This is a genomic window from Staphylococcus sp. HMSC036D05 (assembly GCF_001836225.1).
GTDB classification, from domain to species: Bacteria; Bacillota; Bacilli; order Staphylococcales; family Staphylococcaceae; genus Staphylococcus; species Staphylococcus caprae.
Genome location: NZ_KV827775.1, coordinates 57,672 through 115,342 on the forward strand (window position 1 = coordinate 57,672; position 57,671 = coordinate 115,342).

Annotated in this window: 53 protein-coding genes (1 of these 53 only partly in view); 25 read left to right on the forward strand and 28 right to left on the reverse strand. The window is 33.3% G+C overall.

Annotation, left to right across the window (positions count from 1 at the left end):
- Both HMPREF2580_RS03700 and HMPREF2580_RS03705 read left to right on the forward strand, forming a co-directional pair.
- Window positions 1–799 carry the 3' portion of a manganese-dependent inorganic pyrophosphatase gene (locus HMPREF2580_RS03700; RefSeq protein ID WP_070830474.1) on the forward strand. 128 nt of this gene lie to the left of the window's left edge, so the window shows 799 of its 927 coding nt (coding positions 129–927); its start codon lies off the left edge, out of view; the stop codon is at window positions 797–799.
- Window positions 800–1,071: 272 nt separating this feature from the next.
- Window positions 1,072–2,451, forward strand: a complete 1,380-nt coding sequence (locus tag HMPREF2580_RS03705) for an aldehyde dehydrogenase (protein WP_070830476.1) — start codon at window positions 1,072–1,074, stop codon at window positions 2,449–2,451.
- A 60-nt stretch (window positions 2,452–2,511) separates the two neighbouring features.
- On the opposite strand, the gene HMPREF2580_RS03710 is transcribed toward HMPREF2580_RS03705, so the two are convergent.
- Window positions 2,512–3,540, reverse strand: a complete 1,029-nt coding sequence (locus tag HMPREF2580_RS03710; RefSeq protein ID WP_070830478.1) for a 6-phosphogluconolactonase — start codon at window positions 3,538–3,540, stop codon at window positions 2,512–2,514.
- 180 nt (window positions 3,541–3,720) lie between these two features.
- Between HMPREF2580_RS03710 and arsB the strand changes: the two genes are divergently transcribed.
- Entirely contained in the window at window positions 3,721–5,010 is a 1,290-nt protein-coding gene (gene arsB / locus HMPREF2580_RS03715; RefSeq protein ID WP_070830480.1) for an arsenite efflux transporter membrane subunit ArsB, read from the forward strand.
- A gap of 115 nt (window positions 5,011–5,125) precedes the next feature.
- Entirely contained in the window at window positions 5,126–5,524 is a 399-nt protein-coding gene (locus HMPREF2580_RS03720; protein WP_070830481.1) for a YolD-like family protein, read from the forward strand.
- Between the two features lie 75 nt (window positions 5,525–5,599).
- Here HMPREF2580_RS03720 and HMPREF2580_RS12170 read toward each other — a convergent pair whose 3' ends face one another.
- Window positions 5,600–5,770, reverse strand: coding sequence for a hypothetical protein (locus tag HMPREF2580_RS12170; protein ID WP_002435939.1), 171 nt, complete (start codon window positions 5,768–5,770; stop codon window positions 5,600–5,602).
- A 400-nt stretch (window positions 5,771–6,170) separates the two neighbouring features.
- On the opposite strand from HMPREF2580_RS12170, the gene HMPREF2580_RS03725 reads away from it, so the two are divergent.
- A complete protein-coding gene (locus HMPREF2580_RS03725) occupies window positions 6,171–7,211 on the forward strand; it encodes a C45 family autoproteolytic acyltransferase/hydrolase (RefSeq protein ID WP_070830483.1) in 1,041 nt (346 codons plus the stop codon).
- A 118-nt stretch (window positions 7,212–7,329) separates the two neighbouring features.
- Here HMPREF2580_RS03725 and HMPREF2580_RS03730 read toward each other — a convergent pair whose 3' ends face one another.
- The 3 genes from HMPREF2580_RS03730 to HMPREF2580_RS03740 all read right to left on the reverse strand — a co-directional run bounded on the left by HMPREF2580_RS03730 (window position 7,330) and on the right by HMPREF2580_RS03740 (window position 9,270).
- Complete coding sequence (locus HMPREF2580_RS03730) at window positions 7,330–8,166, reverse strand: DUF4097 family beta strand repeat-containing protein (protein ID WP_070830487.1); 837 nt, start codon at window positions 8,164–8,166, stop codon at window positions 7,330–7,332.
- A complete protein-coding gene (locus HMPREF2580_RS03735) occupies window positions 8,163–8,720 on the reverse strand; it encodes an HAAS signaling domain-containing protein (protein WP_044466844.1) in 558 nt (185 codons plus the stop codon). The genes HMPREF2580_RS03730 and HMPREF2580_RS03735 overlap by 4 nt, the downstream gene beginning before the upstream one ends.
- Before the next feature lie 64 nt (window positions 8,721–8,784).
- Window positions 8,785–9,270, reverse strand: coding sequence for a hypothetical protein (locus HMPREF2580_RS03740; protein WP_037541850.1), 486 nt, complete (start codon window positions 9,268–9,270; stop codon window positions 8,785–8,787).
- A gap of 166 nt (window positions 9,271–9,436) precedes the next feature.
- Here HMPREF2580_RS03740 and HMPREF2580_RS03745 point away from each other — a divergent pair, with 166 nt between their 5' ends.
- A complete protein-coding gene (locus HMPREF2580_RS03745; protein ID WP_002445400.1) occupies window positions 9,437–10,000 on the forward strand; it encodes a thioredoxin family protein in 564 nt (187 codons plus the stop codon).
- Between the two features lie 33 nt (window positions 10,001–10,033).
- Here the strand turns inward: HMPREF2580_RS03745 and pmtD are convergent, their stop codons facing one another.
- The 7 genes from pmtD to HMPREF2580_RS12425 form a co-directional block, all read right to left on the reverse strand.
- On the reverse strand, window positions 10,034–10,765 hold the full coding sequence (pmtD, locus tag HMPREF2580_RS03750) for a phenol-soluble modulin export ABC transporter permease subunit PmtD (protein ID WP_070830489.1): 732 nt from the start codon (window positions 10,763–10,765) through the stop codon (window positions 10,034–10,036).
- Window positions 10,765–11,637, reverse strand: a complete 873-nt coding sequence (gene pmtC, locus HMPREF2580_RS03755) for a phenol-soluble modulin export ABC transporter ATP-binding protein PmtC (protein WP_002445398.1) — start codon at window positions 11,635–11,637, stop codon at window positions 10,765–10,767. Before pmtC ends, pmtD begins: the two co-directional genes overlap by 1 nt.
- 20 nt (window positions 11,638–11,657) lie before the next feature.
- The gene (locus HMPREF2580_RS03760) at window positions 11,658–12,317 is read right to left on the reverse strand and encodes a phenol-soluble modulin export ABC transporter permease subunit PmtB (protein WP_070830491.1); all 660 of its coding nucleotides are present in this window, start codon (window positions 12,315–12,317) and stop codon (window positions 11,658–11,660) included.
- On the reverse strand, window positions 12,314–13,213 hold the full coding sequence (locus HMPREF2580_RS03765; RefSeq protein ID WP_070830494.1) for a phenol-soluble modulin export ABC transporter ATP-binding protein PmtA: 900 nt from the start codon (window positions 13,211–13,213) through the stop codon (window positions 12,314–12,316). Before HMPREF2580_RS03765 ends, HMPREF2580_RS03760 begins: the two co-directional genes overlap by 4 nt.
- The gene (locus HMPREF2580_RS03770; RefSeq protein ID WP_002445393.1) at window positions 13,213–13,590 is read right to left on the reverse strand and encodes a PSM export ABC transporter transcriptional regulator PmtR; all 378 of its coding nucleotides are present in this window, start codon (window positions 13,588–13,590) and stop codon (window positions 13,213–13,215) included. Before HMPREF2580_RS03770 ends, HMPREF2580_RS03765 begins: the two co-directional genes overlap by 1 nt.
- 368 nt (window positions 13,591–13,958) lie before the next feature.
- On the reverse strand, window positions 13,959–14,129 hold the full coding sequence (locus HMPREF2580_RS12175; RefSeq protein WP_002445392.1) for an SE1626 family protein: 171 nt from the start codon (window positions 14,127–14,129) through the stop codon (window positions 13,959–13,961).
- A gap of 250 nt (window positions 14,130–14,379) precedes the next feature.
- Window positions 14,380–14,478: a Trp-rich small protein gene (locus HMPREF2580_RS12425; protein WP_002445390.1), complete on the reverse strand. Its 99-nt coding sequence runs from the start codon at window positions 14,476–14,478 to the stop codon at window positions 14,380–14,382.
- Window positions 14,479–14,669: 191 nt separating this feature from the next.
- On the opposite strand from HMPREF2580_RS12425, the gene HMPREF2580_RS03775 reads away from it, so the two are divergent.
- On the forward strand, window positions 14,670–15,959 hold the full coding sequence (locus HMPREF2580_RS03775; protein ID WP_070830496.1) for an aminotransferase class I/II-fold pyridoxal phosphate-dependent enzyme: 1,290 nt from the start codon (window positions 14,670–14,672) through the stop codon (window positions 15,957–15,959).
- A gap of 53 nt (window positions 15,960–16,012) precedes the next feature.
- On the opposite strand, the gene HMPREF2580_RS03780 is transcribed toward HMPREF2580_RS03775, so the two are convergent.
- The 4 genes from HMPREF2580_RS03780 to groES all read right to left on the reverse strand — a co-directional run bounded on the left by HMPREF2580_RS03780 (window position 16,013) and on the right by groES (window position 25,648).
- On the reverse strand, window positions 16,013–21,988 hold the full coding sequence (locus tag HMPREF2580_RS03780) for a SasC/FmtB family protein (protein WP_070830498.1): 5,976 nt from the start codon (window positions 21,986–21,988) through the stop codon (window positions 16,013–16,015).
- 218 nt (window positions 21,989–22,206) lie between these two features.
- Window positions 22,207–23,430: an LPXTG cell wall anchor domain-containing protein gene (locus tag HMPREF2580_RS03785; protein WP_070830500.1), complete on the reverse strand. Its 1,224-nt coding sequence runs from the start codon at window positions 23,428–23,430 to the stop codon at window positions 22,207–22,209.
- 244 nt (window positions 23,431–23,674) lie between these two features.
- Complete coding sequence (groL, locus tag HMPREF2580_RS03790) at window positions 23,675–25,294, reverse strand: chaperonin GroEL (RefSeq protein ID WP_002445341.1); 1,620 nt, start codon at window positions 25,292–25,294, stop codon at window positions 23,675–23,677.
- 69 nt (window positions 25,295–25,363) lie between these two features.
- Window positions 25,364–25,648, reverse strand: a complete 285-nt coding sequence (groES, locus tag HMPREF2580_RS03795; protein ID WP_002445339.1) for a co-chaperone GroES — start codon at window positions 25,646–25,648, stop codon at window positions 25,364–25,366.
- Between the two features lie 178 nt (window positions 25,649–25,826).
- Between groES and mroQ the strand changes: the two genes are divergently transcribed.
- On the forward strand, window positions 25,827–26,570 hold the full coding sequence (mroQ, locus tag HMPREF2580_RS03800; protein ID WP_070830502.1) for an intramembrane glutamic endopeptidase MroQ: 744 nt from the start codon (window positions 25,827–25,829) through the stop codon (window positions 26,568–26,570).
- Window positions 26,571–26,626: 56 nt separating this feature from the next.
- Here the strand turns inward: mroQ and HMPREF2580_RS03805 are convergent, their stop codons facing one another.
- Window positions 26,627–28,282, reverse strand: coding sequence for an SdrH family protein (locus HMPREF2580_RS03805; RefSeq protein ID WP_070830504.1), 1,656 nt, complete (start codon window positions 28,280–28,282; stop codon window positions 26,627–26,629).
- 189 nt (window positions 28,283–28,471) lie between these two features.
- Here HMPREF2580_RS03805 and HMPREF2580_RS03810 point away from each other — a divergent pair, with 189 nt between their 5' ends.
- Both HMPREF2580_RS03810 and HMPREF2580_RS03815 read left to right on the forward strand, forming a co-directional pair.
- Window positions 28,472–29,098 (forward strand): nitroreductase family protein, encoded by a 627-nt coding sequence (locus HMPREF2580_RS03810; RefSeq protein WP_070830507.1) that lies wholly within the window; start codon window positions 28,472–28,474, stop codon window positions 29,096–29,098.
- 101 nt (window positions 29,099–29,199) lie between these two features.
- The gene (locus HMPREF2580_RS03815; protein ID WP_070830508.1) at window positions 29,200–29,985 is read left to right on the forward strand and encodes a carbon-nitrogen family hydrolase; all 786 of its coding nucleotides are present in this window, start codon (window positions 29,200–29,202) and stop codon (window positions 29,983–29,985) included.
- A 370-nt stretch (window positions 29,986–30,355) separates the two neighbouring features.
- Here the strand turns inward: HMPREF2580_RS03815 and HMPREF2580_RS11960 are convergent, their stop codons facing one another.
- The gene (locus HMPREF2580_RS11960; protein WP_080981464.1) at window positions 30,356–30,433 is read right to left on the reverse strand and encodes a delta-lysin family phenol-soluble modulin; all 78 of its coding nucleotides are present in this window, start codon (window positions 30,431–30,433) and stop codon (window positions 30,356–30,358) included.
- A 317-nt stretch (window positions 30,434–30,750) separates the two neighbouring features.
- Between HMPREF2580_RS11960 and HMPREF2580_RS03820 the strand changes: the two genes are divergently transcribed.
- Genes HMPREF2580_RS03820 through agrA form a run of 4 tightly spaced genes read left to right on the forward strand, consistent with a single transcriptional unit; the run spans window position 30,751 to window position 33,537 of the window.
- Window positions 30,751–31,326, forward strand: coding sequence for an accessory gene regulator AgrB (locus tag HMPREF2580_RS03820; RefSeq protein ID WP_070830510.1), 576 nt, complete (start codon window positions 30,751–30,753; stop codon window positions 31,324–31,326).
- A complete protein-coding gene (gene agrD, locus HMPREF2580_RS03825; RefSeq protein WP_002445331.1) occupies window positions 31,323–31,466 on the forward strand; it encodes a cyclic lactone autoinducer peptide AgrD in 144 nt (47 codons plus the stop codon). The genes HMPREF2580_RS03820 and agrD overlap by 4 nt, the downstream gene beginning before the upstream one ends.
- Before the next feature lie 44 nt (window positions 31,467–31,510).
- Window positions 31,511–32,806 carry a quorum-sensing sensor histidine kinase AgrC gene (gene agrC, locus HMPREF2580_RS03830; RefSeq protein ID WP_070830513.1) on the forward strand — a complete coding sequence of 432 codons (1,296 nt, stop codon included), beginning with the start codon at window positions 31,511–31,513 and terminating at the stop codon, window positions 32,804–32,806.
- 14 nt (window positions 32,807–32,820) lie between these two features.
- Window positions 32,821–33,537, forward strand: a complete 717-nt coding sequence (gene agrA, locus HMPREF2580_RS03835) for a quorum-sensing response regulator AgrA (RefSeq protein ID WP_070830515.1) — start codon at window positions 32,821–32,823, stop codon at window positions 33,535–33,537.
- Window positions 33,538–33,609: 72 nt separating this feature from the next.
- Here the strand turns inward: agrA and HMPREF2580_RS03840 are convergent, their stop codons facing one another.
- The 6 genes from HMPREF2580_RS03840 to HMPREF2580_RS03865 form a co-directional block, all read right to left on the reverse strand.
- Window positions 33,610–35,085, reverse strand: a complete 1,476-nt coding sequence (locus tag HMPREF2580_RS03840) for a sucrose-6-phosphate hydrolase (RefSeq protein ID WP_070830517.1) — start codon at window positions 35,083–35,085, stop codon at window positions 33,610–33,612.
- A 324-nt stretch (window positions 35,086–35,409) separates the two neighbouring features.
- Window positions 35,410–36,660, reverse strand: coding sequence for an ammonium transporter (locus HMPREF2580_RS03845; protein WP_070830519.1), 1,251 nt, complete (start codon window positions 36,658–36,660; stop codon window positions 35,410–35,412).
- A gap of 178 nt (window positions 36,661–36,838) precedes the next feature.
- Window positions 36,839–37,063 (reverse strand): sulfurtransferase TusA family protein, encoded by a 225-nt coding sequence (locus HMPREF2580_RS03850; protein WP_002445323.1) that lies wholly within the window; start codon window positions 37,061–37,063, stop codon window positions 36,839–36,841.
- A 21-nt stretch (window positions 37,064–37,084) separates the two neighbouring features.
- The gene (locus HMPREF2580_RS03855; RefSeq protein ID WP_070830521.1) at window positions 37,085–38,170 is read right to left on the reverse strand and encodes a YeeE/YedE family protein; all 1,086 of its coding nucleotides are present in this window, start codon (window positions 38,168–38,170) and stop codon (window positions 37,085–37,087) included.
- A 273-nt stretch (window positions 38,171–38,443) separates the two neighbouring features.
- The gene (locus HMPREF2580_RS03860) at window positions 38,444–38,731 is read right to left on the reverse strand and encodes a hypothetical protein (RefSeq protein ID WP_044466876.1); all 288 of its coding nucleotides are present in this window, start codon (window positions 38,729–38,731) and stop codon (window positions 38,444–38,446) included.
- A gap of 89 nt (window positions 38,732–38,820) precedes the next feature.
- Entirely contained in the window at window positions 38,821–39,462 is a 642-nt protein-coding gene (locus HMPREF2580_RS03865) for a redox-sensing transcriptional repressor Rex (RefSeq protein ID WP_044466877.1), read from the reverse strand.
- Window positions 39,463–39,820: 358 nt separating this feature from the next.
- On the opposite strand from HMPREF2580_RS03865, the gene HMPREF2580_RS03870 reads away from it, so the two are divergent.
- Together HMPREF2580_RS03870 and HMPREF2580_RS03875 are read left to right on the forward strand one after the other, a co-directional pair.
- Window positions 39,821–41,752: an ABC-F family ATP-binding cassette domain-containing protein gene (locus HMPREF2580_RS03870; protein ID WP_070830523.1), complete on the forward strand. Its 1,932-nt coding sequence runs from the start codon at window positions 39,821–39,823 to the stop codon at window positions 41,750–41,752.
- A gap of 341 nt (window positions 41,753–42,093) precedes the next feature.
- The gene (locus HMPREF2580_RS03875) at window positions 42,094–43,710 is read left to right on the forward strand and encodes a MutS-related protein (RefSeq protein ID WP_070830524.1); all 1,617 of its coding nucleotides are present in this window, start codon (window positions 42,094–42,096) and stop codon (window positions 43,708–43,710) included.
- Window positions 43,711–43,808: 98 nt separating this feature from the next.
- Here HMPREF2580_RS03875 and tsaD read toward each other — a convergent pair whose 3' ends face one another.
- The 4 genes from tsaD to tsaE are packed head-to-tail and all read right to left on the reverse strand — an operon-like array spanning window position 43,809 to window position 46,369.
- The gene (tsaD, locus tag HMPREF2580_RS03880; protein ID WP_070830525.1) at window positions 43,809–44,834 is read right to left on the reverse strand and encodes a tRNA (adenosine(37)-N6)-threonylcarbamoyltransferase complex transferase subunit TsaD; all 1,026 of its coding nucleotides are present in this window, start codon (window positions 44,832–44,834) and stop codon (window positions 43,809–43,811) included.
- Complete coding sequence (gene rimI, locus HMPREF2580_RS03885) at window positions 44,831–45,292, reverse strand: ribosomal protein S18-alanine N-acetyltransferase (protein WP_070830526.1); 462 nt, start codon at window positions 45,290–45,292, stop codon at window positions 44,831–44,833. Before rimI ends, tsaD begins: the two co-directional genes overlap by 4 nt.
- Window positions 45,265–45,927 carry a tRNA (adenosine(37)-N6)-threonylcarbamoyltransferase complex dimerization subunit type 1 TsaB gene (gene tsaB / locus HMPREF2580_RS03890; RefSeq protein WP_070830527.1) on the reverse strand — a complete coding sequence of 221 codons (663 nt, stop codon included), beginning with the start codon at window positions 45,925–45,927 and terminating at the stop codon, window positions 45,265–45,267. Before tsaB ends, rimI begins: the two co-directional genes overlap by 28 nt.
- A complete protein-coding gene (gene tsaE / locus HMPREF2580_RS03895) occupies window positions 45,908–46,369 on the reverse strand; it encodes a tRNA (adenosine(37)-N6)-threonylcarbamoyltransferase complex ATPase subunit type 1 TsaE (protein ID WP_176747464.1) in 462 nt (153 codons plus the stop codon). The genes tsaB and tsaE overlap by 20 nt, the downstream gene beginning before the upstream one ends.
- Before the next feature lie 482 nt (window positions 46,370–46,851).
- On the opposite strand from tsaE, the gene ilvD reads away from it, so the two are divergent.
- The 9 genes from ilvD to ilvA all read left to right on the forward strand — a co-directional run bounded on the left by ilvD (window position 46,852) and on the right by ilvA (window position 57,553).
- Window positions 46,852–48,540 carry a dihydroxy-acid dehydratase gene (gene ilvD / locus HMPREF2580_RS03900; protein ID WP_070830529.1) on the forward strand — a complete coding sequence of 563 codons (1,689 nt, stop codon included), beginning with the start codon at window positions 46,852–46,854 and terminating at the stop codon, window positions 48,538–48,540.
- 16 nt (window positions 48,541–48,556) lie between these two features.
- Window positions 48,557–50,344, forward strand: coding sequence for a biosynthetic-type acetolactate synthase large subunit (gene ilvB, locus HMPREF2580_RS03905; RefSeq protein ID WP_070830531.1), 1,788 nt, complete (start codon window positions 48,557–48,559; stop codon window positions 50,342–50,344).
- A complete protein-coding gene (locus HMPREF2580_RS03910) occupies window positions 50,344–50,577 on the forward strand; it encodes an ACT domain-containing protein (protein ID WP_070830533.1) in 234 nt (77 codons plus the stop codon). Before ilvB ends, HMPREF2580_RS03910 begins: the two co-directional genes overlap by 1 nt.
- A 127-nt stretch (window positions 50,578–50,704) precedes the next feature.
- Window positions 50,705–51,709, forward strand: a complete 1,005-nt coding sequence (gene ilvC / locus HMPREF2580_RS03915) for a ketol-acid reductoisomerase (protein WP_002445299.1) — start codon at window positions 50,705–50,707, stop codon at window positions 51,707–51,709.
- A 26-nt stretch (window positions 51,710–51,735) separates the two neighbouring features.
- Entirely contained in the window at window positions 51,736–53,268 is a 1,533-nt protein-coding gene (locus HMPREF2580_RS03920; protein WP_070830535.1) for a 2-isopropylmalate synthase, read from the forward strand.
- On the forward strand, window positions 53,268–54,311 hold the full coding sequence (gene leuB / locus HMPREF2580_RS03925) for a 3-isopropylmalate dehydrogenase (protein ID WP_070830537.1): 1,044 nt from the start codon (window positions 53,268–53,270) through the stop codon (window positions 54,309–54,311). The genes HMPREF2580_RS03920 and leuB overlap by 1 nt, the downstream gene beginning before the upstream one ends.
- Window positions 54,312–54,328: 17 nt before the next feature.
- Window positions 54,329–55,699, forward strand: coding sequence for a 3-isopropylmalate dehydratase large subunit (leuC, locus tag HMPREF2580_RS03930; protein ID WP_070830539.1), 1,371 nt, complete (start codon window positions 54,329–54,331; stop codon window positions 55,697–55,699).
- The gene (leuD, locus tag HMPREF2580_RS03935; protein ID WP_070830541.1) at window positions 55,700–56,269 is read left to right on the forward strand and encodes a 3-isopropylmalate dehydratase small subunit; all 570 of its coding nucleotides are present in this window, start codon (window positions 55,700–55,702) and stop codon (window positions 56,267–56,269) included.
- Between the two features lie 15 nt (window positions 56,270–56,284).
- Window positions 56,285–57,553, forward strand: a complete 1,269-nt coding sequence (ilvA, locus tag HMPREF2580_RS03940; protein WP_070830543.1) for a threonine ammonia-lyase IlvA — start codon at window positions 56,285–56,287, stop codon at window positions 57,551–57,553.
- The last annotated feature ends 118 nt before the right edge of the window (window positions 57,554–57,671 follow it).

Sequence of the window (57,671 nt, forward strand, 5' to 3'; positions counted from 1 at the left end):
AAGTGCTGAAACACAATATGCATTAGATTACTTCAAAGTGGATGCGCCAGAATTATTATCTGAAGACTTAAATAATGAAGAAGTTATTTTAGTAGACCATAACGAATTCCAACAAAGTGCAGATTCAATCAACGATGCTACAGTAAAACACGTGATTGATCATCACCGAATTGCTAACTTCGAAACAGCAAGTCCTCTTTATTACAGAGCAGAACCTGTTGGTTGTACTGCAACAATTTTATATAAAATGTACAAAGAACGTGGCTTTGAAATTAAACCTCACATTGCCGGCTTAATGATTTCAGCAATCATTTCAGATAGTTTATTATTCAAATCACCTACATGTACTCAAGAAGATGTAAATGCTGCTCAAGCATTAAAAGATATTGCAAATGTCGATTTAGATAGCTACGGTCTTGATATGTTAAAAGCAGGTGCTTCTACTACTGATAAATCTGCTGAAACTTTATTAGACATGGACGCTAAATCATTTACTATGGGTGACTATGTGACTCGTATTGCACAAGTAAATACTGTAGATATCGATGAAGTATTAAACCGCAAAGATGAGTTAGAAAAAGTAATGTTAGAAGTGAGTGCAAATGAAAAATATGATTTATTTGTACTTGTAGTTACTGATATTATTAATAGCGATTCTAAAATTTTAGTTGTGGGTGCTGAGAAAGATAAAGTCGGTCAAGCATTTAATGTACAATTAGATGATGGTATGGCATTCTTATCAGGTGTAGTATCTCGTAAGAAACAAGTCGTACCTCAAATTACTGAAGTATTATCTTAATTCCATCTAAATCTTTAATATAGTGGCTAGGACTTTCCTAGTATGTATGCTCCTAAATGAATTTTAAGTAAATTTATTTAGGGGCACATTTTATATTCATACATAGTTCATCTATTAAAAATTAACTTTTTCTTACTCTTTTTTAACTAAAGAATTGCATTTAAAAATTAATATTTGGGGTATAAATTTATTAAGTGAATTAATGTTTTTAAGCGATAGATTTCTGTGTTGTATCCCCCTCTTGCATATAAATAAAAAAGGAGGTCATTTTGATGAATAATATTGAACAAAAATTTTACCAAAGTAAACAATTCTTCAAAACCAATAAAACCAAGGAACTTAAATTTCGTAAACATCAATTGAAAATTTTACGCAAAAGTATTAAAAACCATGAAAATGAATTACTTGAAGCACTCGAAAAGGATTTAGGTAAAAATAATGTAGAGGCATATGCTACAGAAATTGGCGTGCTTTTAAAAAGCATTAAAATTGCTCGTAAAGAGTTAAAAAATTGGACTAAAACAAAGCAAGTGGACACACCACTATATTTATTCCCGACTAAAAGTTATATCAAAAATGAACCTTATGGCACAGTCTTAATCATAGGACCTTTCAATTATCCTGTTCAATTAGTTTTTGAACCTTTGATTGGCGCTATAGCTGCAGGAAATACTGCAATTGTAAAACCATCAGAACATACACCTAACGTAGCAACAGTTATCAGAACTGTAATTGAAGATTCTTTTGACTCTAATTATATCTCTGTTGTCGAGGGCGGGATTAATGAAACTCAGACTTTAATCCATCTACCTTTTGATTATATGTTCTTTACGGGCAGTGAAAAAGTTGGCAAAGTTGTTTATGAAGCTGCAGCTAAAAATTTAGTACCTGTAACTTTAGAATTAGGTGGCAAATCACCAGTAATTGTTGATGACACTGCTAATATCAAAGTAGCTAGTGAGCGAATAAGTTTCGGTAAGTTTACAAATGCAGGTCAAACTTGTGTTGCTCCAGATTATATACTGGTTGATCGCGAAGTTAAAAATGACCTCATTAATGCATTAAAACAAACTATCACTGAATTTTATGGAAAAAATATTAAAGAAAGTCCTGACTTTGGAAGAATTGTTAATGAAAAACATTTTAATCGTCTAAATGAGTTACTAGAAATTCATAAAAACAACATAGTATTTGGAGGAAAAAGTTCAAAAGAAGATTTATACATTGAACCTACAATACTTGAAAATACCAATGTTCAAGATAAAGTGATGCAAGAAGAAATTTTTGGCCCTATACTTCCTATTCTTACTTATGACAGCTTTGATGAAGCAATTGAAATTATTCAAAGCAAGCCTAAACCTTTAAGTTTATATTTATTTAGCGAAGATGAAAATGCGTCTCATCGTGTATTAGATGAACTATCATTTGGTGGTGGTGCAATTAATGATACGCTCATGCATGTCGCTAACCCTAATTTACCATTTGGTGGTGTTGGTGCCTCAGGTATAGGACAATATCACGGTAAATATTCATTTGACACATTTAGTCATATGAAATCATATACTTTTAAGTCAACTCGATTAGAATCAAGCGTCTACTTCCCTCCTTATAAAGGTAAATTTAAATATATCAAAGCCTTCTTTAAAAATTAAAAATCATTTGAATTAAGCTCCACATGTACATGGTCGATTCATTACATGTGGAGCATTTTATTAGAAGAGCACACATACTCCCTCAGGCGCACTTTCGTGATCATCTATGAAAGTGAGTTTTCCTGTAACATCATCTCGTTCAAATACTGTGACTTTGGAATCCCCTTCTTGATGTGCACAAACGATATATTTATCATCTGGAGTAATATTAAAATCCCTTGGGAACACATCTCTAGTTGTTTGTATATCAACGATTTTCAATGATTTACCATTATCTACAAGTTCATAAATAGCTATACTATCATGACCACGATTACTTACATATAGATGCTTTTGATCGTGAGACAATCTAACAGCAGCTAATTTTGTTTCCTCTTTAAAATCTTGCGGAATTGTTAGATGGCGTTCTATTTCTTTAAATTCACCATCATGATATTCTGTTACACTAACATAATTCGATAATTCATGAACCACGTAAGCATATTTACCATTATCATTGAAAGTAATGTGTCGTGTACCATCCGCTTCTTGAAATTGTGAAACTGCATATTCTTTAAAGCCATTTTCTCCATATGTATAAGTGACAATTCTATCTGTACCTAAATCCGCCGCCACAACATATTTATTATCTGGTGTTTCACTTAAAAAATGGACATGTGAATCGTCTTGTCGCTCATGTGGTCCTGTAGGATAATCATGTTCTAATTCTTCAATCAGTGTTTCGATTTCTCCAGTATTTTTATTTAATTTATATAATCGAGCGATGCCAGCACCATATACTGCTTCAAATAAATAATTACCATCTTTAGAAACCTGAATATAGCAACCTGTTCCATTCTTAGATGCTAAGCATTTATTAATTAATTCTAATTCACCGTTATTTTTAATTTTGAAACTTGCAATACCACAATCTTCTTCCTCTTTTGTTATTGCATATAAGAAATTTTCATTTCTAGTAAGATAGGTTGAAGCTTCAATTTCATATCCTGTTTCAACGTTTTTAATAGTCCCCTCTAATTCATTTAATTCAAAACGGTAAATACCTTTACCATTTTTCTTTGTATAAGAACCGATGTATCCAATAGTCATATTAACCCCTCCATTAGATTGATGTTGTTTTAATTTTAACTTTAACTATGATTAATTTACAATTAAAACTTGTTCACTGGTAATAACTCTAGATAAAAAATTCAAGTATTGATATTCTTGATTATGTTATTTAAAACAAATCATTTATTTACTCTTATAAAGAAAGTTGAGTGAACCTTTATGGTTTTTCTAGCAATAGCTATTTTTGTTATAACTTTGCTCTTTGTTATTTGGCAGCCGAAAGGTTTAGATATAGGCATTACTGCTGTTATCGGTGCCATTATAGCTATAGTAACTGGTGTTGTATCATTTTCCGATGTTATTAAGGTTACCGACATAGTTTGGAATGCTACATTAACATTTGTAGCGATTATATTGATATCTTTAATTCTAGATCGAATTGGATTCTTTGAATGGGCTGCTTTACATATGATTACCGCTTCTAAAGGTCACGGTTTTAGAATGTTTATATTGATCATGACTTTAGGCGCTATAGTTGCAGCTTTATTTGCAAATGATGGTGCTGCACTTATACTCACACCCATTGTATTAGCCATGGTGAGAAGTCTAGGATTTGATAAAAAAACTATATTCCCATTTATCATAGCTAGTGGTTTTATCGCAGATACTACTTCTCTCCCACTTATTGTGAGCAATTTAGTGAATATTGTTTCTGCTGATTATTTTAATATCACATTTATTCAATACGCTTTAAAGATGATGATTCCTAACATTTTTTCATTTTTTGCTAGCGTTCTTGTACTTTGGCTTTATTTTAGACGTTCACTTCCAAGATCTGTAGATATTAATCATTTAAAAACACCTCAATCAGTCATCAAAGATAAAAAACTTTTTAACATCTCATGGATTGTGCTCATTGTTTTATTATTTGGTTATTTAGTGAGTGAGTTTATTAAAGTACCTGTAGCGTTTATTGCATTAGCTGTTGCCTTTATTTTCTTACTTCTAGCAAGTCGTTCAGAAGCCGTTCGTACTAAAGAAGTTTTAAAAGGCGCACCTTGGAATATTGTGGTATTTTCAATAGGAATGTATCTCGTAGTTTATGGATTGAAAAATGTAGGTATCACTTTAGTATTAGGAAATATTTTACATTCCTTTTCAGTTCATGGACTATTGAGTAGCATTATGAGTATGGGATTTATAGCAGCGTTTCTTTCATCGATTATGAATAATTTGCCAACTGTTTTAATTGATGCAATCGCTATTTCACAATCAAATTCTACCGGTTTAATTAAAGAAGGTATGATTTATGCAAATGTTATTGGCTCTGATTTAGGTCCTAAGATTACACCTATTGGATCTTTAGCGACACTATTATGGCTCCATGTGTTAACTCAAAAAGGCATAAAAATTTCTTGGGGAACCTATTTTAAAACAGGAATTATTGTTACCCTCCCTGTACTATTTATAACGTTGCTAGGACTATATTTTACTCTAATTATTTTTTAAAATTTAACATTCACCTCTTGCTGACTATAAAACTCAAAAATATAGTCAGCAATTTTGTATTGCAAAACAGAACAAATGTTCGTATAATGATTTATATCGGATGAGGTGATTGAAAATGACGTATATAAATAAAGAAACAGATTATCGAAACATTCCACGTGAAATGTTAGATAAGAATATACCAGCTGGTCGAGGCATGGTTAAGTGGGCACCCTTTGCTACATTACCTGAGCAGTTTGAAACAATTCATCAATATATGCTCGACCAAAATAAGATAGATAGACCTGTGCTTTCAGATGATCAACTGGCTCAATTAAATATACGCTTACATGAGGCTTTACAAAAATCCCAACCTGTTAATATCAAATTTTATAAAGAAGGCTATATCGATTTTGTTCAGCTTAATATACATCGCATAGATTCGTTGAATTTTGAAATTGAAGGTATAAAACCTAATACTACATACCATCAAAAGGTTTCAATCTTAGATATTATTGATATTACCTTCGCATAAAAAAAGTTGGCAATAGCTTAACTTTGAGCCATTGCCAACCATTATTTAAAAATCAGCTAGTATACACTTAACTAATTAATTATTGTTTTCGATATCTGAAACAATTTCTTTTGTTTTTCTTTCAATATCTTCAAAATCTTTTTTGAAAATATAAGCAAAGGCAACAACACCTACGCCTACAACAACTGTAGTAATAGCTAATAAGCTAAATACAAATTTAAATAAACCTTTAATAAAGTTCCACATTACTTTTCACCTCTAAAATTAATATGCATATCTACAATACAATATGATAGCATACTTATCTTCTTCGATAAATAAATACCCGTTTCAAAAATGATTATTCTCAATATAAATAAGAATTATGGTAATATGACAAATAAAGATTAATTTAATTATTTTAAATCTAAGTAAAAATAGCTTAAATAATAAAGTATCATGCGTATTAACTTAGCCACCATGATTTAACTGAATCAGCAATTGCTCTACAACGATCTGTAAACATAGAAATCACTCCCATAAATATTAAAAATTCCCCAACTAAAATACAATTCGATTGTATTATTTCAACTAATGTAATGCAATTAACATTAAGTTAATTTCCTATTACATTAAAGTAAACACTTGAAAAGAGAGGATGTTCTGAATGCAAAGCGTACAATCTGATATTATGACTCATCGTGGTTCCCACTACGATTTAGGAGTTGAAACAGCAAAATGGTTACAAACGACTCCCCTTTTAAAAAATCGTGAAAAGGAGTGGAGAAAAAGAAATCCTCGCTTTGATATAGATGTAAAAGAAACATATCATATCTTTCAAACATATGCTCCGAAAATATGGGATGAGCTCATTGGTATGCAAGACGTGCTTAACCTTCCAACTAAACAGATCATCCTAAATTTTGGTCATTACCGCTTTACAGATTTAAAAGACAGTGGTTGTACAGTTTTTAAGGGGACAGACTATTTAATACGTAATTATGATTATCACCCAGCAACATATGATGGTAGATATTTACTTTTCCAACCAAATGATAGTGGTCTGGCTCAAATAGGTCCTACTTCAAGAGTGACAGGCAGAATGGATGGGATGAATGAATGTGGACTAGTAATGGCTTATAATTTTATGCATCGTAAAAAACCAGCCAACGGTTTTGTTTGTTATATGATAGGAAGACTTATTCTTGAAAATTGTAAAGATGTTCATGAAGCTATTCGACTTTTAAAAGAAATTCCTCATAGAAGTTCATTTAGCTACATTATAATGGATAAGAATTTAAACTATGCGATAGTTGAAGTGACACCACGTTCAATTAATGTGAGATATGACCCAATATGTACAAATCATTTCGAATTATTAACCCATGAAAATCGCAATTACACAAAAGAGTCTAAAGAGAGATTAGAGCGAGTTATCAAACATACGAATCACACTATTACTAAAGAAGATGCTTTCAAATTATTTAACGATCCACAATATGAGATTTATAGTAAACTCTTTAGAAGTTGGTCTGGCACCATTCATACATCTATTTATGAACCAAATACATTAACTGCTTGGATGGCACTCGGTGAGAATAACCATGCTACTGAAATAAACTTTTCAAAATGGTTAAATGGCGAAGATTTAAACATTGATTATTTCAGAGGTGAAATTGATACTTCTTTGACTTTCGCAACTTATTAAAGTTTTATTTCGGGCTAATGCGTGACGAATAAATATGAAAATAACCCTTAAAATGAACTTTTAAATACATTCATTTTAAGGGCTATGATACTTAGAAAATGATACTGTCCGATTAAAATTAATCAACAGTGATATCACCATCAACAGTATAAAACTCTAAAATATTATTACTTTTACCTACTTTGCCTTCTTTAAAGTACTTATTGTTAACAACTTTTTTACCTCGACCAGGATGTAATTTGAGTAATGTGTCTTTAGGTTTTTCTCCGAAGTTATATTTAATATCACCTTGTTTCGTGGAGGCTTTAATATCATTTGAAGATTTCATATTCTTCATAAGAATATCACCTTTATTCAATAAGAATATAGAATCTTTCAATTGGCTATGATTAACTAATATTTTGCCTAAATTCATTTTTATATTACCTTTTTGAACAGTAGAATCATTAATATTGGCTTTTCTACCAGAGCTCCCAAAATTTAAATTATTCAAATTTGAATTATCCATTGAAAAAAGACGGTGATTGATAACAGTCGTATTCTTTACCTTCAAATTTTTTAAATGGATATCACCGATAAGGGAATCTACATTCAAGTTTTTCAGTTTTTTATCTGGAACTTCTAAAGTAAGTTTTTTCTTATTTCGATGAAAAGGATTAAAATTTAAACCATAGCCTCTGTTAGTCGCTCGCTTTTCTGTTACTTTTAGTGTATTTCTTTTTTTGGAGACAAAAATATTATTATCTCCTTTATAATCGATTTTAAATTTTTTACCTTTTATAACATTTATTTCTGAACCTATCGTATTTACAGATACATTACTAAAATTGTTACTAAACGTTTTGTAGTAATTTTGCTTTTCATAAGTAGCTTTATCAAAAGCAAACCATGTTATCGTTCCACCAATAAAAAACACAATAAATATAATTAAACCGCTAATGAAAAGCTTCTTCATTCTCTAACGCTTCCTTTAACTGTTTTTATGTACCATAGTAAATATCTTAAAATCAGTTTATGTACTATATGCATAATTTTAAAGGTTAAAACAATAAAAATAATTCCTAAACCGGCCAATGAAATCGAAAATAATATATTACTTATTGAGTTATGAAAACCATTAAGTAATGAATAAACGATTAATATTATAGGAGAAAATAAAAGACAAATTGATAAAAACAATAAAATCAAAAGAAGTAATGCGATAATCACGACAGGTATCAATATAATAAATATCGATAAGATTCCCAAACTTAAAGATGCAAAGATTGCCTTAGCTATATTTTGAATCGTAGGTTTAGAACTAGCGTAACTAATAGCACTTTTTGCCTTAATTTCTTTAGCTATGTCATAAGGGTCCTTTAATTTTTTTACAATTTGCTCTTCATTATTGCCCTTGAGTTCCTCTTCATAAAAAAGATTTTCATACTCGTACATCTTATTATCCTTTTCATTTCTAGGAAGCTCATCCAAGGCTAATTCTAATTCATTTAAAAAAGTAATCTTATCCATATATTGTCACTCTTCCTGAATTTGAATTAAAGAATATGCAATAGCGTACATTCCTCAACTAAACTTATTTACTGAAGAATTCTATTCTTTTTACTACTTCATCTTTATAAAGTATGCTTAACTTCATTTTATGCTCACGATCTATATATGTAATTGATTTATAATGCTTACCAGCAATATTTCTTTTATAGCTGTCTCCGAGTTCGTCTATTACTTCATCAATCGAATCGCCAATTTTAATGCCAAAATTTGTTTTAACATTTTTATCTTTGACTAGAACAATACCTTTTATAGTATGGTTTTTATTTTTTACTTTAACTGTTAAATCTTTATGATTTTCATCATTATAAAATTTAAATCTATCTAATTTAACCTTCTTATTTAATACATATCCTTTTTCTTTAAAATGTTCATTCAAACTAATGTTGTTAATAGTATAATTGGATAAATCTACGGTCTTAATACTTTTATAGTACATAATTCCGAATAGTAAAATGATTGCTCCAATCAAAAAAAGGGTTGAAATCACCCATCGATTTTGTATTCGCACTTGAGTCACCACTTTCACTCTTGTTCTAACTAATATAGCATAAGGAATTTTGAGTTTCATCTAACAACTTAGTCACATTGTGAATCCCGTTCGAATTAAGTTAATTAATATCTTTAAAGTTTAAAAATTGTTATAATATTCTAAATTATCAAAGGAGGTTACTTATATGACAAGTTTACAAACATATTTTAATAGAAGTCAGTCGTTAGAACAGTACATTGAACAAATGAAAGACAACAAAGAGAATTTATTGTCAATTTACAAATCTTTTAGCCCCCCTACAAATGATGAACGTATAAAGCAATTACAACAAACAAATTATTCCAAGGTATTAGTCATCACTGAAGACTGGTGTGGAGATGCAATGATGAATCTCCCAATATTAAAACAAATCAGTGAAGTATTAAACCTTGAAGTTAAAGTTTTTCATAGAGATGATGACACAAATCTCATTGACCAATACCTAACTAACGGTAAATCAAGATCTATACCTATATTTGTATTTATGAATGATTCATATGAACAAATCACTGTATGGGGTCCAAGAGCTAAAGAAGTTCAAACATTCGTCACTGAGCTTAGAAATGATAAATTGCCAAGTAAAGACCACCCTGATTATGATGACAAAGTAAAAGAAACGCATCTATTAATTTCCAATAGATTTAAAACCGATTCTTCATTTTGGAAAGCAGTATATAACTCAATCATTACTAAACTTTTGTATAAATAGAAATACTGAGGCATGTGCCTCAGTATTATCTGATTAAATATCTCTCTTAGCAGCATATAGAATGTCAGCAATAAATAATACAACGATTGAAGCAATTGAAATAAACCATTGCCAATGTGAGAATTTAATGTCTTCTGTCATTTTCTCAGTTAAGTAAGTGAATGGGATATACTTAAATGATTTTTGGATATCGTCACCAATGTGCGGGATTAAACCTATGAAAGGTTGTACGAATGGAACGATAAGTAATAAGAAAATCCCTAAAGTAAAGATTACTGCTGGCTTTTCAATAATTAACGTTAGTAATAATAAGAATAGTCCAAAGAATAGGAAGAATATAAGGTAAAACCAAATATTATTTAAGAATTTATCTCCATCAACGTTTGAACCTTTAGTAAATGCTTGAATAATAATGATTACAAGATAATGAAGTAACGTAAATAAGAGAGAAATTAACACTATTGAAATTGTTTTAGCAATAATGTATCCAATTCTACTACTTACCTTACTCATGTATAACTGAATCGTACCTTGAGAGTAGTCTCTAGTGATAGTTTTGATGATAAATAATAATCCAGCGAATAAGAATAGCCAGTTTGCTAATATGAATACCATATTATTATCTACTTGGTGAGTCTTAGCGAATGCAGCTTGCATACTTGCTTGGAAGACAGTCATTCCTATAACTAGTATCAATGCAAGGTATGTTAAAGGACTTTTCAAAATACTAATTAAATCATATTTGACTAGTTGTAAAATTCTCATTATTTATCACCTCTCTGATTAATATTAAAGTAAGTATCACGTAAAGAGCTTTTGCGTGTTTCAATATATTTTGGATAAACCTCTTTTTGAGATAATGATTTAAGTAGTGGTTTATAATCTTTTTGAGCTTTAATCATTATTTCACCAGCATCTTTTTGTGACTGTTGTACTTTATAATGTTCAGTTAGATATTCTAATGTTTTGTTGAAGTCTTCATTTTCAACAGTGATAATTGTAGTGTCTTCAGGGCCACCATCTTTCATGTTCACATCTTGAACAAAATGACCATCTCTTAGGAATATCGCTCTATCACAAATTAACTCAATATCTTCTAACTTATGACTAGAAATTAAAATTTTCATTTCTAATTGTTTTACTAAAGATTGAATTGTTTTTAATACATCGATTGAACCATCAGGATCCATGCCGTTAGTAGGTTCATCTAATATTAAATATCTTGGTTTATTCATAAGAGATACAGCTATTGCTAATTTTTGTTTCATACCCATTGAATATTTTTTTACTTTTTTCTTAATGTAAGGTCTCATACCAAAAGCATCGATAATATGATCTGAGTACTCTTTATCGAAACCTTTTCCTAATACTTGAGCAAAAAGTTTCAAATTATATAAGCCAGACTTATTATCATAAAGTTTAGGATGTTCAATTAAGAAACCTACATTTTCGTCTTTAGATAAATCTACTTTACCTTGATAATTGATGATATTACCATTCATAATTTTCATCAAAGTTGTCTTACCTACACCATTTTTACCTATAAGACCAACAATTTGACTGTTTGCAAAATCAAAGTTGACATCATCTATGACTGTATTTTGTCCATATTTTTTAGTAATACGTTCTAATTTCATAATAGACCTCCCTCTAGTGATTAGTTTTTAAATTTTTTTATTTGAATCACGTAATTAATAATTAAACAGATGATGCTTATCATCAATAATCCATAATTTAAAAAGTATGAATAAATAGTAGGGATATGACTATCATTTCGAGTAATATAATTAATCAAAATGAATATAGCAGAAAGAATAATCGGTAATACAATCATAATTCCGAATACATATCCTATATAAGGTACGTCCTTATTCTTTTGTTCTGTACTTTTTCTAAAAGCGATTGGAATAGAAAAGAAATTCGCTATTATAAATGAATATGTTGTTGAAAAAGATATCGAATCCGTTTTAATCGTATTCGTTTCATATCCATATAGACTAATGATTAAAGCACCAATCAAAGTTAATACTATGCAACTGATGTAGTTGGCATTGAGTAAATCCTTTTTTGAAACTGGCAAACTACCAAAGAACAAGTAAGACTGTGAACCACCTAGCCTGCGATTGATTCTAAATAGATGTCCAGCATCGACTAAACAAATAATCGTTAAAATGACACCCAACGGACCAGATATAACAGAAAAGACTAGATGGTGTTTATCAATTAAATGATAAAAAGGAAAGAATAGTAATAATAATCCATAAATTAAAAGTGTCCATCGTCGAAGTTTAATGTTTCTTATTAGAAGTTGTTTCATAAACTTTTCTCTCTTTGTTGATAATATTTAAAGTCTTTTTTCTTTTTATTTTTCTCTAAGTAAATCATTAATTCTTCGATTGTAGGATTTTTAATTTCTATTCTATTTCCAAATAACTCTTTAAACGTTTGATAGTGTTCAGTAAGGCCTATGTAGCCAGTTTTTCTTATTTCTTTATATATTAATAATTCCTCCAACTCTTGATCTAGGTCTTCATTGGAACCACTAATCACTTTATATTTCTCAAACAATTTATCTCTAGACTCATTGAAAATAATCTCTCCATCTCGTAGATAAACAATATAATCTGCTATTTTCTCTAAATCTGAAATAATATGTGTAGATAAAAACACTGTTTTATCTTCATCAATCAATTCTTGTTGTATAATCTCAAGTAATTCATTCCTTACAAGAGGATCTAAACCAGATGTAGGTTCATCTAGAATGAATAGTTCTGCATGATGGCTAAATGCAACTGCTAATGATAACTTCATTTTCATTCCAGTTGAGAATGTTTTTATTTTCTTATTGTAAGGAAGTTGGAAAAACTGAAGATAATTAATAAATAATTCATGATCCCAATCTATATAAAATGGTGCGACTATATTTTCTAACTTTTTAGCTGTCCATTTATCATTAAAATACGTCTCTGAATAAACAAAACCTATTTTATTTTTAATTTCAACAGGATCTGTCTTCATATTTTTTTCAAATACAGAAATTTGACCATTTTTAGATTGAATTAAATCCATAATTAAGCGAATAACTGTTGTTTTACCAGCGCCATTCCCACCTATAAAACCTGTTACAAAGCCCTTAGGAACTTCAAAGGAGATATCTTTTAACTGAAATTCGCTCGTTTGATAACTTACTTTTTTAAGCTCAATCGCGTTCATCAGTCTTCCTCCTCATAAATTAAAGTTAATATTTCTATCAATTCTTCTAAGGGCATCCCAATTGTTTTCGCCTCTTTAGACATTGTTTTCGCTAAATTCTCAATGACAAAGAATTGTTTCTCCTTAAGAATTGAATTATCTTGCTCCTTAACAAAGGTTCCTTTGCCTCTTATAGTAGTCACAAATCCATCCTTTTCTAAATCTTCGTAAGCTCGTTTAGTAGTAATTAAACTCACTTGCAAATCTTTAGCTAACTCACGCATTGATGGAAGGTGTTCGCCAGGAGCAACATAACCTTTTAAAATATTTTCTTTAATTTGTTGCTTAATTTGTTCATAAATGGGTTGTTCACTGTTGTTTTTCAAAATTAATTTCATTGATGTCCCCCTTTTCTTTCTGTATATACATAATATATACAATATACACAGATTTGTAAAGTGTATATATCAAATTACTTACAAATAAGTGCTTTCTAATGAAAAATTGAGTATAAAGTATATACACAAAAAGGGAGTGGGACAGAAATATAATTTAGCAAAATTATTTTCGTTGTCCCTCTCCCAACTTTCATTGTTTGCAGAATTTCTTAAAAAGAAATTCTCTATGTTGGGGCCCCGCCGGCAAAGATGGCTAGGATTGAAAGAAGCTTGATATAAGCGCACTTTTAATTCAGACATCTACTGCCAATATGTTAAAGAAGGCTGAGACAATTAATTATGTCCCAGCCTCCATTCATTTCAATTAATTATTTCTTTCGACGCTCATTACTTCTATTTAGAAAAGCACAAATCATAAACATGATTGCTGCAAGTAGAAGTTTAATCCCTTGCGATTCGTGTCCTGTTGCTTGTAAATAGTAACCTACTACAAAAAGCACAACCGCTAAACCTACTAATATTTTAGTTAAGTGCTTCATCATTTCACCTCAATACAATAAAAATTATATCAAATAAAAGTTTATCAATGAAGTTATCTAGAAGAATTTATTGCTTTAGGGTTTAATGTACCAATATAAAACAAGCCTTATATCATCGCTTTATAATTAGGATTAATAAAATATTGTTTGCTGTATATTTAGTGCAATGTTATAATTTAATTGTATCCACGAATTATACTACACAACCCCAGGTCTGGTACCAGCAGACTTGGGGTTTTTTTGTGTTCGGTCATCTCTTGTCTTTCCATTTAATTTCTAACCATATTCGAAAGACAACAAGTACGCCACCTGTAATCAATGTTATTAAACCGTCTTGCCACCACGTCATTATACTACACCTCCCAAATTGATTAGTGTCATATAAGATGATGACCTAACAATATTCTAACATAAAAACAGAACGTATGTTCGATTATGATTAGAAATTTTTCTTTTTTCATTCTTTGTAAACAATACTTTATCTTTAACCAAATTAAAGATAATATATATATAAACACTTTATTAAAGAGAGGTTAGAAAATGACGAGCCCTTTAGCCGAAAATCTAAACAACGATTTAAAACAGTCAAGCCTAGAAGTATATGAGATGTTGTCTAACTTAGGAAAAGAAATGTTCTATCCTAAAGGCATCTTATCTCAATCTGCCGAAGCTAAAAGTACGAAATACAATGCAACAATCGGGATGGCAACTAATAATAACGGTAAAATGTATGCTGATTCATTAAATCATATATTTAATGATTTAACTCCTGATGAAATTTTTCCATATGCACCACCTCAAGGTATCGAAGCATTGCGCGACTTATGGCAAGAGAAGATACTTAAAGAGAATCATGATTTGACTAAGGATGTTATCAGTCGCCCAATTGTAACTAATGCATTAACTCATGGCTTATCATTAGTTGCTGATTTATTTGTAAATCCAGATGATACGATTCTTTTACCTACTCATAATTGGGGTAACTATAAACTCGTATTTAATACTCGACATAATGCAAACATTCAAACATACCCTATTTTCGATGATGAGGGTCATTTTACAACAGATTCACTTGTTGAAACCTTACAAAACTACAATAAAGATAAGGTAGTTATGCTCTTAAATTATCCAAATAATCCAACAGGTTATACACCTAACGTTGAAGAAGTTAAAACAATCGTTAGTGCGATTCAAGACCTTGCTAATAAAGGTACAAAGGTCATTGCAGTTGTTGATGATGCATACTATGGTTTATTTTATGAAGATGTATACACGCAATCTATTTTCACTGCTTTAACTCAAGTGAATTCTAAAAATATTCTGCCTGTTCGTCTCGATGGTGCAACAAAAGAATTTTTTGCTTGGGGCTTCCGCGTTGGTTTCATGACTTTTGGTACTGAGAATGAAAATACAAAAAATGTTCTCGAAGCAAAAGTGAAAGGTCTAATTAGAAGTAATATTTCAAGTGGCCCACTACCTTCTCAAAGTGCAATTAAGCACGTGTTACAGCATCATGATCAATTTGATAAAGAAATCGACGAAAATATACAAACACTTAAAGAACGTTATGAAATTACAAAAGAAGTCGTTTATAGTGAACAGTATGCAGACTATTGGAAAGCATATGATTTCAACTCTGGATACTTCATGGCATTAAAAGTTAATCACGTAAATCCTGAAACCCTACGTAAACATTTAATTGATCACTATTCAATAGGTATTATTGCATTAAATGACACAGATATCCGTATTGCATTTAGCTGCGTTGAAAAAGAAGATATTCCACATTTATTTGAATCTATTGCCAAAGCAATTGATGATTTGAGATAAATGAAAGAAGAGTTACTCTCATTAAAGCGATTGAGAGTAACTCTTCTTTGTTTTTATATAGTATCTTTTTTCTTACGTGACTTACGAATTAATATCAAGCCGATTAACAATATACTAGATATTAATGTTCGATTTGTTTCATTAGTCTCTCCCGTATCAGGTAAAGTTTTATTTGTTTTAGGTTTTGATTTTGGTTTTGATTTTGGTTTTGATTTTGGTTTTGATTTTTCTTTTCCTTTTTCAGAGATATGTGCTTTCGTTTTTACTTTTGAGGTGTTAGTTTTATTTTTTTCTTTATTTATTAATTTTTGAGGCATTTTAATATTAATTACCTTACTTCTATCACTATTACCTCTATATTCAACTGTAGATATTACACTACCTGCTTCAACCGTCTCACTACTTATTGTTACTTTACCTGTAATGGAATCAAGAGAAATACCATTTATGTTTTTATTTATAGACCAAAGGGCTTCTTTTTTATTTACAGTAATTTGAATCGCTTTTCCTTTTTTATCTATAATTTGAATTTCAACTTTTGTTGCTCCATCATTTGGTTTTACTGTAACCGTTGCTTCTTTTTCATTTGCACTCACAATTGGTGGCTCAGGTGTGGCTTCTTTGCGTGGCATTGTTACTTTGCTTGATTCACTAGCGTCGCTATTACCTTTTGTTTCACTCGCTGTTACTTCACTTTCTGGTTGTACCGCAGTGTAACTGATTGTGATTTCACCTGTGTTTGGATTGATGGAGATGCCTGGGACTTCTGTATCTAGGATCCAACTTGTCCCCTCTTTTGTAACAATAATTGCGCTTGCTTGCCCATCCTTATTTGTGTAATGAATTTCTAACTTTGTTGAGTCATCATTTGGAAGGATACTCACATTCGCTTGCGCTTCGTTAGCATTGACCGTTGGCGCTTCTGGCGTTGACTCTTTACGAGGCATTGTTACTTTACTTACTTCACTTTCGTCACTATTAACTTTGGTTTCACTCGCTGTTATTTCACTTTCTTGTTGGACTACTGAATAACTGATAGTTACTTCACCAGTGTTTGTGTCTAAAGTGATGCCTGATTCTTGTTTGTCTAATCTCCAAGTAGAACCCTCTTTAGTTGCGATTAATATACTTGCTTGTCCATCTTTATTAGTATAATGAACTTTTAATTTGTCAGATTCAACTGCAGGGACGATACTCACGCTTGCTTGCATTTCATTTGCACTAACAGTTGGCGGTTCAGGTGTAGCTTCCTTTCTTGGCATAACTGTTTTACTTTCTCCACTTTCATCACTATTACCTTTTGTTTCTGTTGCTATAATGTCACTTTCTGGTTGTGTTGCTTGATAACTTATTTCCACTTTCCCTGAATTTGGTTCGATTGTGATGCCTGGAACCACTTTATTTAAAGACCATTGTTGATTAATTTTACTTGCTGTAATAGTACTAATTTGATCTTCTAAATCTAAGTATTTAATAACTACTTTAGTAGATTCGTCGTTAGGAATTACGCTCACACTTGCTCTATCTTCATCAGCAATGATTGTTGGTGCTGGCGGTGTTTGCTCTTTGCGTGGCATTGTTACTTTGCTTGTTTGACTCGCCTCGCTATTGCCTTTGGTTTCACTTGCAGTTATTTCACTTTCTGGTTGAACTGCTGTATAGCTAATTATAACTTCACCAGTAGTTGGCTCTATAGTAATTCCTGGAACTTCTTTATCTAGACTCCAACTTGTTCCCTCTTTAGTTGCGATAACTGTAGTTGTTTGGCCTTCTTTATTTGTAAAACTAATTTCTAATCTTGTTGACTCACCGTTTGAAAGAATACTTACATTTGCTTGTGCTTCATTTGCATTTACAGTTGGCGCATCCGGCGTTGATTCTTTTCGTGGCATTGTTACTTTATTTAATCCACTTGAGTCACTATTGCCTTTGGTTTCGCTCGCAGTTACTTCACTTTCCGCCTGAACTGCTGTATGGCTAATAATTACTTCTCCTGTGGTTGTGTCTAAAGTAATTCCTGGAACTTCTTTATCTATGCTCCAAGTTGCTCCCTCTTTAGTTGTGATCGCTGTTTCCAGCTTGCCATCTTTATTTATGAATTGAATTATTACTTTTGTAGATTCATTGTTTGGAAGGATACTTACATTTGCTAAACTTACATCAGCTTTAACAGTAGGTGCTGATGGCGTTGACTCTTTGCGTGGCATCACTACTCTACCTACTTCACTTGCGTCACTATTTCCTTTTGTTTGACTTGCATTTACTTCGCTTTCAGGTTGAACTGCTGTATAGCTAATTGTAACTTCACCAGTAGTTGGCTCTATAGTAATCCCCGGAACTTCTTTATCTAGATTCCAAATCTCCCCTTCTTTGATAGCAGTAATTTTACTTGATTGCCCTTCTTTATTTGTAAAATTAATTTCTAACTTTGTGGACTCATCGTTTGGAAGGATACTTACATTAGTTTCTACATCATCAGTACTAACAGTAGGCGCCTCTGGCGTTGACTCTTTACGTGGCATCTTTACTTTGCTTAGTTCACTTGCGTCACTATTTCCTTTGATTTCACTTGCAGTTACTTCGCTTTCGGGTTGGACTGCTGTGTAACTGATTGTGAGTTCTCCAGTATTTTCATTGATAGTAATTCCCGCTTCTTGTTTATCAAGCCTCCATGCTGTTCCTTCTTTGTTAGCGTTAATCGAAATGATTTGGCCATCTGTATTTGTATAATTAACGATCACTTTTGTAGATTCATCATTTGGCTCCACATTTACATTTGCTTGTTCTACATTAGCGCTAACAGTTGGCGGTTCAGGTGTAGCTTCCTTTCTTGGCATAACTGTTTTACTTTCTCCACTTTCATCACTATTACCTTTTGTTTCTGTTGCTATAATGTCACTTTCTGGTTGTGTTGCTTGATAACTTATTTCCACTTTTCCTGTATTTGGTTCAATAGTGATGCCTTGAACCTGTTTATTTAGAGACCATTGATGATTGATTTTACTTGCTGTAACTGAATTAATTTGATCTTCTAAATCTAAATATTTAATAACCATTTTTGTAGATTCATCGCTCGGTGTAACAATCACACTTGCTTGTTCTTCATTAGCACTGATTGTTGGTGCTGGCGGCGTCGATTCTTTACGTGGCATTTTTACTTTGATTTCCTCACTCGCATCGCTATTGCCTTTCTTTTCACTTGCAGTTATTTCACTTTCCGGTTGAACTGCTAAATAACTGATAGTTACTTGTCCTGAATTTGAATTTATAGAAATTCCTGATACATCTTTATCCAAACTCCAAGTTGTTCCCTCTTTAGTTGCAGTAACTGTGCTTGCTTGGCCACCATTATTAATATATTGAACTACTACTTTTGTGGATTCATCGTTCGGTGCGATATTCACATCCGCTTGCGCTTCATTGGCATTTACAATAGGTGATGCTGGTGTCTGTTCTTTACGTGGCATATTCACTTTGCTCTCTGGACTCACGTCACTATTACCTTTTGTTTCACTTGATGTTACTTCACTTTCAGGGTGTACTGCTGAATAACTGATTGTAATGTCGCCTGAGTTTGCGTCAATAGTAATTCCAGTTTCTTGTTTATTTAGTGACCATGTTGAACCTGTTTTAGTCGCAATGATTTCGCCAGCTTGATTTTCTTTATTCGTATAATTAATGACAACTTTTGTGGATTCTCCCACAGGGGTCACTGTTACACTCGCATTGGTTTGATCAGCTTTTATTGTCGGTGCCCCTGGTGTCGTCTCTTTTAGTGGCATTGTTATTTCGCTTAGTTCACTATCATCACTGTTTCCTGTCGTTTCTGTAGCAGATACTTGACTCTCAGGTTGAACTGCTGAATAACTGATTGTAACCTCACCAGTATTTTCATTAATTGTAATACCTGGGACTTGTTTATCTAATGACCATGTAGCATTTGATTTGGTAGCTACGAGCGTATTATTTTCATTATTTGTATTTTGGTATGAAATTTTCACTTTATCTGCTTCTAGTGCAGGGCTGATAGTTACGTTAGCCTCTTGATTATTGACATTCACAATTGGTTTACTAGGTGGAGCCATCTTAAGTTCACCTTTTAACGTAACTAATTCATTAGTAACGGTATTAATCGTTGCTTGAGACGCTCTATTATCTAAAGCAACATTATTGTTATCTTCATTTATGATAGTACGTGCTTCTGCAATTTTTTCTTTAAGCGCATTCCATGATTGATTTGTATAATTAGATTCTTTTAAATCACGAATATGAGCTTCAACTTCAATCAATTTGGATTCTAAGTCAGTTTTATTCATTTTCAACGTGACTGTTTGAGTATTAACAGAATTGTTCCCTGTTTTTTGACTACCGTCACCACGGAAAGGTGCATTGGTCTTATATGATATTTGTCCATTTAAATCAACCAGTTTTGGTCGCATTGCCTCGAACTCTACTGTATACGAAATATCTTTCGTATTTCCACCATGTATATTACTTATATTCAGAGTTAGAGTATTGGTATTCGCATTATAATTACTATTAGCGCCAGTCGCTGAAATAAATTTTGAGTTTGAAGGAAGTACAACTTTATAAGTTGTCTCTTTTGATTGAGTGTGACCTTTATTTTCAACAGTTAAGGATACTGTTGCGCGTGCCACATTAGAAGTAGGAGTAGAAGCCACGGCATCATAGTTCACTTGGTTAATTCTTGACACTACATATGCACCGGTGTTGGCTGTTACACGGCTTACCGCACCCCCATAATAATTATTGGGATTATTACCAAATCCATCGTCACTATTTGAATCATGAGTAGTTATAAAATTATTAGTCGAAATAGGTATGAATGTAATACGTACTTGATTCATATCATCCGGAATATTAACCATAGCCTTAAGCCAACCAGTAGGGAAATTTTGCATCGCATCAAGACGTTTATCAAATAGTGTTTGCGTTCCCTCTACATTTGATATCTTTAATTTAGCTCCAGCCACTCCATCTGAAAAAGCAGGGCTCGTTGATATAAAGTTAATGACTAATTCTGACCCTGGTGTAACATCTATATCTTGATAAATACCCGCTACTCGGGGGTCTACATCCGAACGATTCCATCCATTAGTCGTACGTGCTAAAACGACACCATAAGGATCTGTGTTATCACTCATAAAATTTGCATAGTCTTTAGCGGCTGGAGTAAAAAGTATAGGATATTCTGGATTAGGATCCTTTGATAAACTATGCCAATGATCTACTCCTCTGACGATTGTTAATTTATTCGACCTCGTAGGTAAATTTCCTCCTGATACTTGCCGAAAGTTTCCATTTTTAATCGAAGCATCCGTTTCATTTTTACTTAATGGATCTGTGGAGGCTACTGTATTCGATGCTGTATCTACTGCTCTAAAATATGAACCATGTGGTAAATGTTTAGGTTGACTATTTGTATTGATTCTAGTGCGTGGAGGTGTATGGATAGTTTCTTTATTTTGAGTTCTTTGGTTCTCATTATTAGTTAAATCATTTGAATCCATTGTAGTTTTATTTCGTAATTTACCGGCACTATTTAAGAATTTATAATAAAATCGATTCACTTCTTGTTGCGTCAAATTACTATTAAGTACACGTTCAGCTTCATTTACATCCGCTTCAAAAGCTTTAATAGATTCTTCTGTTTTGGGACTTAAATCAATTGCTTTATATTGTGCAACAAGTTGGTTTAACTTACTCTTGTCTACAGTATTTTGCGTAGTAACTGGTTCAGGGTTCTTTTGTTCATTATTGACATTATTTACTTTTGTAATAGGTGTCGATTCATTTGTTAAATCATTAGTTTGATTTAAGTTAGGCTGTGTTTGAATTTGAACGTTAGTTTCTTTACTGTCACTAACATCAGCTTTGGCAAAATGGGTGTTTGCCATCATAAAAAATGCAGCTACAGCTACACTTGCTGCTCCAAAACCTTGATATTTTCTAATAGAAAAACGAGTGATTGTGTTATCTAAGTTGTATATTCTATTGTTTTTCTTCATGTCGTTGTCTCCTTATGTCTCTAGTTGTTTAATAGAAAATTTTCTATCCAGTTATAACCTATTCTAAAAATTAAATAAAATATCTTATAATTTCTAAAACTTTAAGTTAAAATATAACACTTAGCCCGATTTTTTACAATTAAAAAATTGATAGTTTTGATGATTTTTTTGACGAAAATTAAAAGAGTACAAACAATAATGTCTGTACTCCAAAAATTTTATTCTTTTGTTCTATTTCTATATAATCCTAATAATCCTAAACCAGCAAGTAACATTAATGCAGCAGGATTAAAACCAGTTTGTTCTACCCCAGTTTTTGGCAATTCATCTTTATCTTTTTGATCTGATTTTTCTTCACCTGTTTCATTCTCTGAATTGTTATGTCCTTTGACTTTCGTAGTAGCTTTTTTATTCTGGTTTTGCTCAGGATTTTTTGTTTTACCTGTAGGTTTCTTTGTCATCTCTTTTTTGAAAATGTGTTTTGTAATACCATCTTTTACAATTGTTTTTTCAAAAGTATAACCGTCAATTTGTACAGGATTTCTATTATTAGCTGTAGTTTTACTATCTTCTACTGCATCTTTAAGAATGTTCCCATTTTCATCTACCCAAACTGTAACGTGTAGTAATGGTTTCTCTTCAGTAGTTTGTTTATTTTCATCTTCATTTGAGTTTAAATGAGTTTGTCCATTATTTTTAGCTTTTTGTTTATCTTTATTTTCTTCATCTTTTTTAGTGTTTGAAGTTGTTGTTTCTTCTTTCTTTGTTTCTGTAGGTTTCTTTTCTTCTTTTTTGTCACTAGGTGTTACTTGTGTTTCTTCTTTGTTACTTTCTTGATTCTTATTTTGCGCTTGAGTTGCAGCTGGTTTTTCTTCTTTCTTTGTTTCTACAGGTGTGCTTTGATTCGTGCTTGTAGCGTTTCCAGTGGATGGAGTAGTTTGGTTATTACTCACTTTTTTATAGATATACTTAGTAATACCATCTGACATTGTCATTCGTGTATATCTATAACCTGGAATTTTAACAGGTCCTCTCTCTGATTCGGGAGTTTTCGCATCTTCAACTGCATCCTTCAGAATATTGCCGTCTTCATCCAACCAGACTGTAACATGTAGAATTGGGACTTCGTAAAAACTGCTATAATCTTCTTCATCCTCATTAGTTGAAGTATCAGCAGGTTGTTGATTATTTGTATTTTGTTGATTACTCGCATTTTGAGTCGCAGGTGTTGTTTGTACTGTTTTATCACTCTTTTCAGTGGATGTTGTCGCTACCTTCTTATCTTGCGGTTGGTCACTATTATTTTGTTCAGCATGTGCGCTCGCATTTCCTGAAAATAGGTATAGAGCTAAAGTTAATGCGCTTGCGGTACCATAACCTAAATAATTTTTGCTGGATAATTGTTTTAATTTGTTTACATCTTTAGGTTTGTTGTCTTTCATTGTTGTTAAATCCTCCTAAAATTATTGAACAATAACGTTTTTAAAAATTGAAACGATAGTAAATATTATGAATTGATATATGCTCGTCTCACTAACATTATAGTTAAATTAATTATAATATATTATTTTAAATAAAAATACTCGTTTCGACATCGTTTTCAAAAAAATGATACAAATAACTCCCTTCAAAGGAAATTAATCACTTTGAAAGGAGTTAAACTTTAATCATTAATCATTGATTCAATTACATCATACCTGGCATGCCGCCCATACCTGCTTGATCGTTATTGTCTTTTTCAGGGATTGTAGCGACTACCGCTTCAGTTGTTAAGAACATTGCAGCAACACTTGCAGCGTGTTGTAATGCTGAACGTGTAACTTTCGTAGGGTCTACAATACCTTCTTCTAGCATATTTACCCATTCATTTGTAGCAGCGTTGAAGCCTACACCAGGGTCTGCGTTTTTCAAGCGTTCTACAATAATTGAGCCTTCTAAGCCAGCATTTTCAGCAATTTGACGTACAGGAGCTTGTAGCGCTTTAAGTACGATATTTACGCCTGTTTCAACGTCGCCTTCTGCCTCGATTTCGCTTACCTTTTTATAGATATTAACTAAGGCAGTACCACCACCGGCAACAATACCTTCTTCAACTGCAGCTCGAGTAGAGTTAAGCGCATCTTCAATACGTAATTTACGTTCTTTAAGTTCAGTTTCACTTGCAGCACCTACTTTAATGACTGCAACCCCACCGGCTAATTTAGCTAAACGCTCTTGTAATTTCTCTCTATCGAAGTCTGAATCAGTTTCTTCGATTTGAGCTTTGATTTGACTTACTCGTGCGTCGATATTATTTTCATCACCATCGCCATCAACGACAGTTGTATTATCTTTAGTTACTTCAACTTTGTTAGCTGAACCTAACATATCGATTGTCGCATCTTTTAATTCTAAGCCTAAATCGTCAGTAATCACTTGTGCACCTGTTAAAATAGCTAAATCTTCTAACATTGCTTTACGACGGTCACCAAAGCCAGGTGCTTTAACTGCAACTGCTGTGAATGTGCCACGCATACGGTTTAAGACGATATTAGTTAATGCGTCACCTTCAACCTCATCAGCAACGATTAAAATCGGACGACTTGATTGAACGACTTGTTCTAATAAAGGAAGAATATCTTGGAATGATGAAATTTTCTTATCAGTTACTAGAATGTAAGGTCTTTCTAATTCAGCAATCATTTTGTCTGAATCTGTAACCATGTATGGAGATTGGTAACCACGATCAAACTGCATACCTTCAACAACTTCTAATTCAGTATTGAAGCCATTTGATTCTTCAATTGTAATAACTCCGTCATTACCTACTTTATCCATTGCCTCTGAGATATATTGACCGATTTCTTCATCTGCAGCTGAGATGGCACCTACTTGTGCAATTTCATTTTTATTTTCAACTTTTTGAGAAATATCATGAAGTGCTTCAACGGCAACTTTCACTGCTTTGTCGATACCTTGTCTTAAACCAACTGGATTGGCACCGCTAGTCACGTTTTTCAAGCCTTCTTGAATCATAGATTGAGCTAAAACAGTCGCTGTAGTCGTACCGTCACCAGCGATTTCGTTCGTTTTATTAGCAACTTCTTGCACTAATTTTGCGCCCATATTTTCATAAGGGTCTTCTAATTCAATTTCTTTAGCAATTGTAACCCCATCGTTTGTAATTAATGGTGTTGTATATTCTTTATCTAATACTACATTGCGTCCTTTAGGACCAATCGTCACTTTTACAGCGTTTGCTAATTTATCTACACCTCTTAGCATCGCTTGACGCGCGTCTTCTGAGAATTTAAGATCTTTTGCCATATTTTATAATACCTCCAATTTTAGAAATTCTTTGATTGTCGTTTAGTGTTTATAAATTTATTTTTAAAATTATTGAATTACTGCTAAAATATCTTCTTCATTTAAAACTAAGTAAGTATCGTCACCGCGTTTAACTTCTGTACCTGCGTATTGTTGGAAAACGACAGTGTCACCTTCACTTACTTCAGGAGCAACTCGTGAACCATTGTCTAGTAAACGTCCTTGGCCTACTGCGATGATTACACCTTCATTTGATTTTTCTTTAGCGCTATCAGTTAACACGATACCACTTTTAGTTGTTTGTTCTTGCTCTTTCTTTTCAATAATCACACGATTTCCTAATGGTTTAAGCATGATTGTTCCTCCTTTATTCGCATGTGATTTAGCACTTAGAATAATAGAGTGCTAACCTAATTTTTATATTAATCAAAGTTGGTCAACTTTTCAAGTGAAAAGGTAGCCGATTAAATTTTGTACATCACAATTATTTACGATAAAATAAACTATACTTAAATATAGATGGAGGTAAGTTATGAGAAGATTTTGGGTATCTTTATTAACGGTGCTCATATATGGCTTGGCTCAAATGCTACCTGGTTTCATTCTTAGAAGCAATTGGCTCGGTCACATGTCAAAAATAGAAAGCACTCAATTTATGATTTATACTCAAGTTTCTTTATTTATTCTAGCTGCTGTTATTATTATTTTAATCAATTTAAAGGTGAAGAATCCTACTACACTAGAAGCTAGTAAAAAAGAACCTAAAAGATATATTGTGCCATGGGCATTGCTCGGTTTCTGTATTGTTATGATCTACCAAGTGATTGTGGGTTTAATTTTCTTTGCAATTAATGGTAGCCCTCAAAAGAGTCCAAATACAGAACGTTTAATGGTAATTGCAAAACAAATGCCTGTATTCATTGTTTTAATTTCTATTGTAGGACCAATATTGGAAGAATTTGTCTTCAGAAAGGTATTTTTCGGAGAAATATATAATGCTATTAAAGGGCCTCGTGCCGTAAGCTTTCTCATTGCTTCGATAGTCAGCTCGCTTATTTTTGCTTTAGCTCATAACGATTTTAAATTCATTCCTATGTACTTTGGTATGGGTATGATATTTTCAATTGCTTATGTATATACTAAGCGGATTGCTGTTCCAATCGGTATTCATATGTTGCAAAATGGTACAGTGGTACTGATGCAAGTGTTTGGTGGCGATGCGTTGAAGAAAGCTCAAGAACAAGCAAACTTTATTCTACATTTTATTTTAAAATAAAGAGCATCTAATCATGTATAATGTTGCGGAACGTACATGATTAGATGCTTTCTTTGTTATTGTTGATTGTTCTTTCTATTATATAAGAACATACCTACTACACCTGCAAATATGACAACAATCACACTACTTAGTGTAATGAGGGTGCGATTAAATTTCTTCTTATTTTTATAGTCATCCGTTTGTTCTTCATCATTGGTTGTGATTTGATCTTCGCTGTGATTTTTAAAGGCACTATGATTTGAATCCTCTTTATCAGTAGGTTTTTTCAAATCTGGCATTGAACCGATTTCGCCAGTGATAAGTGCTAAAACTTGCTCATCTAGATTTTCATAATATTTACTAGCATTTAATGGATTAAAATATTGGAATCTAAAATAGTTAGACCCTTTTTGTAAAGAATTTAAATACTCATTCCCACTAAAATTTTGTTTTCTAAATAAACTGTAAATATCACTATCAGTAATTTCCCCATTTTCAGTGTTTAAATTTCTCACTTGGTTAATTAAAAATGGATTGTATTTATACGCACCACTCGCTAAATTTTTAAAACGGTTCAGAATAGAGTTGTCGTCAGTTTTTTCATTACTAGTATTATAATGATTGTGATTTACAGCTGAACCTGTTCTATTCCAAATAAATTGATTGCGATCATAGTGCTGTGATTGATGATTCGATTGTGGATAGTCTGAACTGTTGTCCGTGTTCGGGTTTCTTTTATATGGAGGGCCACTATCATTATTACTGTTATGGCTTCCATAGTTTCCATTCCCTGGACTATCCGTTCCTCCATTATTGTTATCAGATTTAGGTGGTTGATTTGGATTATCCTGGTGAGACCCATGTGAGTTACCTGATGAACCATGAGTGGAATGACCATTATTGTTGTTACCATCCGAACCGTTTGAACCATGGTTATTATTTCCATGAGATCCTGAATCGCGACCACCTGGATGATGCCCGCCACTATCTGATGAGTGGTCATGATCTGAACCGTGATTGGAGTCGGAGCCGCTATCTGAATCGGAATCGCTGTCGGAATCCGAACCTTGATCTGAGTCTGAACCATGGTCAGAACCCGAATCGCTATCTGAGTCTGAACCGTGATCTGAGTCCGAACTGTGGTCTGAATCTGAGCCTGAGTCACTATCTGAATCAGAATCACTACCGGAATCGGAACCGTGATCAGAATCGGAGTCACTGTCTGAATCTGAGTCTGAATTGTGATCAGAGTCTGAGTCGCTATCTGAATCGGAACCTTGGTCTGAATCAGAGTCTGAGTCACTATCGGAATCCGAACCTTGATCTGAGTCTGAATGACTGTCTGAATCACTATCGGAATTATGATCAGAATCTGCATCGCTATCGGAATCTGAATTACTATCAGAATCTGCATCGCTATTTGAATTTAAATCGCTGTCAGAATCCAAATCTGAATTTACCTCACTCGTTGTATTTGCATCAGAATTATCTGCACTTTCATTTTCAGAAGTAGAAACGTCATTTATATTGTTTTGAGGTTGCTCTTTTAGTGTATTCTCATCGTTAGAAGATGAATTGACAGAGTCAGTATGATTCAATTCCGTATCAGAATTTGCATGGTTTGCGATTTCATTTTCAGCTGCGTGAGCTTGATGATCTAACATAGACGTACTTAGCATAAAGGCAAAGCCTGTTAATACAAACGAATGCTTTAATTTAATATTTTTCATCACCCAATCACCTCCCCTTTTCTTTTTCTTATCATCCTTAGTATATATAAAATAAAAGACTTTTGCATTTAAATAAGTCTTTTGAAAATGAATATTAATATAGTTGAAACTTCATAGTAATTATTTGTTTACTTTGAAAAGTATAATTATTATAGTGAATATACATCATAAACAAAGGAGTATTTTAAAATGGGATTTTTAAATAAAAATGAAAAAGAACCAACATTTAGTGAAGCAATTGAAAGTAGAAGAACGATTTATAATTTAGAAAAATCGATTTCTATAAGTGATGAAGAACTTGAAGGAATCATTTCACATGCTGTTAAACACGTACCTTCAGCATTCAACTCACAATCTACGAGAATCGTTTTACTTTTAAATGATAAAAATGAAAAGTTTTGGGAAACGACAAAGTCGATACTGAAAGAAACAATGGGACAAGATAGAGATTTTGAACCAACTCGACAAAAAATTGATAATTTTAAACATTCACACGGTACAATTCTTTATTATGAAGATCAAAGTGTGATTAACGCTTTACAAGATAAAATGCCTAATTTCTATGAGAATTTTGAAATCTGGTCTAATCAAGCAAACGCTATGCATCAATACGCTATATGGACTGCATTGGCTACACAAGGTATTGGCGCTTCTTTACAACACTACAATCCAATCGTGGATGAAGCAACTGCAAGTGAATTCGATATTCCTAAAACTTGGAAATTAATTGCACAAATGCCTTTCGGTGATGTACGTGAAGAAGCTAAAGAAAAAGAAATTAAACCTATCGAAGATCGTTTTATCGTAAAAAAATAATCTTTGAGTTAGCGTCTGTGTAAATCAACCACAGGCGCTTCTTTGCTTTTAATAGATAACTTTAGTATCTTATAGATAAACTCAAATGAGGAGTGAAGAATATGAAAATTCAACTTTTTCAATTTCACGTGGCTTACGGTAATCCGGAAGAAAATGAAACTAAAATCACAAATTGGTTTAATGAATACTTAGATGATGATACTGATGTCGTTGTTTTACCTGAAATGTGGAATAACGGTTATGCGTTAGAAGAACTTGAAGATAAATCTGACACCAATTTAAAAAGAAGTTTTCCATTTATATCTCAACTTGCTAAGGAATTTAATGTAGATATTGTCGCTGGATCTGTTTCTAATATTAAAAATGAAAATGTATACAATACGGCATTTTCAGTCAATAAAGACGGCGAATTAATTAATGAATATGATAAAGTACATCTCGTACCTATGTTAAGAGAACCTGAATTTCTTTCAGATGGAAATATCGTGCCTGAGCCTTTCAAATTATCAGACGGAACACTAGCAACTCAAATTATCTGTTATGACTTAAGATTTCCAGAATTATTAAGATATCCTGCTAAAAGCGGTGCTAAAATCGCATTCTATGTAGCTCAATGGCCAAGTGCTAGACTTAATCATTGGCTTTCACTCCTCAAAGCAAGAGCAATTGAAAATGATATGTACGTTGTAGCGGCAAATGGTTGTGGCAATGATGGGAATACTGAATATGCAGGTTACTCCACAGTAATTAACCCTAATGGTGAAATCATACAAGAATTGGGAAGTGACGAAGGTTTACTTACAACTACTATAGATCTAGAGTTAGTGGATAAACAACGGGAGTCTATTCCTGTCTTCAAGAATTTAAAACCTCATTTATACAAATAAAAATAAGCCGTGAGCTTGGGAGGGACTCACGGCTTTGATAACTTATTATTAAGGGAATGTTTTTACAGTTATTTTTTCAATCTATTTTTTGGGGATGTTATTAATTATGAAAAAATTTTAGTGAATTTATCTATTTTATTAATGATAAATTGAATGTTGTTTACGATAGCTTACATGCTAGAAATAATTACCTAATTAAAGGTAGCTAAGAATAATACGTAACACTGAGTCCAAGGAAACTACAGCTTTATAGCAAATGTTGCTCACTTGCTATTCAAGAATTCTGGATTGTTAAGTTGGGATGGCTTAACAATCCATTTCTTAGTCATACTATACGAAGAAAACAAAGTTACAATGAAAAATTCAAAACTTATTTTTTGAATTTTTTAACTGTATCAATGATCCATTTGATTAAATCACTGATTGTAGAAATGATATCTGATGCCATGTCAACTTCACTCCTTCCGACTAAATAATGGATTTGAATGATTAGGGAAAAATCATTCAGTTAAGATTAAGCAAATTTTTCAACTATCTTTCCATCACATCTCTGTGATATGAGTCTATTAAAACATGCATTCTACATAATGAAACAAATATTTCTTAACTCGCAAAAAAACATACATAACTGTAATTTTTTTTATGTTAAAATATCACTTAGGAATTAAAAATAACACTTAGGTATATTTATATAACAGTTAGGCATATTTCTTAAATTGAGTTGCACAAAATTGTATAATGAATTATGAGGAGAGTAGTAGATAAGTGAAAATAATTGATAGAAAGATTGAACAATTTGCTAACTACCTACAAAGAAAAAATAATTTAGATCATATACAATTTTTAAAAGTTCGTTTAGGTATGCAAGTTGTTGCAATAAATATTGAAAAAACAATAGTCGTTTATGGGTTAGCTCTCATTTTTCGTATTTTTGTATACACATTATTAACTCATATAACTTACTTTTTAATACGGAGGAATGCACATGGTGCACATGCTAACTCATCGTTAATGTGTCATATTGTGAATATCATTATTTTTATACTTATACCTTGGTTACTAACTCTTTTTCATATTAACGTGTATGCACTAATTGTTACTGGGGTATTAAGTTTAATTATTATTATAAAATATGCTCCATCGGAAACAAAAAAGCAACCGATACCAAAACACCTTATAAAAAGAAAACAGCTTGGTTCTGTTGTAACATGTATTTTGATTTTAATCGCTTGTATTTTTATTAAAGAACCTTTTGTATATTTTGTTATCTGGGGTATGTTTGTTGAATCTCTCACCCTATTACCTATTTTTTCTACTAATAAGGAGGATGTATTAAAATGATGCAAATTATTAATTTACTATTTAAAGTGATCACTGCTGTTTTTGAAAAAATTGGCTTTATAGCTGGTTATAGTACTTGTAGTTACTATTTTGATGAACCTGAAGTACCAAAAGAACTACTTGAAATATACAAAAAATAACTTCAAACAACTGTTATAAGTCATTTACAGAAAGTGTGTATTTTATGGAAGGCTTGAATGATTGGATAACTAGTTTTTTTCAATTAGCTACAATATTCTATGTAGCTAGAGTTCTTGCAGGGATTAAATATAATTTAAGGGATTATTTATTCATTCTTGGATTAATGATCCCTGTAAATTTATTATTTTACTTTGTAGGTAATAATGTTTTAATTCTTATAATTTTGATTTCAATAATATTCTTTTATAGAAAAATAAAATTATTATCTATTTTGACGATATTTGGAACTAACATCATATTATATTTATGTAACTTTTTCACAATACTTTTAATTGCGTGGTTTGAAGATTATACACGTAACTCTATTGTTTATTTGGTTGTATATCTTATAAGTTTTGGTATATGGGCTATAGTGTTAGCGAACTCTATCAAATTTTTAATAAATCGTATTAAGAAATCTTACCTATATACTAACAAAATATATATTTCAATTATTTCCATTTTCTTAGTTATTACCTTTTTCATATTATTTATCTTTACTCGAAATGAAGATTTAGATTTTCAAACTTTTAGACTTTATACATATCTTTATGTAGGTATTGTCTTAGTAATACTTATAATTTTAATCATTCTCTCTTACACCGTACTTCGTGAAATGAAATATAAGCGTAATCTAGATGAAATTGAAACATATTATGAATATACGTTACGTATTGAGACTATTAATAATGAAATGCGTAAGTTCCGTCATGATTATGTTAATATTCTTTCTACTCTATCTGAGTTTATTCGTGAGGATGATATGCAAGGGCTTAAAAAGTATTTCAATGAACAGATCGTGCCATTGAAAGATAATATGAAGACACGTTCAATTAAATTGAATGGGATTGAAAATTTAAAAGTTAGAGAAATTAAGGGATTAATCACAACTAAGTTTCTTCAAGCGCAAGAGAAAGAAATACCAATTAGTATTGAAGTACCTGATGAAATTGATAATATCAACATGAACACAATTGAACTCAGTCGTATTACTGGAATTATTTTAGATAATGCTATTGAGGCATCAGAGGCACTTGAAGATCCACTTATTCGAATTGCCTTTATTGATAACGAAGAATCTGTTACATTCATTGTGATGAATAAATGTAGCGATAATACCCCTAAAATTCATGAATTATTTGAAGAAGGCTTTTCTACGAAAGGTGATAACAGAGGTTTAGGTTTATCTACCCTTAAAGAACTGACTGATGAAAACGAAAATGTTTTATTAGATACCGTTATCGAAAATGGTTATTTTGTTCAAAAAGTAGAAATCATCAATACTAAGAACGAAGCATAAGGATGTGATAACAGATGAAGATATTCGTTTGCGAAGACGATCCGAGACAAAGAGAAAATATGGCATCAATTATCAAAAATTATATTATGATTGAAGAAAAACCGATGGAGTTAGCGCTCGCAACTGATGATCCTTATGAGGTTCTTGAACAATCTAAAGAAATGAATGATATTGGTTGTTATTTTTTAGATATTCAATTAGAAGCTGATATGAACGGCATCAAATTGGGTAGTGAAATCCGTAAACATGATCCTGTAGGCAATATTATCTTTGTTACAAGTCATAGTGAACTCACTTATTTAACTTTCGTTTATAAAGTGGCTGCTATGGATTTTATTTTCAAAGATGACACTTCAGAGTTAAAGACAAGAATTATTGATTGTCTTGAAACGGCACATACACGACTTAAATTATTATCTAAAGAGAGTAATGTTGAAACAATTGAATTAAAACGTGGTAGTAATTCAGTTTATGTTCAATATGATGATATTATGTTCTTTGAATCATCTACAAAGTCGCACCGACTCATTGCGCATTTAGATAATCGCCAAATTGAGTTTTATGGTAATTTGAAAGAATTAGCGCAACTCGATGATCGCTTCTTTAGATGTCACAATAGTTTTGTGGTCAATCGGCATAATATTGAATCCATTGATTCAAAAGAGCGTATGGTTTACTTCAAAAATGGCGAAAATTGTTTCGCATCCGTACGTAATGTTAAAAAAATCTAATACACACATAATAAAACCCAGCTTTCTCCTCCCTATTTGAGGTGAAAGCTGGGTTTCTTCATTGATATCGAATTATTTCTTTAATTCGTATTTCGTAAATTGTAAATAAACTTGTCCTGATTCTGTGGATGCTTTGATACCTGTCGCATTTTCACTAGGGAAAATTCTTGAAGTTAACACGCGTTCCCCATCATTACAGAATATTTCAATACTTGAAGTATCGACAAAGATGTGTAATTGATTGAGCGGTGTATCTAACCTAGTTGTGCGTGCTGTCCCGTCTACATTTGTTGGCAATAAACCACTATCAGAACGATCAAGCGTAATAGTATTTTCACGTTGATTATAAATAATAAGTGTGGATTCATTTCTTGAACTTCTTAATTCGAAATATACTTCTGTTGCATCATTTTCCAAAATATCAATAATCATTTCATATTGCTTTCCTTCATAAGGATGCAATTTGCGATTAAATTTATTTGCATAGCCTAAAGCAGTTTCTTTATTCGTTCTTAAAGTTTCTAACGCCTTGAGTGGACGTTGCTTTAATTTACCATTTTCTATTGTGAGTTCTCGAGGAATTGTTAAACAATGCGCCCATCCTTCAGAATCAGTTGGATAATCAATGTCTGGTAGTCCCATCCAACCAATTAATATGCGTTTTCCATGTTTATCCACAAAAGTTTGCGGTGCATAGAAGTCAAATCCTCTATCTAATTCTTGAAACGCTTGATGGTCAAATGTCATATTTTCAATATCTAAATTCCCTATCATATAACCTGATTGATAAATATTTCGATACTTTTCACCTTCCGCTTCAACCCCTTGTGGGCAGAAAAGTATAACATCATGACCGTCTAACTCGAAATAATCTGGACATTCCCACATATATCCGAATTGACTTAAATCTGTTTGAATCTCACCTAAGAATGTCCAATTCACAACATCTTCACTACGATATAAAACCAATCGACCTTGTTCATTATTGGTTTGGGCGCCTAATATCGCATATAGTTTACCGTCCTTTTCAAATACTTTAGGATCTCTGAAATGACTTGTGTAACCCTCTGGTTGTCCATGAATAACCGGCTTAGGAAATTTCTCTACTGTTCCGTCTTCTTTAAGTCGAGCAATCATTTGACTAGATACACGGTTCCAATGATGATCTCGATGATTTCCAGTATACATATAATAGAGATGCCCATTATATTCAAAGGCACTACCGATATACACACCGTGACTGTCATATTTCGTATCCGGCTCTAGTATAGGCCCTTGAGATTCAAAGTGTACCAAATCATCACTGGTATAATTAAACCAATATTTAAGTCCATGTACTGCTCCTAATGGGAACCACTGATGTGATATGTAATAACGCCCATCATAATAGATAAGGCCGTTAGGATCATTTAGCAATCCTGTTTCAGGCTGAATATGATATGTCTGTCTGTATGGAGAAGCATCGACTCGTTTTTTTAGTTCCATAAACGTCTCTGTATCAACATCTTCTATTCGTTGATAACGTGCTTCACGTGTCCATTCCGCCATGTTTTCACTCCTACTCTCAACTCATTTTGCTTTCTTCTTAACTTTAATATTTTAACATATGAGCTACGTATTTAGATGTAGATTTTTAGTTTTAATCATGAGAATTTTATGGAAAATGAATCGACATTCAAAAATCTGGAAACGATACGTTTAAATACATCTGCTCACTTAACGATATTGGAAATATTTTTCAAAAGAAAACTCACCTATCATGTATGTATTAACTTGAACATATTTCATCACATATATATCCTCATTAAATAAGTGATAGTTCAAATGATATCGACATGATAAGTGAGTAAGATTCACTTTCTATATGTTGGACTAGAATTTCATACGACGATTAAATTTATTTAATTCACCATAGAAGTATGCTTTTTCACCATGAACAATTGCATCGAGTCCAGTTTTGTCTTCTTCTTCAGTAGTTGCTAATGGTGTAAATGACTTAATTATTCTAGCAATCATGTATGTAACAATTGCACTGAATACCACAGTGGCAAGCGCTGCTGCTAATTGTATTAAAATAACTTTGAAATCGCCTGTGTATATGAGACCATTTTCCACGGCATCATTTACCTTGTGAGACTGAAAGACACCTGTAAGTACTGCACCAAGCACACCACCAACGCCATGAATACCAAACGCATCGAGCGCATCGTTATATTGTAATTTCACTTTAATTAAATTGATAACAACGTAGCATCCGATACCACCAATTACAGCGATAATGACTGCACTAAGATAATTGACATAACCTGCAGCTGGAGTGATTGCCACAAGCCCAGAAAGTGCACCAGATAAAAGGCCTAATAGACTTGTTGTCTTTTTCAAAGCATATTCTAAAATCAACCAGCCAAATGCACCGGCACTTGCAGCGATGACAGTATTGACAAACGATACCATCGCGATTTGATCAAATGTGAACGCACTGCCGACATTGAATCCGTACCAACCTAACCAAACTAAAATGCCTCCAATTAGCGTAATGAGTAAATTATGAGGGGTATGCTTCTCTTGTTTCTTTCCTACCCCAATCATTATCCCTAAAATTAAACCGGACACACCTGAGGTAATATGTACAACTGTTCCACCGGCGTAATCGATGGCACCAAGTTTACTAATCCAGCCTCCACCCCATACCCAGTGTGCAACTGGACTATAAATAAATACTACCCATAAACCAACAAAAATAAGATAAGGGATAAATCTCATTTTTTCAGCTATAGAACCTGATAAAATCGAAACCGCGATAGTACAAAACATCATTTGGAATAACATGAAAAGTGCGAGAGGGACGTGAGGACTAATAGTTTTAGAAATTGCAAAACCAACGTGATTTAAACCTAGAAATTTAAAACCACCAAGCCAGTCGTTACCTTGGTCAAAACTAATTGAAAAACCAATAATCATCCATGCGAATGTGACAATAACAATTGCTGCCATACTTTGCATAACTGTATTTAATGCATTCTTCGATTGGACAAGTCCTCCATAAAATAAACTAAGACCTGGAGTCATTAACCAAACTAATAATGTACATAAAAATAGGAAAATTGTATCATCCATATTCATTCTTACCACTTCCTTTATCAACATCATAATGAGTGATTGATGGAAGCGCAAAAATCGGTAAGGTAATATTACACGTAGCGTCAGTTTATTTAACATTCTAACTATAATAATTATGCTGAAACGATACAAAAAAGCTAGCGAAATCACACGATTCCGCTAGCCTCACCTCATATATGATTTAAGCTTTCTGAACAGTGATTGTCCATGAAGCATCATCTAATTGTTCATAATTCGTTACAGGGTAGCCATTTTCAGCCGCCCAATTAGGCAAAGCTTCAGTAGCTTGTGTACAGTCAAAGTCTATTTTTAATTCATCGCCTTGATTTAATTCTTGCATTTTCTTTTGAGCTTCTATAAGTGGGAATGGACATACCATACCTACTGTACCTAATTCATGTACCATAGAATAACCTCCTTATGTTGTTTAAGTACGTTGACTTACTGTATTATTTTGAGATTTGTTATTTGTCGTTTGTTGCAACCTTTTCATAGGTTTAACGAAAATAAAGTAACTCATAAACCATACTCCAATAATCATTGATCCTAAGCCTATCCATCCTTGCCAACTCATTGTGGCAGTTTCTACAAGGCCATTACCGATTGAACAACCTCCAGCTACAGATGCACCAAACCCCATCAGTATTCCACCGAAGGCACTATTACGAATGGTCTTTTTGTCAGGAAGGCGCCATTTAAATTCTTTTGAACCTCTTGCGGCGATATAAGAACCTACAAAGATACCAAGTACTAAAAGTACGCCCCAATCGATAAATTTAGAATTACCTGAGACTAAAAAGTTTATTAAATTAGCAGATGGCGTCGTAATCCCAAGTCCATAAGGACGACCAGTGGATTCGCTCATTGGCCATGCAAGTAGTGCGATTAAACCGACAACAATGCCTGCAACAAATGGATGGTATCTTCTTTCGAATAAATAATGTCGAATACCCGTATGCTTTTGCTTTAATTTAGGCACCATTACCTTAGGTTTACGTAAAGTTCTTACAACTAAAGTGATTGTAATCACTGTTAAAATTAAAACAAGTACCCAGTTCGGAATGCCTGTTGAATGACTTACACTCACATTCACATTTGTAGGTCGATTGATTACGTTCATCAATGGAAGTAATACACCCGTTTTTGTAATTGCAGAAGTCACTGCGTATAAGATGAGCGCCACCCAACTACCTATGAGTCCTTCACCAGCACGGTACCACGTTCCAGTGGCACATCCTCCTGCGAGTACTATACCTATGCCGAAGATAAACGAACCTATAATGGTTCCAACTACAGGAAATGTATGAGTCGGCACTTTAATAGCTCCAAAGCTTGTCAATATGAGTAGCCCTATACTCTGAACTGTGATTGCTACCAATAAGGCATAGAACATTTTATTACTTTTTTGAACATACATATCTCTGAACCCGCCTGCGAGGCAGAATCTTGTACGTTGCATTACAAATCCTAGTAACACACCGACGATGAGTCCACTAATTATCATCCAAGTCATTTAATCACCTATTTCCGATATAAATAATAAGGTATTATAATGGAAATATTCAAATTTTGCAAACTTATCATTTTTTGACTTTTAAAATTAGAGCCCATACAGATTAAATAACTTTGTTTTCAATAAACTTCAAAAATATATGCACTAAATCCTGAGGGAGAAATGCCAGTCGAAGACTACAGACGGAGACGGCACCCTAGGGAAGCATACGCATATAATTTGAATTACTAATTTTTCTCGGATTATCAATGGTTTTTACTATATTTTTAGAAATTAATTTATTTTCAATACTGCATTGATTGCTTTTAAATCCTCTTTTGAAAAATGTCTAAACTTATACCACTCATGGTCATTGTAATATATGAATAACTTACCACCTAACAATCCTTTAGATTGCTTATATCGAACAACTTTGTCAGTATCAAACTGCAAGTCAAATGGTGTATGATCTTTGCCATAAGCTTTAAATATTATTGTATGATCATCTAATATTAATTTTCCTGGAACAGTTAACATTTGAGGTATATGTGCTTTATAACTACAATTTGCTTCAACTCTCATTTTTGCGCGCACCCCTTTATATGATTATGTATACTATATCATTTTTTTCATAACAAAAAAGCACCCTTTAACGGATGCTTATCAATGTATTAATTGCCATTACTGTAATTTTTCATAAAGAATAATAATGATTGTAGTTCGATACCTAAATCGATGTGATGAACTTGTACATGTTGTGGTGTCTTGATTCGACTTGGAGTGAAGTTAAGTATCCCTTTGACGCCCGCTTCTACAAGTTGATCAGTAACTTGTTGTGCTACATTTTCAGGCGTAGTTAAAATAACGACATCGATATCTTCAGCTGCTAATCTAGATTGAATCTCATTATTATGTTTAACTACAACTTTACCAACTTGTTCTCCAATTACATCTTCTTTAATATCAAACGCTTCAGTAATTGTCATTTCATCATGAATTGAGAAATTATACGTAAGTAATGCACGGCCTAAGTTACCTACGCCTACAATCGCAATTTTGATTTCGTCACTTTCACTAATCTCTGATTTAAAAAACTCAAGCATACTATCAACGTTATAACCATATCCCTTTTTACCTAGTTCACCAAAATATGAAAAATCACGACGTATTGTTGCTGAATCTATTTGTAAAGCTTCACTAATTGCTTTGGAATTCACACGGTCAATACCCTTAGATTTTAATGTACTTACAAATCTATAGTACAAAGGTAAACGCTTTAATGTAGCACGAGGAATTTTAGTGTGTTCTGGCATATCATAGGTCCCCCTTAAAGTTTGAATGAAATATATTTATGTATTCAAACATTTTAACGTGCAAGTTGTAAGGCGTTTAAATATACAAATAATTGCCTACAATGAATACTTAAATATTATACATTATTGATTTTTAAAAATAAATATCCCAGTTTCATGTGATGCGGGAATGCTGTAAAATAAAGATAATTGAGTTAATTATAAGCTTAATCATTAGGTCTCTGTTGGCAAGCGAATTTTATTTTGGAGAATAATAAAGTTTAACAATTAAAAATTCGAACAAAATTAAAAAATTTGAAATCTTATTGTTTATGTATAGTCTATAACTATTTAATTGAATTAGAAAGGTGAGAATCGAATGATACTTTTACAACTTAATGACATCTCTAAATCGTTCGATGGTGAAGATATATTTACTGATGTAGACTTTGAAGTTAAAACCGGTGAGAGAATCGGTGTTGTAGGTAGAAATGGTGCTGGAAAGTCTACACTTATGAAGATTATCGCTGGCGTTGAAAGTTATGATAGTGGTCATATTTCTAAGATAAAGAATTTAAAATTAGGTTATCTTACCCAACAAATGACACTTAATTCATCGGCTACCGTTTTCGAAGAGATGTCAAAACCATTTGAACATATCAAAAATATGGAAAGTCTAATTAAGGAAGAAACTGATTGGCTTGCACAACATACACATGAATACGAATCAGAAACATATCAAGAACATATGGAACGTTATGAATCGCTTACGAATCGTTTTGAACAACTGGAAGGTTATCAATATGAAAGTAAAATTAAAACCGTACTTCATGGCTTAAACTTTACTGAGAATGATTTTGATAAACCTATTAATGATTTTAGTGGTGGTCAAAAAACACGCCTCTCGCTTGCACAAATGTTGTTAAACGAGCCTGACCTACTCTTACTTGATGAACCAACCAACCATTTAGATTTAGAAACTACAAAATGGTTAGAGGACTACTTAAAATATTTTAAAGGCGCCATCGTAATTATCAGTCATGATAGATATTTCTTAGATAAAATCGTCACTCAAATTTATGACGTCGCACTTGGAGATGTGAAACGTTATGTAGGTAATTATGAACAATTTATTGAACAACGCGATCAATATTATGAGAAGCGTATGCAAGAATACGAAAAACAACAAGAAGAAATTAAGCGTTTAGAAACATTCGTAGAGAAAAATATTACCCGCGCATCTACCAGTGGTATGGCAAAGAGTCGTCGCAAAACATTAGAAAAAATGGAACGCATAGATAAACCAATGATTGATGCAAGAAGTGCGAATATACAATTTGGTTTTGAAAGAAATACCGGAAATGATGTCATGCACATCAAAAATTTAAAAATTGGTTATGACGCTCCTATTACTGAACCCATTAATATTGAAGTTTCTAAAGGCGATCATATAGCTGTGATTGGTCCTAATGGTGTTGGAAAGACTACGCTAATTAAAACAATTGCCCAAAAACAAGACAATCTTGGCGGTAGTATCACCTTTGGTGCAAATCTTCAAATTGGTTATTATGATCAGAAACAAGCAGAATTTAAATCGAATAAAACAATTTTAGATTATGTCTGGGATCAATATCCTACGATGAATGAAAAAGATGTGCGAGCTGTTCTAGGTCGCTTCTTATTTGTTCAAGAAGATGTGAAGAAAATTATTAATGATTTATCCGGTGGCGAAAAAGCACGTTTGCAGTTAGCTTTATTAATGCTACAAAGAGATAATGTCTTAATTCTCGACGAACCGACCAACCACTTAGATATCGATTCTAAAGAAATGTTAGAACAAGCATTAAAACATTTTGAAGGAACAATTATCTTCGTCTCACATGATCGATATTTTATTAATCAACTTGCAAATAAAGTATTTGACCTCAATTATCAAGGTGGACAAATGTATCTCGGTGATTATCAATATTACATTGAAAAAACTGAAGAAGCTGCAGCATTAAAAGCACAACAAGAGTTAAAAAAAGATGCTGAAAATGTGAAGAATGATAGCACAACAAAACCTTCCTCATATATGAACCAAAAACAACAAAAGCGAGATCAAAGAAAAATAGAACGTCAAATTGAACAATGTGAAGCTAAAATTGAAGCGTATGAAACACATATTTCTTATATTGAAGAGCAATTGACGCAGCCGGAAGTATTTAATGATCCTATTAAAGCTGCTGAATTAGCTGAAGAAAAAAATGAAACCGAACAAAAATTAGAACAAGTGATGTTTAAATGGGAAGAATTACAAGAAAAATTATAAATCACTAACATCATCGAAGGCACTGAGAAGTAGAATTTCTTACTTTTTAGTGTCTTTTAGTATGTTATTACACAAATATTATTCACACCGTTTATCGTGGATATGATGGCTATCCACAGAGTTATCCTAGTTATCCACAGGTAAATTAACACTTTTGCTTCAAATTATTCGAGTTATTCACCCCTATATCCACACTTTTTAACAGTGTTTATCCACAAGTTACGCACATTTTGTTGATAAGTACGCACGTTCCCTATTGACATTTTTATTTCAGTAAGAAGGTTTGTGTCTAAAATTTATTTATGGAATAATTTAAATATAAATACATAAGGGAGAATTCTATGACTAACAACTTAACTTTAGCACTCATCATTCTCATATTTATTTTACTTGTAGCAATCGTAAATATAGTTGTATCTATAATAGAAAGACGCAAACTTATCACTAAAATTAATACACTTTGGGATAATAAATCAAAATTAGAATCGTTTATACGTCCTAACTCACGATTTGATGCTCAGTATCAAACGTATAAAGACGAATTTGAAAAGAAACATCCACTTATCGATGATAAAACTTGGTCCGATTTAAATTTGAGCGCATTATTTCATAAAATCAACTTTAATTTTACTGCTATAGGAGAAATGAAATTATATGCCACTTTAAGAGGTATGTTTAAAATAGAGGATCAATCACTCATACAACGCTACAATGATGATAAATCATTCCGTTTAAATGTATCTTACATACTTTCTAAAATAGGAAAAAATGTTTATCCGTTATTTCCAGACCAATTAAGTCCTATTTCTCGAAATAATTTATTAATGTTTTGTCCATTATTACCTATCGTTACTTTGCCGATAATGTTTATTTCACCTGGGTCAGGCCTGTTTTTATTCATCGGTGCTTTAATCTTAAATGTATCGTTATCGATGAATCTTAAGAAGACCTATGATCAAGACTTAAAGTCGATCTTCTATACTGCGAATGTCATCAAGCAATGTCTTGCATTGAGTAAATTAGAGGGCACACCTGAACTAGATGTTAATTTTAATCATTTTAAGACGTCTCGTAGGTTTAGTGGATTTCTAGCTAAGATAGAATCACCTGATTTTGTAACCAGTTCAATTCTCTTTGTAAAATTAATTTTTATGATTGATTACGTACTGTTTCATCTTATTCAACATAGTTATTTCAAATATCAGGATGAAGTAATGAAATGTTATGACTATATAAGTACGCTTGATAATCACTATTCTCTTGCCATGTATAGACGTACATTATCTTATTACTGTGAACCAGTTATAGATGAGTCAGTTGATGGTGTGCATTTTCAAAATTTAATACATCCATTAATTGACGAAGATGTAGCGGTACCTAATGATTTAAATCTCGACAATCACATACTGCTCACTGGTTCCAATGCTTCAGGAAAATCAACATTTATGAAAGCCGTAGCGTTAAATATCATTATGTCGCAATCCCTTCGTACTGCAACAGCTGATACGTTTAAATGCAAACCTGGCTATGTTTATACTTCTATGGCCAACGCTGATGACGTATTATCAGGCGATAGTTACTTTATGGCTGAATTGAAGTCCATCAGACGTCTATTTAATATTGATACACAAGGTACAGTTTACTGTTTCATAGACGAAATCTTTAAAGGTACAAATACGACAGAACGTATTGCTGCTTCAGAATCTGTACTCAGCTATTTGAATGCATTACCTAACTATCAAGTTGTAGCTGCGACACATGACATTGAATTATCGTCATTATTGGAAAGGGATTATCACAATTATCACTTCAATGAATCTATTAACAATAATGAAATTTACTTTGATTATAAAATTAAACCCGGCAAAGCCAATACACGTAATGCTATTGAATTACTTAGAATCACACAATTTCCTAATGCTATTTATGAACGTGCTAAAGAACAAGTTAAAGAATAACTACATTATCCTAATAAACTTTCTATCTATATTAAAAGCTCCATTCAACGTATGACTACAGTTTCATGTTATACGTTGAATGGAGCTTTCTCATTTACTTATTCAATTGAAAAATCTTCGATATCGATATTATTTTCACCGTTAAGCGCTAAATCGCCACGTAAGCCTGCTTGATATAAATAATGTCCAGCTGAACCAATCATAGCCGCATTATCTGTACATAAAGATGGACTAGGAATCGTAAGCGTAATCCCCTCATTCTCACATGCAGTTTTAAGTGAGGCTCTTAATCCTTTATTACTTGCAACTCCTCCAGCAACGATAAGACGTTGAACACCATATGCTTGACATGCATGCATCGCTTTATACGTTAATACTTCAACTACACTGTTTTGAAAACTCGTCGCAACATTTTCGGCTACGATTTCTTCATTTTTTTGGCGTAGATTATGCAATTTATTAATAACTGCACTTTTTAGTCCGCTAAAGCTAAAGTCATAGCTGTCCTTTTCCAACCAAACCCTAGGAAAGTTATATGTATCCTTACCTTTCGCAGCTAGCTGATCGATTTGTGGACCGCCTGGATAAGGTAAATCGATTGTTCGTGCTACCTTATCGTATGCTTCACCGACCGCATCATCTCTTGTTTCACCTATAACTTCAAAGTTTAAATGATCTTTCATATAAACTAATTCTGTATGTCCGCCAGAAACGATAAGCGCCATTAAAGGAAATGTAAGTGGCTGTTCTAAATGATTGGCATAAATGTGTCCAGCGATATGATGTACAGGAATAATAGGCTTATCATAAGCAAACGCGAGCGCTTTCGCTGCGTTAATTCCTATCAGTAATGCCCCGATTAACCCTGGACCTTGCGTAACAGCAACCGCGTCAATGTCTTCCATAGTCATATTGGCTGTCGTTAATGATTCTTCAATTGTCGCTGTCATGCCTTCAACATGGTGTCGACTTGCAACTTCAGGAACGACACCACCGAATCGTTTATGACTATCAATTTGGCTCAGTACTGTATTAGAAAGTATTTCAGTACCGTTCTTAATCACACTTACACTAGTTTCATCGCAACTTGTTTCTATTGCTAGAATTAATGTTTCTTGAGTCATTTTAAGTTCACCCACATCACTAACGCATCCTCACCTTCACCGTAATAATTTTTTCTTTTTCCACCATATTGAAAACCTAAATTTTTATATACATGTTGTGCGACTTCATTATCTAAACGTACTTCTAAGCTCATCACTTCGCACGTATGGCTAGCATAGTTTTTAACATATTTTAATAATAACTGCCCTAGTCCATATCCTCTAAATTGCTCTTTAATCGCAACAGTAGTAATTTGCGCTTGATCAATCACGATCCATAAACCTAGGTAACCTATAATCTTATCATCATATTCAATCACGAAATAATTTGCAAATTGATTGTGTTCAATCTCATGATAAAACGCATCAATTGTCCATGAACTGTCATTGAAACTTTCCCGTTCTATATCAAAGACTTGAGGTACATCCTCTACGCTCATTTTCCTAATATTTAATTGCTCTTCTGTTGGTTTAACCAATTTCGTTCCGCCTCTGATAATTTATGATATTTAGGTGCAAATGTATGAATATCTTCAGGTTCTTGAATGAGCGATTTCATGACTGCTGCACTTGGTAAATTCTCAATAACTTCACTATCTAATAGGTGCGCAATGTTCTCAATATTGAATCCTACATATACATAATCTTGATTCAATGCGTGTAGTTTATCTTTAAGTTCACTTATTGGTAAATAGCCCTCTTCAATGACCGTTTCAAGCTTTCCATCAACATTCTGATAAACACCTGTATACACTGCTTCTCTACGCGCATCGAAAATAGGAACCAATAACCTATCATCATCTTTAACAGTAGCAGCAAGTGCTTTTAATGAAGACACACCATATAAGTGTGTTTGTAACGCATAAGCAAGTGTTTTAGCTACAGTTACTCCAATTCTTAAACCTGTATAAGAACCTGGCCCTTCTGCCACAACAATATCCGTAATATCTTGTTTATCAATCTGAGATTGTTCAAATAATTTTTGAATTTCAGGCATCAATTGAACTGAATGATTTTGTTTAATGTTGGTCGTCTTCTCTGCGATGACTTGATTATCCTGCATTAATGCTACTGATAGGGGCTGATTAGATGTATCAATGAGTAGATAATTCATTTACCAACACCTCCTTCATCATGTCGTAATGGTCTCCATGAGATTCAATTGTTAACACACGTTCATTTTCATTTTTGACTTTAATATTAATGATAAGATGTTGTGGTGGCAGTAAATCTTTGATAAATTGACTCCACTCTATAACAGTTATTGCTTGATCTTCAAAATATTCTTCAAAGCCTAAGTCTTCTTCTTGGTCTTCTAAGCGATAACAATCCATATGGTGTAACTTTAATTCATCACCTTTATACGATTTTATAATATTAAACGTTGGTGAATTAATTGTTCGTTTAACACCTAATGCTTTCCCAATAAATTGAGTTAATGTCGTTTTACCTGCACCTAAGTTTCCATTTAATAAAATGATATCTCCAGCTTTTACATTTTTAACTAGAAGTTCAGCAAATTGTTTCATCTCATCCAAATTGTGTATCGTAATCAACATTCATTCTCCTATTTTTAATGATATGTTTTGTAATCTTTTATCTTTAATTTTGTATCTCTCATTTATTATTAATACGTCCATGTTAACTCATTTATTGTAACAAATTTTATTATAAATTTCTTTGTGAAAATTCTAAGTCGTAATCAAAAATAAATTGTTAGAAAATTCTAAATTATTATTGACACGATTCACCTCATGTAGTAAATTGGGTTTATCAAATTTTAAAACAATTCAAACTATTAAGAATAATTAACCATTCATCGAAAGGAGTATAATAAAATGACTTATCATACTACGCTCAATCAACCGACAACTACAAATGCTATTATCATTTTATTATACTCGTAAGGACTCGAACTTTAGTTAGTATGACCTACTAAATGTTTAAGTCCTATTTCTAGTTGAATGGGACTTACAAACGTCCCAATAATCATTGGGGCGTTTTTTATTTTCTTAATACAAATACGGGGGAATCAAAAATGCGAAGCGATATGATCAAAAAAGGAGATCACCAAGCTCCAGCAAGAAGTCTTTTACACGCTACGGGCGCACTTCATCAACCTACAGATATGAATAAACCTTTTGTGGCAATTTGTAATTCCTACATAGATATCGTGCCAGGACATGTTCATCTTAGAGAACTTGCTGATATCGCTAAAGAAGCAATTCGTGAAGCAGGTGCTATCCCATTCGAATTTAACACAATTGGTGTAGATGACGGCATCGCGATGGGACACATCGGAATGAGGTACTCATTACCTTCTAGAGAAATTATTGCAGATGCAGCCGAAACTGTGATTAATGCCCACTGGTTCGATGGCGTATTTTATATTCCAAATTGCGACAAAATAACGCCTGGCATGATTCTAGCAGCTGTTCGTACAAATGTACCTGCAATCTTTTGTTCAGGCGGCCCTATGAAAGCAGGATTATCTGCTCAAGGTAAGGCCCTCACTTTATCATCAATGTTTGAGGCGGTTGGTGCTTTCAAAGAAGGTTCAATTTCTAAAGAAGAGTTTCTAGATATGGAACAGAACGCTTGCCCTACTTGTGGTTCCTGTGCAGGGATGTTCACCGCAAATTCAATGAATTGTTTAATGGAAGTTTTAGGACTTGCCCTTCCATATAACGGTACAGCTTTAGCAGTGAGTGACCAACGCCGTGAAATGATTCGTCAAGCAGCCTTTCGTTTAGTTGAAAATATTAAAAACGATATCAAACCAAGAGACATCGTGACACGTGAAGCGATTGATGATGCCTTCGCATTAGATATGGCTATGGGTGGTTCAACAAATACAGTGTTACATACATTAGCAATCGCCAATGAAGCTGGTGTGGATTATGACTTAGAACGTATTAATGAAATTGCTAAAAGAACACCTTACTTATCAAAAATTGCGCCTAGCTCATCTTATTCTATGCATGATGTACACCAAGCTGGTGGTGTACCAGCCATTATCAATGAATTAATGAAGAAAGATGGTACATTACATCCTGATCGATTAACAGTAACTGGTAAAACGTTAAGAGAGAACAATGAAGGTAAAGAAATTAAAAATTTCGATGTCATTCATCCTTTAGATCAACCATACGACCATCAAGGTGGCCTTTCAATTCTCTTTGGTAATATAGCGCCTAAAGGGGCAGTGATTAAAGTAGGCGGTGTAGATCCTTCTATTAAAGTATTTAAAGGTAAAGCAATTTGTTTTAATTCACATGATGAAGCCGTTGAAGCTATTGATAATCATACTGTCCGTGCAGGCCATGTGGTTGTCATTAGATACGAAGGTCCTAAAGGCGGCCCTGGTATGCCAGAAATGTTAGCCCCTACTTCATCAATTGTTGGAAGAGGATTAGGTAAAGATGTGGCGCTTATTACTGATGGTAGATTTTCTGGTGCAACGAGAGGTATTGCAGTTGGACATATTTCGCCAGAAGCCGCTTCTGGAGGCCCAATCGGCTTAATCAAAGATGGAGACAAAATCACGATAGATTTAATAAATAGAAAGTTAGATGTCGATCAACCACAAGAAGAACTCTATCGTCGTCGTGAAGAACTCAAACCGTTTAAAGCTAAAGTTAAAACAGGTTACCTTGCAAGATACACTGCGTTAGTCACAAGTGCTAACACAGGTGGAATTATGCAAGTCCCAGAAAACCTTATTTAAATTGGAGATGATAAAAATGTCTAATCAAAAAGAAAGTCCCTCATTTACTACATTAGACACAGATGCAACTGACACTTTAAAAGTTTCTAAATCTACAGAACCTGAATATTTAAAATCGCAAACAGTGAATCAAATGCGAAGTGGTTCTAAACTTTTGGTCGAAGCATTACAACACGAAGATGTGGATTTCATTTTCGGTTATCCGGGCGGTGCAGTGTTACCGCTGTATGATACATTCTATGATGGTCAAATTAAACATATTTTAGCTAGACACGAGCAAGGTGCGACGCATGCAGCTGAAGGATACGCACGTGTTTCGGGTAAGACAGGCGTCGTTGTAGTAACCAGTGGTCCTGGAGCTACAAATGCTATTACAGGTATCACTGATGCTCATAGTGACTCGTTACCTTTAGTAGTCTTTACTGGTCAAGTTGCGACACCTGGAATTGGCAAAGATGCATTCCAAGAAGCTGATCTACTTTCAATGACTACTCCGATTACTAAGCAAAATTATCAAGTCAAAAATGTTGAAGATATACCTAGAATCGTACATGAAGCCTTTCATGTGGCCAATTCAGGAAGAAAAGGTCCAGTAGTGATCGATTTCCCAAAAGATATGGGTATTTTATCAACTAACGTAGGACTATCCAATGAAATCAATTTGCCAGGATATGATGTAAAGAGCGAGCCAGAAGCTGAAGATATTCAAACATTAGTTTCTTATATTAAGGAAGCAGAAAGACCTGTCATTCTCGCCGGTGCAGGTATTAATCATTCTAAATCTAATCAACTCTTAACAGAATTTGTCACTAAACACCAAATTCCAACCGTCACGACACTTTTAGGTTTAGGAGCTATCCCGTACGAACATCCCCTATTCCTAGGTATGGGTGGTATGCATGGTTCATATGCAAGTAATATGGCTCTCACAGAATGTGATTTACTCATTAACTTAGGTAGTAGATTTGATGACCGTCTTGCTAGTAAACCTGATGCATTCGCACCTAATGCTAAGATTGTGCACGTAGATATTGACCCTTCTGAAATCAATAAAGTCATTGATACAGATTTAGGTATTGTCGCTGATTGTAAACGCGTTTTAGAAGCTTTGTTCTCTGAAAATGTCTCAACAGCCCCACATGAACAATGGATTCAATACTGTAAAGCCAATAAGCAGAAACATCCATTTAAATATGACGACGACGATTCTACGTTCAGTAAACCTCAAAAAGCCATTGAATATATTGGAAAGATTACTCACGGAGAGGCCATCGTTACTACAGACGTAGGACAACATCAAATGTGGGCAGCACAATTCTATCCATTTAAAAATCATGGACAATGGGTCACTAGCGGTGGTTTAGGAACAATGGGATTTGGCATACCTTCAGCCATTGGTGCACAACTCGCTGAACCAGATAAAACAGTGGTTTGCTTTGTTGGTGACGGCGGTTTCCAAATGACTAATCAAGAGATGGCATTATTACCTGAATATCATTTAAATGTAAAAATCGTTTTAATTAATAACGGCACTTTAGGTATGGTTAAACAATGGCAAGATAAATTCTTTAATCAACGTTTCTCACATTCCGTATTTAATGATCAACCCGATTTTATGAAAATGGCTGAAGCATATGGCATCAATGGATACTTAATTGATACACCTGACAAGCTCGAGTCTCAAATTGACGCAGCATTTGCTCATGAAGGACCAGCATTGATTGAAGTGCGTATCTCCCCTGTTGAACCTGTTACTCCGATGGTGCCAAGCGGTAAATCGAACAATGAGATGGAGGGATTATAATGAAACGCACAATTCAATTCGTTGTCGCTGATCAAGTTAGCACATTAAATCGTATTACAAGCGCATTTGTCAGATTACAATGTAACATTGATGAATTACATGTTAAACGCTCAGAACAAGATGGTATTTCCAATATGGAACTTAAGGTCAATATTGACGATGACACTGCTTTCAATATTCTTTTAAAGAAATTAGAACAACAAATTAATGTATTAAGTGTTACAAGTATATAAAAAATGATTTGATGCGCTAGTGTTGTAAAAAGTTGAATATTTAAACATAACTAACATCTTACTCATTTTTACAATATAAATATTTTGAAAATTTTGAATTTATATGAAGTAATTGGAGGAATTTACTATGACAAAAGTTTATTATGATGGATCTGTAACTAAAGACGCATTACAAGGTAAAAAAATTGCAGTAATCGGATATGGCTCACAAGGACATGCCCACGCGCAAAACTTAAAAGATAGTGGCTATGATGTCATCATCGGTATCCGTCCTGGACACTCATACGATAAAGCTAAAAAAGATGGTTTCGATGTGTATCCAGTAAGTGAAGCTACAAAACAAGCAGATGTCGTTATGGTTTTATTACCAGATGAAATCCAAGGTAACGTATACAAAAACGAAATTGCACCTAACTTAGAAGCAGGTAATGCACTAGCTTTCGCCCACGGTTTTAACATTCACTTTGGTGTTATTCAACCTCCTGCTGATGTAGATGTATTTTTAGTAGCTCCTAAAGGACCAGGCCATCTTGTTAGACGTACATTCGTTGAAGGCAGTGCAGTACCTTCATTATTTGGTGTTCAACAAGATGCTACTGGAAATGCACGTGACATCGCTTTAAGCTATGCCAAAGGTATTGGTGCTACACGTGCTGGTGTTATTGAAACAACATTTAAAGAAGAAACTGAAACTGATTTATTCGGTGAACAAGCTGTACTTTGTGGTGGTATCCATAAATTAATTCAAAGTGGTTTTGAAACTTTAGTAGAAGCTGGTTATCAAAAAGAATTAGCTTACTTCGAAGTATTACATGAAATGAAATTAATCGTTGATTTAATGTATGAAGGCGGTATGGAAAACGTTCGCTATTCTATTTCAAATACTGCCGAATTTGGTGATTATGTATCTGGACCACGTGTCATCACTCCAGAAGTTAAAAACAACATGAAAACTGTATTAGAAGATATCCAAAACGGTAACTTTGCTAATCGTTTTGTTAAAGATAATGAAAATGGCTTTAAAGAATTCTATCAATTACGTGAACAACAACATGGTCATGAAATTGAAGCGGTGGGTCGTGAGCTTCGTGAAATGATGCCATTTATTAAATCTAAAAGCATTGAAAAATAATTATTAAATTCAAGAGGTGTTTTAAAATGGAAGACCATATTCAAATTTTTGATACAACACTTAGAGATGGAGAACAAACGCCAGGTGTCAACTTTACATTTGATGAAAGATTAAAAATTGCAAAGCAATTAGAAAAATGGGGTGTAGATGTGATTGAAGCTGGATTCCCCGCTTCAAGTACAGGTAGTTTCAAATCTGTTGAATCGATTGCAAAGGCATTAACTACAACTGCTGTTTGTGGATTAGCTAGATGTAAAAAAGCAGATATAGATGCAGTATATGAAGCTACAAAGTTAGCAGCTAAACCTCAAGTTCATGTCTTTATAGCTACCTCACCTATCCATTTAGAACATAAATTAAAAATGACTCAAGCGGAAGTATTAGAATCTATCAAAGAACATGTATCATATGCTAAGCAATATTTCGAAGTCGTACAATTCTCTCCTGAAGATGCGACGAGAACTGAAATTCCTTTCTTAATTGATTGTGTTCAAACTGCTGTGGATGCTGGTGCAACAATCATCAATATCCCAGACACAGTAGGATTTAGCTATCCTACTGAATATGGTCAAATTTTTAAAACATTAACTGAATCCATTCATTCAGATAATCCAATCGTATTTAGTGCACATTGTCATGATGATTTAGGAATGGCGGTTTCAAATAGTTTAGCAGCTATTGAAGGTGGTGCAAGACGTATTGAAGGCACAGTCAATGGTATCGGTGAGCGTGCAGGAAATGCTGCACTCGAAGAGGTAGCGCTAGCACTATATGTTAGACGTGATCATTATGGTATAGAATCTCAAATTAAACTTGGTGAAACGAAAAAAACATCTGATCTTATTTCACGTTATGCGGGCATACGAGTACCTAGAAACAAAGCCATCGTTGGACAAAATGCGTTTAGTCATGAATCTGGTATTCATCAAGATGGTGTACTGAAACATCGTGAAACGTATGAAATCATGACACCTCAATTAGTCGGTGTCAGTACTACTGAATTACCACTTGGTAAACTTTCTGGTAAACACGCTTTTGCAGAAAAATTAAAAGTACTAGGATACGACATTAGTCCTGAAGATCAAATTGCGCTATTCAAGCAATTTAAAGAAGTTGCTGATAAGAAGAAAGCAGTATCAGATCGTGACATCCACGCAATTATTCAAGGTTCTGAACATGAACAAAATGCAATCTATCAACTTGAGAATTTACAACTTCAATATGTATCCAAAGGATTACAAAGTGCTGTTGTAGTTATTAAAGATAACAACGGACAAACTTATCAAGATTCAAGTATTGGTACTGGTTCAATTGTTGCCATTTATAATGCTGTTGATCGCATTTTCAAACGTCAAACAGAGCTCATTGATTATAGAATTGACTCCGTTACAGAAGGTACAGATGCGCAAGCTGAAGTACATGTGAGCTTAATTATCGAAGGAAAATCTGTCAATGGTATTGGTTTCGATCACGATATTTTACAAGCATCATGCAAAGCTTATATTGAAGCCCATGCTAAATATGTATCTGAAAATCAAGAAAAGGAAGGTATTCAATAATGCGTTATCACATCGTTGCACTTCCGGGAGATGGGATTGGTCCAGAAATCTTAAATGGTACTTTAGAACTTCTCAAGTTAATTAGTGAACAATATGATTTTGAATATCAACTTGAAGAACATCATTTTGGAGGGGCGGCCATAGACAACTATGGCACTCCCCTATCTGATAAAACATTAGAAGCATGTAAAAATGCTGATGCAATCTTATTAGGTGCTATAGGCGGTCCGAAATGGACTAATCCAAACAATCGACCAGAGCATGGGTTACTGAAATTAAGAAAATCATTAAATTTATACGCAAATATCCGTCCTACCATTGTCACTGAGGGGACAAGTCACCTTTCTCCTTTAAAAGAGGAACGTGTCAAAGGAACTGATTTAGTTATTGTTAGAGAGTTAACTAGTGGTATTTATTTTGGTGAACCGAGTCACTATGATGCTACTTCTGCTTTAGACTCTTTAACTTATACGCGTAAGGAAATTGAAAGAATTGTAAGAGTCGCTTTCGACTTAGCACAAAATAGAAGAAAAAAATTAACTTCTGTAGACAAAGAAAATGTTTTATCTTCTAGTAAACTATGGCGTCAAACTGTTGAAGAAGTTAAAGCAGATTACCCAGATGTAGAAGTCAATCATCTTTTAGTAGATGCCTGCAGTATGCATTTAATCACTCGACCTACGCAATTTGATGTCATCGTCACCGAAAATTTATTTGGGGATATTCTAAGTGACGAAGCATCAGTGATTCCTGGTTCTCTTGGATTATCACCTTCAGCAAGTTTCAGTAATCAAGGAACTCGCTTGTATGAACCCATCCATGGATCTGCGCCAGATATTGCAAATCACGACATTGCAAATCCATTTGGCATGATTCTGTCATTAGCACTTTGTTTAAGGGAAAGTTTGAACCAACCTAAAGCTGCCAAAGAACTTGAAGACCATGTCTTTGCTTTAATTAAATCTGGTAAAACGACTGCTGATTTAGGTGGTCAATACAAAACTTCAGAAATATTTAAACTACTAAAGAATCAATATTCATAAAAGGGAGGAGAAGTATGATGGGACTAACACTATTCGATAAAGTATGGAATAAACATGTTCTACACGGAAACGAAGGTGAACCTCAATTATTATATATAGATTTGCATCTCATACATGAAGTTACTTCTCCTCAAGCATTTGAGGGACTCAGAATTCAAAATCGAAAACTTAGAAGACCAGATCTTACCTTCGCAACATTAGACCATAACGTTCCTACTATTGATATTTTCAATATTAAAGACGAGATTGCTAATAAACAAATTACGACATTACAGAAAAATGCTAAAGATTTTGGGGTACACATCTTTGATATGGGATCTGATGAGCAAGGTATTGTTCATATGGTTGGACCGGAAACTGGATTGACACAACCAGGTAAAACAATTGTATGCGGTGACTCACATACAGCTACACATGGTGCATTTGGTGCAATTGCGTTCGGTATTGGGACAAGCGAAGTTGAGCATGTTTTTGCAACTCAAACTTTATGGCAAACAAAACCTAAAAATTTGAAGATAGATATTAATGGCCAATTACCTACAGGTGTTTATGCTAAAGATATTATACTCTATTTAATTAACCAATATGGTGTAGATTTTGGTACTGGATATGCCCTTGAATTTACAGGAGAAACAATAAAAAGTTTGTCTATGGAAGCACGTATGACAATCTGTAATATGGCTATTGAAGCCGGAGCAAAGTATGGCATGATGCAACCAGATGAAATTACATTTGAATATGTTAAAGGCCGTCCTTATGCAAGTAACTTTAATCAATCTATTGATTGGTGGAGAACACTTTATTCAGATGAGGATGCACATTTTGATAAAGTCATTGAATTAGATGTTTCTAACCTTGAACCTCAAGTAACTTGGGGAACAAATCCTGAAATGGGTGTCAATTTCAGTAGTCCATTTCCTGAAATCAAAGATTCAAACGATGAACGCGCATATCATTATATGGGCCTCAAACCTGGTCAAAAAGCCGAAGATATTGAATTAGGATATGTTTTTCTCGGATCATGTACCAATGCAAGATTATCTGATTTATTAGAAGCAAGTCGTATCGTTAAAGGAAATAAAGTTCATCCTAATATCACTGCTATCGTTGTTCCTGGTTCAAGAAAAGTTAAGAAAGAAGCTGAAGCTCTCGGTCTCGATGTTATTTTTAAAGAAGCTGGATTTGAATGGAGAGAGCCTGGATGTTCAATGTGTTTAGGGATGAATCCTGACCAAGTTCCTGAAGGTGTTCATTGTGCTTCAACAAGTAATCGAAACTTTGAAGGACGCCAAGGTAAAGGTGCACGAACACATCTTGTCTCCCCTGCAATGGCAGCTGCTGTAGCTATTAATGGAAGATTTGTAGATGTAAGAAAGGTGGTCGTATAAATGGATATTCAACCTATAACAACATATACAGGTAAGGTTGTCCCCCTTTTCTATGACAATATTGATACAGATCAAATAATCCCTAAAGTCCACCTAAAACGAATCTCAAAGACAGGCTTTGGCCCATTTGCTTTTGATGAGTGGCGTTATTTACCTGATGGCTCAGATAATCCAGAATTTAATCCTAATAAGCCACAATACAAAGGGGCATCTATTTTAATTACAGGAGATAATTTCGGATGTGGCTCTAGTCGTGAACATGCTGCATGGGCATTAAAAGATTACGGCTTTAATATTATTATTGCTGGCAGTTTTAGTGATATTTTTTATATGAACTGTACTAAGAATGCAATGTTACCTATTGCTCTTGAAAAGAAAGCTCGTGAACATTTAGCTCAATTCGAAGAAGTAACCATTGATTTACCTGCTCAAACCGTTTCATCTCCTGTACAAACCTTTAATTTTAAAATAGATGAAACATGGAAGAATAAATTAGTAAATGGACTTGATGATATTGCCATTACTTTACAATATGAAGATTTAATAGAAAAATATGAAAAAACATTTTAAAGGGTGTGGAATATTATGACAGTAAAAACGACCGTTTCAACTCAAGATATCGATGAAGCCTTTTTACGTCTTAAAGATATCGCCAAAGAAACACCATTACAACTTGATCACTATCTTTCTCAAAAATATGATTGCAAGGTTTATTTAAAAAGAGAAGATCTTCAATGGGTGCGTTCGTTCAAATTAAGAGGTGCCTACAATGCAATTTCAGTATTATCTGATGAAGCTAAAAATAAAGGCATTACATGCGCAAGTGCAGGTAATCATGCACAAGGTGTGGCTTACACTGCTAAAAAATTAAATTTAAAAGCCGTTATTTTCATGCCGGTAACCACACCACTTCAAAAAATCAACCAGGTACAATTTTTTGGTAGTGACAATGTCGAAGTTGTATTAACTGGTGATACGTTTGATCATTGTTTAGAGGAAGCGCTCACTTATACTAAAGAACACGAAATGAACTTCATTGATCCATTTAACAATGTTTATACAATTTCTGGACAAGGTACACTTGCGAAAGAAATCATTGAACAATCTAAAGAAGATGGCGTGAAATTCGATTATTTATTCGCTGCTATCGGCGGTGGAGGCCTAATTTCAGGTATTAGCACATATTTTAAAGCATACTCCCCACTTACTCAAATTATTGGAGTAGAACCTGCTGGTGCTAGTAGTATGTATGAATCAGTCGTTGTGAATCAACGTATCGTTACTTTAGATCATATAGATAAGTTTGTAGATGGTGCGTCAGTTGCAAGAGTTGGAGATATTACATTTGAAATTGCTAAAGATAATGTAGACGATTACGTTCAAGTAGATGAAGGCGCTGTATGTTCTACTATCTTAGATATGTATTCTAAGCAAGCTATTGTAGCTGAACCTGCAGGTGCACTAAGTGTAGCTGCCCTTGAAAATTATAGAACGCAGATTAAAGGTAAAACAGTCGTTTGTGTCGTCAGTGGTGGTAACAATGATATCAATCGTATGAAAGAAATAGAAGAGCGCTCACTTTTATTTGAAGAAATGAAACATTATTTTATATTAAACTTTCCTCAAAGACCTGGTGCTTTAAGAGAGTTTGTAAATGACGTGTTAGGTTCGCAAGATGATATTACTAAATTTGAATATCTAAAGAAAACATCTCAAACTACGGGTACAGTCATTATTGGTATTCAACTTAAGCATCATAGTGACCTTATTCAATTAAAAGAACGTGTGAACCACTTTGATCCTTCTAATATATATATTAATGAAAATAAAATGCTATATTCCTTACTTATTTAAGCTAATAATATATGCTTTAATTAATATTGCTCGAAAATGATTCTGTGACGTGCAGGTAATCATTTTCGAGTTTTTTATTTGAAATGAATTGTGTAATTATAATTTTATTATTGGGCAT

Excerpts from the sequence above, each read along its gene's own strand:
- HMPREF2580_RS03705 (WP_070830476.1), top strand. The coding sequence starts at position 1,072 with ATGAATAATATTGAACAAAAATTTTACCAAAGTAAACAATTCTTCAAA.
- HMPREF2580_RS03710 (WP_070830478.1), bottom strand. The coding sequence starts at position 3,540 with ATGACTATTGGATACATCGGTTCTTATACAAAGAAAAATGGTAAAGGT.
- arsB (WP_070830480.1), top strand. The coding sequence starts at position 3,721 with ATGGTTTTTCTAGCAATAGCTATTTTTGTTATAACTTTGCTCTTTGTT.
- HMPREF2580_RS03720 (WP_070830481.1), top strand. The coding sequence starts at position 5,126 with ATGACGTATATAAATAAAGAAACAGATTATCGAAACATTCCACGTGAA.
- HMPREF2580_RS12170 (WP_002435939.1), bottom strand. The coding sequence starts at position 5,770 with ATGTGGAACTTTATTAAAGGTTTATTTAAATTTGTATTTAGCTTATTA.
- HMPREF2580_RS03725 (WP_070830483.1), top strand. The coding sequence starts at position 6,171 with ATGCAAAGCGTACAATCTGATATTATGACTCATCGTGGTTCCCACTAC.
- HMPREF2580_RS03730 (WP_070830487.1), bottom strand. The coding sequence starts at position 8,166 with ATGAAGAAGCTTTTCATTAGCGGTTTAATTATATTTATTGTGTTTTTT.
- HMPREF2580_RS03735 (WP_044466844.1), bottom strand. The coding sequence starts at position 8,720 with ATGGATAAGATTACTTTTTTAAATGAATTAGAATTAGCCTTGGATGAG.
- HMPREF2580_RS03745 (WP_002445400.1), top strand. The coding sequence starts at position 9,437 with ATGACAAGTTTACAAACATATTTTAATAGAAGTCAGTCGTTAGAACAG.
- pmtD (WP_070830489.1), bottom strand. The coding sequence starts at position 10,765 with ATGAGAATTTTACAACTAGTCAAATATGATTTAATTAGTATTTTGAAA.
- pmtC (WP_002445398.1), bottom strand. The coding sequence starts at position 11,637 with ATGAAATTAGAACGTATTACTAAAAAATATGGACAAAATACAGTCATA.
- HMPREF2580_RS03760 (WP_070830491.1), bottom strand. The coding sequence starts at position 12,317 with ATGAAACAACTTCTAATAAGAAACATTAAACTTCGACGATGGACACTT.
- HMPREF2580_RS03765 (WP_070830494.1), bottom strand. The coding sequence starts at position 13,213 with ATGAACGCGATTGAGCTTAAAAAAGTAAGTTATCAAACGAGCGAATTT.
- HMPREF2580_RS03770 (WP_002445393.1), bottom strand. The coding sequence starts at position 13,590 with ATGAAATTAATTTTGAAAAACAACAGTGAACAACCCATTTATGAACAA.
- HMPREF2580_RS12175 (WP_002445392.1), bottom strand. The coding sequence starts at position 14,129 with ATGAAGCACTTAACTAAAATATTAGTAGGTTTAGCGGTTGTGCTTTTT.
- HMPREF2580_RS12425 (WP_002445390.1), bottom strand. The coding sequence starts at position 14,478 with ATGACGTGGTGGCAAGACGGTTTAATAACATTGATTACAGGTGGCGTA.
- HMPREF2580_RS03775 (WP_070830496.1), top strand. The coding sequence starts at position 14,670 with ATGACGAGCCCTTTAGCCGAAAATCTAAACAACGATTTAAAACAGTCA.
- HMPREF2580_RS03780 (WP_070830498.1), bottom strand. The coding sequence starts at position 21,988 with ATGAAGAAAAACAATAGAATATACAACTTAGATAACACAATCACTCGT.
- HMPREF2580_RS03785 (WP_070830500.1), bottom strand. The coding sequence starts at position 23,430 with ATGAAAGACAACAAACCTAAAGATGTAAACAAATTAAAACAATTATCC.
- groL (WP_002445341.1), bottom strand. The coding sequence starts at position 25,294 with ATGGCAAAAGATCTTAAATTCTCAGAAGACGCGCGTCAAGCGATGCTA.
- groES (WP_002445339.1), bottom strand. The coding sequence starts at position 25,648 with ATGCTTAAACCATTAGGAAATCGTGTGATTATTGAAAAGAAAGAGCAA.
- mroQ (WP_070830502.1), top strand. The coding sequence starts at position 25,827 with ATGAGAAGATTTTGGGTATCTTTATTAACGGTGCTCATATATGGCTTG.
- HMPREF2580_RS03805 (WP_070830504.1), bottom strand. The coding sequence starts at position 28,282 with ATGAAAAATATTAAATTAAAGCATTCGTTTGTATTAACAGGCTTTGCC.
- HMPREF2580_RS03810 (WP_070830507.1), top strand. The coding sequence starts at position 28,472 with ATGGGATTTTTAAATAAAAATGAAAAAGAACCAACATTTAGTGAAGCA.
- HMPREF2580_RS03815 (WP_070830508.1), top strand. The coding sequence starts at position 29,200 with ATGAAAATTCAACTTTTTCAATTTCACGTGGCTTACGGTAATCCGGAA.
- HMPREF2580_RS11960 (WP_080981464.1), bottom strand. The coding sequence starts at position 30,433 with ATGGCATCAGATATCATTTCTACAATCAGTGATTTAATCAAATGGATC.
- agrD (WP_002445331.1), top strand. The coding sequence starts at position 31,323 with ATGATGCAAATTATTAATTTACTATTTAAAGTGATCACTGCTGTTTTT.
- agrC (WP_070830513.1), top strand. The coding sequence starts at position 31,511 with ATGGAAGGCTTGAATGATTGGATAACTAGTTTTTTTCAATTAGCTACA.
- agrA (WP_070830515.1), top strand. The coding sequence starts at position 32,821 with ATGAAGATATTCGTTTGCGAAGACGATCCGAGACAAAGAGAAAATATG.
- HMPREF2580_RS03840 (WP_070830517.1), bottom strand. The coding sequence starts at position 35,085 with ATGGCGGAATGGACACGTGAAGCACGTTATCAACGAATAGAAGATGTT.
- HMPREF2580_RS03845 (WP_070830519.1), bottom strand. The coding sequence starts at position 36,660 with ATGAATATGGATGATACAATTTTCCTATTTTTATGTACATTATTAGTT.
- HMPREF2580_RS03850 (WP_002445323.1), bottom strand. The coding sequence starts at position 37,063 with ATGGTACATGAATTAGGTACAGTAGGTATGGTATGTCCATTCCCACTT.
- HMPREF2580_RS03855 (WP_070830521.1), bottom strand. The coding sequence starts at position 38,170 with ATGACTTGGATGATAATTAGTGGACTCATCGTCGGTGTGTTACTAGGA.
- HMPREF2580_RS03860 (WP_044466876.1), bottom strand. The coding sequence starts at position 38,731 with ATGAGAGTTGAAGCAAATTGTAGTTATAAAGCACATATACCTCAAATG.
- HMPREF2580_RS03865 (WP_044466877.1), bottom strand. The coding sequence starts at position 39,462 with ATGCCAGAACACACTAAAATTCCTCGTGCTACATTAAAGCGTTTACCT.
- HMPREF2580_RS03870 (WP_070830523.1), top strand. The coding sequence starts at position 39,821 with ATGATACTTTTACAACTTAATGACATCTCTAAATCGTTCGATGGTGAA.
- HMPREF2580_RS03875 (WP_070830524.1), top strand. The coding sequence starts at position 42,094 with ATGACTAACAACTTAACTTTAGCACTCATCATTCTCATATTTATTTTA.
- tsaD (WP_070830525.1), bottom strand. The coding sequence starts at position 44,834 with ATGACTCAAGAAACATTAATTCTAGCAATAGAAACAAGTTGCGATGAA.
- tsaB (WP_070830527.1), bottom strand. The coding sequence starts at position 45,927 with ATGAATTATCTACTCATTGATACATCTAATCAGCCCCTATCAGTAGCA.
- ilvD (WP_070830529.1), top strand. The coding sequence starts at position 46,852 with ATGCGAAGCGATATGATCAAAAAAGGAGATCACCAAGCTCCAGCAAGA.
- ilvB (WP_070830531.1), top strand. The coding sequence starts at position 48,557 with ATGTCTAATCAAAAAGAAAGTCCCTCATTTACTACATTAGACACAGAT.
- HMPREF2580_RS03910 (WP_070830533.1), top strand. The coding sequence starts at position 50,344 with ATGAAACGCACAATTCAATTCGTTGTCGCTGATCAAGTTAGCACATTA.
- ilvC (WP_002445299.1), top strand. The coding sequence starts at position 50,705 with ATGACAAAAGTTTATTATGATGGATCTGTAACTAAAGACGCATTACAA.
- HMPREF2580_RS03920 (WP_070830535.1), top strand. The coding sequence starts at position 51,736 with ATGGAAGACCATATTCAAATTTTTGATACAACACTTAGAGATGGAGAA.
- leuB (WP_070830537.1), top strand. The coding sequence starts at position 53,268 with ATGCGTTATCACATCGTTGCACTTCCGGGAGATGGGATTGGTCCAGAA.
- leuC (WP_070830539.1), top strand. The coding sequence starts at position 54,329 with ATGGGACTAACACTATTCGATAAAGTATGGAATAAACATGTTCTACAC.
- leuD (WP_070830541.1), top strand. The coding sequence starts at position 55,700 with ATGGATATTCAACCTATAACAACATATACAGGTAAGGTTGTCCCCCTT.
- ilvA (WP_070830543.1), top strand. The coding sequence starts at position 56,285 with ATGACAGTAAAAACGACCGTTTCAACTCAAGATATCGATGAAGCCTTT.